The organism is Acinetobacter sp. A1 (assembly GCF_012371315.1).
In the GTDB taxonomy this organism is placed as follows: Bacteria; Pseudomonadota; Gammaproteobacteria; order Pseudomonadales; family Moraxellaceae; genus Acinetobacter.
In genome coordinates this window covers 1-57671 of the sequence record NZ_JAAZQY010000006.1, presented here as the reverse complement: position 1 = coordinate 57671, position 57671 = coordinate 1, and the positions used below count along the sequence as shown (strand labels likewise).

Annotated in this window: 50 protein-coding genes, 3 tRNA genes and 1 pseudogene (1 of these 54 running past the window's edge); 20 read left to right on the top strand and 34 right to left on the bottom strand. The window is 40.8% G+C overall.

Annotated elements, in window-relative coordinates; all coding sequences use genetic code 11:
* From HHA41_RS03760 to HHA41_RS03740, 5 genes are all read right to left on the bottom strand, one after another.
* Positions 1-33, bottom strand: a tRNA-Val gene (locus tag HHA41_RS03760) (it extends 43 nt beyond the left edge of the window).
* A 96-nt stretch (positions 34-129) separates the two neighbouring features.
* Positions 130-206, bottom strand: a tRNA-Asp gene (locus HHA41_RS03755).
* 26 nt (positions 207-232) lie between these two features.
* Positions 233-308, bottom strand: a tRNA-Val gene (locus tag HHA41_RS03750).
* Positions 309-581: 273 nt separating this feature from the next.
* A complete protein-coding gene (elsL, locus tag HHA41_RS03745) occupies positions 582-1091 on the bottom strand; it encodes a cell wall-recycling L,D-carboxypeptidase ElsL (protein WP_168460585.1) in 510 nt (169 codons plus the stop codon).
* Between the two features lie 15 nt (positions 1092-1106).
* The gene (locus tag HHA41_RS03740; protein WP_168460619.1) at positions 1107-1481 is read right to left on the bottom strand and encodes a YbaN family protein; all 375 of its coding nucleotides are present in this window, start codon (positions 1479-1481) and stop codon (positions 1107-1109) included.
* An 87-nt stretch (positions 1482-1568) separates the two neighbouring features.
* On the opposite strand from HHA41_RS03740, the gene HHA41_RS03735 reads away from it, so the two are divergent.
* The 3 genes from HHA41_RS03735 (at position 1569) to dapE (ending at position 4003) form a co-directional block, all read left to right on the top strand.
* Positions 1569-2453, top strand: coding sequence for a DUF1853 family protein (locus tag HHA41_RS03735; RefSeq protein WP_168460584.1), 885 nt, complete (start codon positions 1569-1571; stop codon positions 2451-2453).
* A gap of 118 nt (positions 2454-2571) precedes the next feature.
* Positions 2572-2718, top strand: coding sequence for an entericidin A/B family lipoprotein (locus HHA41_RS03730; protein ID WP_168417858.1), 147 nt, complete (start codon positions 2572-2574; stop codon positions 2716-2718).
* A 151-nt stretch (positions 2719-2869) separates the two neighbouring features.
* Positions 2870-4003, top strand: a complete 1134-nt coding sequence (dapE, locus tag HHA41_RS03725; protein ID WP_168460583.1) for a succinyl-diaminopimelate desuccinylase — start codon at positions 2870-2872, stop codon at positions 4001-4003.
* A 72-nt stretch (positions 4004-4075) separates the two neighbouring features.
* Here dapE and HHA41_RS03720 read toward each other — a convergent pair whose 3' ends face one another.
* From HHA41_RS03720 to pilG, 6 genes are all read right to left on the bottom strand, one after another.
* On the bottom strand, positions 4076-4534 hold the full coding sequence (locus tag HHA41_RS03720) for a hypothetical protein (RefSeq protein ID WP_168460582.1): 459 nt from the start codon (positions 4532-4534) through the stop codon (positions 4076-4078).
* Between the two features lie 3 nt (positions 4535-4537).
* Positions 4538-9109, bottom strand: coding sequence for an Hpt domain-containing protein (locus HHA41_RS03715; protein WP_168460581.1), 4572 nt, complete (start codon positions 9107-9109; stop codon positions 4538-4540).
* 169 nt (positions 9110-9278) lie between these two features.
* Positions 9279-11354 carry a methyl-accepting chemotaxis protein gene (locus tag HHA41_RS03710; protein WP_168460580.1) on the bottom strand — a complete coding sequence of 692 codons (2076 nt, stop codon included), beginning with the start codon at positions 11352-11354 and terminating at the stop codon, positions 9279-9281.
* A gap of 46 nt (positions 11355-11400) precedes the next feature.
* Positions 11401-11937 (bottom strand): chemotaxis protein CheW, encoded by a 537-nt coding sequence (locus HHA41_RS03705; protein ID WP_104852339.1) that lies wholly within the window; start codon positions 11935-11937, stop codon positions 11401-11403.
* 3 nt (positions 11938-11940) lie between these two features.
* Complete coding sequence (locus HHA41_RS03700; RefSeq protein ID WP_004975526.1) at positions 11941-12309, bottom strand: response regulator; 369 nt, start codon at positions 12307-12309, stop codon at positions 11941-11943.
* Positions 12310-12338: 29 nt separating this feature from the next.
* Positions 12339-12722 (bottom strand): twitching motility response regulator PilG, encoded by a 384-nt coding sequence (pilG, locus tag HHA41_RS03695; protein ID WP_004975524.1) that lies wholly within the window; start codon positions 12720-12722, stop codon positions 12339-12341.
* A gap of 344 nt (positions 12723-13066) precedes the next feature.
* Here pilG and HHA41_RS03690 point away from each other — a divergent pair, with 344 nt between their 5' ends.
* The 4 genes from HHA41_RS03690 to HHA41_RS03675 all read left to right on the top strand — a co-directional run bounded on the left by HHA41_RS03690 (position 13067) and on the right by HHA41_RS03675 (position 19827).
* Positions 13067-13642 carry a hypothetical protein gene (locus tag HHA41_RS03690; protein WP_252726715.1) on the top strand — a complete coding sequence of 192 codons (576 nt, stop codon included), beginning with the start codon at positions 13067-13069 and terminating at the stop codon, positions 13640-13642.
* A gap of 52 nt (positions 13643-13694) precedes the next feature.
* Entirely contained in the window at positions 13695-14828 is a 1134-nt protein-coding gene (locus HHA41_RS03685; protein ID WP_168417864.1) for an efflux RND transporter periplasmic adaptor subunit, read from the top strand.
* A 54-nt stretch (positions 14829-14882) separates the two neighbouring features.
* On the top strand, positions 14883-17987 hold the full coding sequence (locus HHA41_RS03680) for an efflux RND transporter permease subunit (protein ID WP_168460577.1): 3105 nt from the start codon (positions 14883-14885) through the stop codon (positions 17985-17987).
* A 124-nt stretch (positions 17988-18111) separates the two neighbouring features.
* Positions 18112-19827 (top strand): proline--tRNA ligase, encoded by a 1716-nt coding sequence (locus tag HHA41_RS03675; RefSeq protein ID WP_168460575.1) that lies wholly within the window; start codon positions 18112-18114, stop codon positions 19825-19827.
* A 51-nt stretch (positions 19828-19878) separates the two neighbouring features.
* Here the strand turns inward: HHA41_RS03675 and HHA41_RS03670 are convergent, their stop codons facing one another.
* The 6 genes from HHA41_RS03670 to apbC all read right to left on the bottom strand — a co-directional run bounded on the left by HHA41_RS03670 (position 19879) and on the right by apbC (position 28477).
* Positions 19879-21180: a hypothetical protein gene (locus HHA41_RS03670; protein ID WP_168460574.1), complete on the bottom strand. Its 1302-nt coding sequence runs from the start codon at positions 21178-21180 to the stop codon at positions 19879-19881.
* Between the two features lie 14 nt (positions 21181-21194).
* Positions 21195-23441, bottom strand: coding sequence for a DUF6160 family protein (locus tag HHA41_RS03665; protein ID WP_168460573.1), 2247 nt, complete (start codon positions 23439-23441; stop codon positions 21195-21197).
* Positions 23442-23474: 33 nt separating this feature from the next.
* Complete coding sequence (locus HHA41_RS03660) at positions 23475-24152, bottom strand: hypothetical protein (RefSeq protein ID WP_168460571.1); 678 nt, start codon at positions 24150-24152, stop codon at positions 23475-23477.
* Between the two features lie 13 nt (positions 24153-24165).
* Positions 24166-26211: a hypothetical protein gene (locus HHA41_RS03655; protein ID WP_168460570.1), complete on the bottom strand. Its 2046-nt coding sequence runs from the start codon at positions 26209-26211 to the stop codon at positions 24166-24168.
* A 235-nt stretch (positions 26212-26446) separates the two neighbouring features.
* Positions 26447-27016 carry a dCTP deaminase gene (gene dcd / locus HHA41_RS03650; RefSeq protein WP_004975507.1) on the bottom strand — a complete coding sequence of 190 codons (570 nt, stop codon included), beginning with the start codon at positions 27014-27016 and terminating at the stop codon, positions 26447-26449.
* 201 nt (positions 27017-27217) lie between these two features.
* On the bottom strand, positions 27218-28477 hold the full coding sequence (gene apbC, locus HHA41_RS03645; protein ID WP_168460569.1) for an iron-sulfur cluster carrier protein ApbC: 1260 nt from the start codon (positions 28475-28477) through the stop codon (positions 27218-27220).
* A 279-nt stretch (positions 28478-28756) separates the two neighbouring features.
* Here apbC and metG point away from each other — a divergent pair, with 279 nt between their 5' ends.
* Together metG and HHA41_RS03635 are read left to right on the top strand one after the other, a co-directional pair.
* A complete protein-coding gene (metG, locus tag HHA41_RS03640; RefSeq protein WP_168460567.1) occupies positions 28757-30814 on the top strand; it encodes a methionine--tRNA ligase in 2058 nt (685 codons plus the stop codon).
* Positions 30815-30941: 127 nt separating this feature from the next.
* On the top strand, positions 30942-31298 hold the full coding sequence (locus HHA41_RS03635) for a hypothetical protein (protein WP_168460565.1): 357 nt from the start codon (positions 30942-30944) through the stop codon (positions 31296-31298).
* 51 nt (positions 31299-31349) lie between these two features.
* Here the strand turns inward: HHA41_RS03635 and HHA41_RS03630 are convergent, their stop codons facing one another.
* Entirely contained in the window at positions 31350-31973 is a 624-nt protein-coding gene (locus HHA41_RS03630; protein WP_168460564.1) for a LysE family translocator, read from the bottom strand.
* A gap of 247 nt (positions 31974-32220) precedes the next feature.
* On the opposite strand from HHA41_RS03630, the gene HHA41_RS03625 reads away from it, so the two are divergent.
* On the top strand, positions 32221-33114 hold the full coding sequence (locus HHA41_RS03625; protein ID WP_168460562.1) for a pyridoxal-phosphate dependent enzyme: 894 nt from the start codon (positions 32221-32223) through the stop codon (positions 33112-33114).
* Positions 33115-33133: 19 nt separating this feature from the next.
* On the opposite strand, the gene HHA41_RS03620 is transcribed toward HHA41_RS03625, so the two are convergent.
* Positions 33134-33466 (bottom strand): hypothetical protein, encoded by a 333-nt coding sequence (locus HHA41_RS03620; RefSeq protein WP_168460561.1) that lies wholly within the window; start codon positions 33464-33466, stop codon positions 33134-33136.
* Between the two features lie 226 nt (positions 33467-33692).
* Positions 33693-35711 carry a hypothetical protein gene (locus HHA41_RS13100; RefSeq protein WP_252726713.1) on the bottom strand — a complete coding sequence of 673 codons (2019 nt, stop codon included), beginning with the start codon at positions 35709-35711 and terminating at the stop codon, positions 33693-33695.
* Between the two features lie 526 nt (positions 35712-36237).
* On the opposite strand from HHA41_RS13100, the gene HHA41_RS03610 reads away from it, so the two are divergent.
* The gene (locus HHA41_RS03610) at positions 36238-37440 is read left to right on the top strand and encodes an NAD(P)/FAD-dependent oxidoreductase (RefSeq protein WP_168419220.1); all 1203 of its coding nucleotides are present in this window, start codon (positions 36238-36240) and stop codon (positions 37438-37440) included.
* A 154-nt stretch (positions 37441-37594) separates the two neighbouring features.
* On the opposite strand, the gene HHA41_RS03605 is transcribed toward HHA41_RS03610, so the two are convergent.
* The 4 genes from HHA41_RS03605 to HHA41_RS03590 all read right to left on the bottom strand — a co-directional run bounded on the left by HHA41_RS03605 (position 37595) and on the right by HHA41_RS03590 (position 40498).
* Positions 37595-37747 (bottom strand): hypothetical protein, encoded by a 153-nt coding sequence (locus HHA41_RS03605; RefSeq protein WP_168460559.1) that lies wholly within the window; start codon positions 37745-37747, stop codon positions 37595-37597.
* Positions 37748-37934: 187 nt separating this feature from the next.
* Entirely contained in the window at positions 37935-38105 is a 171-nt protein-coding gene (locus HHA41_RS03600) for a hypothetical protein (RefSeq protein ID WP_168419219.1), read from the bottom strand.
* Between the two features lie 114 nt (positions 38106-38219).
* Positions 38220-39950 (bottom strand): mechanosensitive ion channel, encoded by a 1731-nt coding sequence (locus HHA41_RS03595; protein ID WP_168460558.1) that lies wholly within the window; start codon positions 39948-39950, stop codon positions 38220-38222.
* 269 nt (positions 39951-40219) lie between these two features.
* On the bottom strand, positions 40220-40498 hold the full coding sequence (locus tag HHA41_RS03590; protein WP_168419217.1) for a hypothetical protein: 279 nt from the start codon (positions 40496-40498) through the stop codon (positions 40220-40222).
* 206 nt (positions 40499-40704) lie between these two features.
* On the opposite strand from HHA41_RS03590, the gene HHA41_RS03585 reads away from it, so the two are divergent.
* Entirely contained in the window at positions 40705-41127 is a 423-nt protein-coding gene (locus HHA41_RS03585; RefSeq protein WP_168419216.1) for a hypothetical protein, read from the top strand.
* A gap of 159 nt (positions 41128-41286) precedes the next feature.
* Here HHA41_RS03585 and HHA41_RS03580 read toward each other — a convergent pair whose 3' ends face one another.
* Entirely contained in the window at positions 41287-41760 is a 474-nt protein-coding gene (locus tag HHA41_RS03580; RefSeq protein ID WP_168460557.1) for a hypothetical protein, read from the bottom strand.
* An 89-nt stretch (positions 41761-41849) separates the two neighbouring features.
* A complete protein-coding gene (locus tag HHA41_RS03575) occupies positions 41850-42611 on the bottom strand; it encodes a ferredoxin--NADP reductase (RefSeq protein ID WP_168460555.1) in 762 nt (253 codons plus the stop codon).
* Positions 42612-42696: 85 nt separating this feature from the next.
* On the opposite strand from HHA41_RS03575, the gene gigC reads away from it, so the two are divergent.
* Positions 42697-43578, top strand: a complete 882-nt coding sequence (gene gigC, locus HHA41_RS03570; protein ID WP_168460553.1) for a LysR family transcriptional regulator GigC — start codon at positions 42697-42699, stop codon at positions 43576-43578.
* A gap of 49 nt (positions 43579-43627) precedes the next feature.
* Here the strand turns inward: gigC and HHA41_RS03565 are convergent, their stop codons facing one another.
* Positions 43628-43921, bottom strand: coding sequence for a cold shock domain-containing protein (locus HHA41_RS03565; protein WP_168460552.1), 294 nt, complete (start codon positions 43919-43921; stop codon positions 43628-43630).
* A 434-nt stretch (positions 43922-44355) separates the two neighbouring features.
* Here HHA41_RS03565 and HHA41_RS03560 point away from each other — a divergent pair, with 434 nt between their 5' ends.
* On the top strand, positions 44356-45528 hold the full coding sequence (locus HHA41_RS03560) for an outer membrane protein transport protein (protein WP_168460550.1): 1173 nt from the start codon (positions 44356-44358) through the stop codon (positions 45526-45528).
* Between the two features lie 68 nt (positions 45529-45596).
* Here the strand turns inward: HHA41_RS03560 and thrH are convergent, their stop codons facing one another.
* The gene (thrH, locus tag HHA41_RS03555; protein WP_168460549.1) at positions 45597-46214 is read right to left on the bottom strand and encodes a bifunctional phosphoserine phosphatase/homoserine phosphotransferase ThrH; all 618 of its coding nucleotides are present in this window, start codon (positions 46212-46214) and stop codon (positions 45597-45599) included.
* 192 nt (positions 46215-46406) lie between these two features.
* Here thrH and HHA41_RS03550 point away from each other — a divergent pair, with 192 nt between their 5' ends.
* Together HHA41_RS03550 and HHA41_RS03545 are read left to right on the top strand one after the other, a co-directional pair.
* Positions 46407-47138: a phosphoadenylyl-sulfate reductase gene (locus HHA41_RS03550; RefSeq protein WP_168419208.1), complete on the top strand. Its 732-nt coding sequence runs from the start codon at positions 46407-46409 to the stop codon at positions 47136-47138.
* Positions 47139-47320: 182 nt separating this feature from the next.
* Positions 47321-48700 (top strand): wax ester/triacylglycerol synthase family O-acyltransferase, encoded by a 1380-nt coding sequence (locus tag HHA41_RS03545; protein ID WP_168460548.1) that lies wholly within the window; start codon positions 47321-47323, stop codon positions 48698-48700.
* A 184-nt stretch (positions 48701-48884) separates the two neighbouring features.
* On the opposite strand, the gene HHA41_RS03540 is transcribed toward HHA41_RS03545, so the two are convergent.
* From HHA41_RS03540 to HHA41_RS03515, 6 genes are all read right to left on the bottom strand, one after another.
* On the bottom strand, positions 48885-49055 hold the full coding sequence (locus HHA41_RS03540; RefSeq protein ID WP_096901775.1) for a PA1571 family protein: 171 nt from the start codon (positions 49053-49055) through the stop codon (positions 48885-48887).
* A 133-nt stretch (positions 49056-49188) separates the two neighbouring features.
* On the bottom strand, positions 49189-50643 hold the full coding sequence (gene rng / locus HHA41_RS03535; RefSeq protein WP_168419206.1) for a ribonuclease G: 1455 nt from the start codon (positions 50641-50643) through the stop codon (positions 49189-49191).
* Positions 50644-50682: 39 nt separating this feature from the next.
* Positions 50683-51249: a Maf-like protein gene (locus HHA41_RS03530; protein ID WP_168460547.1), complete on the bottom strand. Its 567-nt coding sequence runs from the start codon at positions 51247-51249 to the stop codon at positions 50683-50685.
* Complete coding sequence (gene mreD, locus HHA41_RS03525; protein WP_168419204.1) at positions 51237-51743, bottom strand: rod shape-determining protein MreD; 507 nt, start codon at positions 51741-51743, stop codon at positions 51237-51239. The genes HHA41_RS03530 and mreD overlap by 13 nt, the downstream gene beginning before the upstream one ends.
* Positions 51730-52587, bottom strand: coding sequence for a rod shape-determining protein MreC (gene mreC / locus HHA41_RS03520; protein ID WP_168419203.1), 858 nt, complete (start codon positions 52585-52587; stop codon positions 51730-51732). The genes mreD and mreC overlap by 14 nt, the downstream gene beginning before the upstream one ends.
* A gap of 15 nt (positions 52588-52602) precedes the next feature.
* Positions 52603-53649, bottom strand: a complete 1047-nt coding sequence (locus tag HHA41_RS03515) for a rod shape-determining protein (protein WP_096901763.1) — start codon at positions 53647-53649, stop codon at positions 52603-52605.
* Positions 53650-53786: 137 nt separating this feature from the next.
* Here HHA41_RS03515 and gatC point away from each other — a divergent pair, with 137 nt between their 5' ends.
* The 4 genes and pseudogenes from gatC to HHA41_RS03495 all read left to right on the top strand — a co-directional run.
* The gene (gene gatC, locus HHA41_RS03510) at positions 53787-54101 is read left to right on the top strand and encodes an Asp-tRNA(Asn)/Glu-tRNA(Gln) amidotransferase subunit GatC (protein ID WP_168419202.1); all 315 of its coding nucleotides are present in this window, start codon (positions 53787-53789) and stop codon (positions 54099-54101) included.
* Between the two features lie 52 nt (positions 54102-54153).
* Positions 54154-55632: an Asp-tRNA(Asn)/Glu-tRNA(Gln) amidotransferase subunit GatA gene (gene gatA / locus HHA41_RS03505; protein ID WP_168460545.1), complete on the top strand. Its 1479-nt coding sequence runs from the start codon at positions 54154-54156 to the stop codon at positions 55630-55632.
* Positions 55632-57107 carry an Asp-tRNA(Asn)/Glu-tRNA(Gln) amidotransferase subunit GatB gene (gene gatB, locus HHA41_RS03500; RefSeq protein ID WP_168460544.1) on the top strand — a complete coding sequence of 492 codons (1476 nt, stop codon included), beginning with the start codon at positions 55632-55634 and terminating at the stop codon, positions 57105-57107. Before gatA ends, gatB begins: the two co-directional genes overlap by 1 nt.
* A 73-nt stretch (positions 57108-57180) precedes the next feature.
* A pseudogene (locus HHA41_RS03495) lies at positions 57181-57579 on the top strand (NYN domain-containing protein); the annotation flags it as partial.
* Positions 57580-57671 lie beyond the last annotated feature (92 nt).

Sequence of the window (57671 nt, the reverse complement as noted above, 5' to 3'; positions counted from 1 at the left end):
AGGCAGACGCTCTACCAACTGAGCTAAGCGCCCTGAGATATAAAAATAACGCTGTTATTTTTAAGACGCAAGACCAAAAAAGAATAGTCTTGGTATTTGATCACACTTTTCACTTCAGGGCGTGAAAAATGGCGCAGCGGACGGGGCTCGAACCCGCGACCCCCGGCGTGACAGGCCGGTATTCTAACCAACTGAACTACCGCTGCACGTAAGAATCTATAACGAAAAGGCTTGGTGGGCGCTGACGGGATCGAACCGCCGACATTCTGCTTGTAAGGCAGACGCTCTACCAACTGAGCTAAGCGCCCTTAACGTCTTCATCGTTTGTGAGGTGCATTATAGAGAATCTTTACCGACTGTCAAACGCTTTTCGGCTTGTTTTCAGTTTTTTGTGACTGAGTGATTAAAAAATAGGTGATCCGCTATAAAAACAAACAAATTCTGTAAGTTATTTTAGTTTTCAAGCAAAATTAATGGGCTTTTCAACTTGTTAGCACTTGCTTAGCCTACACATTGATTTACGCATTTGGCTAGAGTTTTATAGTTCACTATAACTACCCTTTTCATGCAAAACTTGCAGATCAACCATTCAAATCAAGTTTATGTTCAGAAATATAAACCAATGCTTTTTCAGGAGTTAACTCAAATAATTCTAAAATATCCTGATTGCGCATACGAATACAGCCATGTGAAGCAGGAATACCCATCGGCTCTGTATCTGGTGTGCCATGCAAATAGATATAACGTTGAAAAGTATCGCAGCCCTCGCCCTGATTAAACCCTTGCTCTAGACCGCTAAGCCATAAAATACGGGTTAAAATCCAGTCTCGCTCAGGAAATTGCTCTGCTAAATCTAAATTGTAAATTTCACCTGTTGGCTGACGGGCAATAAAAACTGCATTTTCAGGTTCATTTTCCCCAAACTTTAAAGCAACTTCATGCCATCCGCGCGGGGTCTGACCACTATTTTCAGCTTCACCAATGCCATTAACACCGCTGGAAATAACATAAAATTTACTATGCTTAGGCAGATATAAAGTTTGCTCTGCTAAATCAATCAAAATATCAGCTTGGGCGTATGAATATGTCATTGCTTCATCCTATTATTATTCTTTAAATGGTGGCTCAGGTTCAGGACGTAACCACAACCACACGCCAACTACAAACATGGTGGTATTGGTAAAAATTTTGACTGCAACCGGTGCTGTGGTAAACAACATAATGATCGCACTGATACTCATCATAATAGTGGCAAACCACTTGGCTTTACGTGGCACTGTCCCATTAGCGCGCCAATCCCTTAAGGTACTGCCATATTTAGGATGATTCAGCAACCATTCATCCATTTGCGGCCACCCGCGTGAAGCGGCCCATGCTGCAAGTATCAGGAAAACTGTGGTGGGCATGCCTGGCAGCAATGCACCAATAAAGCCAAGGATGACAAAGATCACCACCAAACTTCGCCAAAACAAGCTTTGCATACCACTGTCCCAAACTACGAATTGCGGTAGTATAAAGCGTTTTTTCATTTTCCGTGGTAATTCTGCATTTTTCGCATGGATTCGTACATGATTGAGTCGCACCCTCCTGCGCTTGCGCCCGAAGTCTGGTTAAACTATCGCACAGCTGCGGTGCGGCAATTGGCATTTGCTTTGGCGAGCCCCAATATTTTGTCTAGCTTGCCACCCGAATTACAAATTCATCATGCTTTTACACTGCATGCAGATGCTTTTTGGCAACAGCATTATCTCAATTACCAACAGCGTTTGGCTTATTTAGATTTACATCCCGAAGCCTTGCATAATTTTCTAAATCAACTCAAAAGTACCCGCTTGGGTTTACGTTTTGAAATGCTGATGTGGTTTTGGTTGCTCGATCGTAACTACCATCCCTTCGAATTACTCGGACACAGTATTCAAATTATTGATGGGGCAAAAACCGTCGGTGAGCTGGACTTTTTACTGCACAATCAAGACACCCAGCAAGTTGAACATTGGGAAGTTGCTTTAAAATATTACTTGGCTGAAGCAGATTTTTCATTGCCACATTGGTATGGCTTAAACCGTTCCGACACTTTGGCACGCAAACTCAATCATTTCAGTCAAAAACAATTCCAGTTTGAGCAGGCTTTAAATTTTCCCATCCAGCAGCGTTTTGCAGTCCTGAAAGGTCAGTTGTATTTCCCACATTTATATAGCCAAAATACTGTAGACCGCACGCCACACTGGGTTAACCGTGCACGTCGGTTAGGCACTTGGGGCAACCATATTCCAGAAAAAACGGCTGACTTTTATCGTTTACAACGACACGAATGGATTTGCCCAAATGCGCAAGCCAGTAGTTTAACCAACCAATGGTGGACTGATGGCTTATATTTCCAAGCCACAACTTCTGAATTTTATATGTATAGAGCAGCTTCTTATCTCAGCTATCCGCCCTTACACGTTGAATAACAGTTTCAACATTTCATTACGCAACCACCATGAAAGTTACCTATTTATTTTTTTGTTTATTTCTTAATCTAAAAACACAGGACAAAATGTTTCTTGCTTTAAAATACTGGAGATAATCATGAAAAAAATTTTAGCAACCTCACTACTTATGATGTTTGTTTTAACTGGTTGTAACACCATTAAAGGCGTGGGTGAAGATGTTTCATCTGCTGGTAATGCAGTCAGCAATACCGCTGAAAAAACTCAGCAAGAAATCCGTCAATAATTCTGGGTTTCTTGGTGAAAACTTTCACCTGAAACATCAGAAATTCAAAAAACCTTGTGCTCAAACAAGGTTTTTTTACACTAAAATTTCACTTTTTTAGCATTATTCCCCTATTATTAGTACTCATTATTGATAAACGTCTGAAACGCGCATGACCTCTACTGCTACACTCGATTTAAGCCTGCAACTTTTACGTCAACCCTCGGTCACACCTGTCGATCACAACTGTCAAAACATGATGGCAGCGCGCTTAGAAAAAATTGGTTTCAACATAGAATCTATGCGTTTTGATGATGTCGATAACTTGTGGGCACGTAAAGGCACAGCATCACCTGTTTTTTGTTTTGCAGGTCATACCGATGTTGTCCCTACTGGCAGTTTGGATGCTTGGAATTCTGATCCATTTGCACCAGAAATTCGTGATGGCAAATTGTATGGTCGTGGCAGCGCCGATATGAAAACCGCTTTGGCTGCCATGGTGGTTGCTTCAGAACGCTTTGTTGCCAAGCATCCTAATCACAAAGGTTCAATTGCCTTTCTCATCACTTCAGATGAAGAAGGTCCATCTATTAACGGTACAGTGAAAGTGGTAGAAACCTTAGAAGCACGCAATGAAAAAATAACTTGGTGCTTGGTGGGTGAACCTTCTAGTACAAATCAGTTGGGCGATATTGTTAAAAATGGACGTCGTGGTTCACTCAATGGCGTATTGACCGTCAAAGGTAAACAAGGTCATGTGGCTTATCCACATTTAGCGATCAACCCAATTCATACTGCTTCTCAAGCCATTTCTGAGTTATGTGAAACTGTGTGGGATCATGGCAATGAATACTTCCCTGCGACCTCGTTTCAGATTTCAAATATTCAAGCAGGTACTGGTGCAACCAATGTAGTACCAGGCAACATGACTGTCACTTTTAATTTCCGTTATTCAACTGAAGTCACCGCAGATGAATTAAAAGCGCGTGTATTAGAAATTTTAGATCGTCATCAAGTTGATTATGAGATTGACTGGACACTATCAGGCTTACCTTTTTTAACACCTGTAGGTGAACTTGTGAATGCGGCACGTCAGGCTATTCGTAATGTAACAGGTGTCGAAACTGAATTGTCCACCAGTGGTGGCACATCAGATGGCCGTTTTATTGCACCAACAGGCGCACAAGTACTTGAGCTTGGGGTATTAAACGCAACCATCCACCAAATTAATGAGCATGTAAATGTAGCCGATTTAGAACCATTGGCAGAAATCTATGAGCAAATTTTAGAAGGTTTATTGACTTAAAATCAGAAAATTCAACACTAAAAATAGAAAAGGAACTCAATTTGAGTTCCTTTTCTATTGGCTAAACAATGGTTATTCAGCTATCAGATTTTCTTGAATGTATTGCAAGTTTGGTACATGAAAGACTTGATCTCCCATACGCACATATTGGAATACGCTAGGATCATCGGCTTGTTGATCATCATCAACCACTTCAGAAATACGCAAACGAATGGTTTGCGGCATTTCATTGCACATCAATGCAAAGCGCTGCTCCATTTCATCACCTTCAATTACCAAGGCTACACCCATTTTTTTCTCAGGGTCATTTACTGCATAGACAGGTAATTGTGAATCGTGCCATTCCACAGTTTTAACCTGTGTGGCATTGTCCAGTGCCGATAAAACAATGTTTTGTGGCAGCAGCATGGGTTGCTTGGCATGACATTCAACAATATAGGCATCAATAAAACCCGTAGATACGGTAATTAAGTGTTGCAACTCTTGTTGACTGATTTGGCCGAGTAAATTTGGACTATTGCTCTGACTCATGGCTTACCCCCGACTCGCTGCTAATAATTGTTCAATATTGGCAAGCAATTCTGCCTCTTGGAACGGTTTACCCATATAGTGGGTAACACCTAAACTGAACGCACGCTCACGGTGTTTTTCACCTGTACGCGAGGTAATCATAATAATTGGCAAGTTGCTGTGAATATCGTGGTGACGTACCAAGTTAGTCACTTCAAAACCATCCATTCGTGGCATTTCAATATCTAGCAGCATCAGGTCTGGTTTAACATTTTCCAGCTGCTCCATGGCATCAATACCATCTTTCGCTGTGACAATATCATAACCTTGACGCTCAAGCAGACGTGACGTTACCTTACGTACAGTTACCGAGTCATCCACAATCATAATCAAGCGGCGTGCATCACGACGTTGAGTATCACGCTGATCGCTAGCTTGCTTGGTACGTTGCGTTGCAAGAATCTGACGGGCAATATTTTGACCATCTAAAATCAGACAAACCTGACCATCACCTAAAATAGTTGCGCCCGCAATTGCACCAATGCTTGAGAACTGCTGACCAATTGGTTTCACAACAATCTGACCACGAGAACCAATTAACTGATCAACCAATAAGGCAATGGTTTGCCCTGTACTGCCTTTAATTAACAGCACCGGTAATGAGTGACCAACGTGATTTAAACGCGGTAAAGGCTGATTGCCGACAAACTCAGACAAGTAACGTAACTTGTAGCTTTGGTTGTCAATTTGGAAGAGGTCTTCATTGCTGTTGAAGTATGTTTCCAAAGTGCTTGGTGCAATACGCACAATACGATCAATTTGCGCCAATGGTACTGCAAATTGTTGATCACCAACTTTTACCATCAAGGCATCTGATACCGCAACCGTGGTCGGTACACGAATACTAAAGGTTGTGCCCTGACCCAAAGTTGAATCTACAGAAACGTGACCACCGAGCGCTTTAATTTCGCTTTGCACTACGTCCAAGCCAACCCCACGACCTGAAATTTGTGTCACCGCCTGTGCAGTGGTGAAACCAGGGTGGAAAATTAACTGTAGAATTTCATTTTTATCGAGGTCTTGATCTGCCTTAATTAAACCCAAGCTCAAAGCTTTTTGTTTAATTTTCGCATCATCAATACCTTTACCATCATCCACAAACGTCACCACAACATCTGTGCCTTGACGGCTAATGTTAAGTTCAATTTTTCCGACTTCAGGTTTATTGGCCGCTGCACGTTGTGCAGGGTCTTCTATACCATGGTCTACCGCATTACGTAGCATGTGCTCAAATGGAGTCACCAAACGTTCAAGAATGGTACGGTCCAACTCACCTTCGGTATTGTGTACCACCAATTCTGTTGGACGGTTCAAGGTAGATGAAGTCTGACGCACAATACGTTGTAAACGTGGTAACAAGCGTGAGAATGGTACCAAACGAGTACGCATCAAGCTTTCTTGAATTTCGGCCTGAATACGTGATTGTTGTAAAAGCAAACCTTCAGCATCACGGATTTTTTCAGCCAATGTGCTCTTAAAGTCCACCAAGTCCGATGCAGATTCCGCAAGAGATTTAGACAATTGATTCAATGAGGAATATTGGTCCATCTCTAATGGGTCAAAGTCTGCATAACGTGAGTTTTCAGAACCGTGTTTGGCAATAATCTGTGATTCCAACTCGCCTTCCATTCGGCGTAACTGATCTGCCAGACGTTTGATCGCCAATTCCATTTCATTCAGCGTACCGCCAAGCTGTCCAAGCTCCATTTCAATACGTGAACGGTTAATCGAGTTCTCACCAGACAAGTCGATCATCTTCTCTACCAAATCGGCAGAGATACGAATCATCTCATTGCTATTGTCTAGTGTGGCTGTTTCACTCCACTCGCCTGACATCGCAGGTGGCTCGGTGCCATCCCCTTGTACAAACTCATAACTACGACTTGGTGATAACAAGTCTGTATGCGTTAAACGCTCAGGCAATTGCGCAGAAACATCCACAAATTGCATAGCGGCCAAGCTCGATTTCAGACTTTCATAATTGCTGTAATCGGCTTTAAAGATAGCATCACGCAACCAAGCCAACGTGGTTTGTAAAAGTGCATCGTAAACATTCGAGTTAAACTGATGTACAGCAAACTGTTCAAAGGTACTTTCAAGCTGATAGGCGATTTGCGCAACAGGCTCAATTTCAACCATACGTGCGCCACCTTTTAAGCTGTGCGCAGCACGTTGTAACTGTAGCAAAATACTACGGTCACTACGTTGTTCAAACCAATGCTTCAAGCGCTGATCCGCTGAATCTAAAATTTCTTCAGCTTCTTCACGGAATGTTTCTTCTACTATAGAAAGCAGTTGTTCATCTTCAGACTCAGCCGTTGTTTCGGGAGCAGCAATTTCAGTGATTGGTTCAAATACGGCTGCAGGGGCATCTTCAAGTTCAACTGAAACATCATCTGCCAATACTTCTTCTGCAGACTGCATCTCGGCTTCTGCTTCAGTTTCGGCTTCTGTTTCAACTTGCACTGGCTGCTCTTGTTGCATTGAAGGTTGAACAGCGGTATTCGTTTCAATTGATTTACCTTGTGACAAGCTAACAATGTCAGCCAAAATCGCAATGGATTCTGGCGCTTCATAGTCCACACCTTCTTCACGAATGGTTTGAATACGGTCTGCAATGTCGTCTTGTACTAAACGAATAATTTGAATCAACGCAGGTGAAACAACAATTTGGTTATTGATAATGCGCTCATAAATTGATTCAAGGTTATGCGCAATTAAACCAATATGCGTTGCAGCAATCATATTCGCACCACCTTTTAAAGTGTGCAAATAACGCATCAGGTTGTTTAAGGCTGATGTATCACTGGCGTCTTTAGACCACGTGTTTACATCTTCATCCATTCCCACCAAAAGTTCTTCGGCTTCTTCAAGGAAGATGTCTTGTAAATCTGGATCAAAATCCTTGTTGGCATCTGCTGCGTGGATATTTTGGCGGTCAGCGGCAATACGTTGTGACAATTGCGCCAAGTTTACCGCACCAGAACTTTCTACAGTTGCAACCTCTGATGAAGTCTCAACATTTTCTACTTCAGCAGGGGCAGTTTCAGTGACTTGATCAGCTTCTTCAATCACGCTTTCAGATGTTTCAAGCGCCAACTCTTCAATATCTTGCTGTACAAATGCAGTTAAGTCATTCAGCGTTTTCTGAATATCTTCAGTGACCGTGACACGCTGCCCAGCTGCCAAAGTATCGAATAAATGGATAAATTCTTGATGTGCCTGCGCAAATAGCTCGTAAGCATATTCTGAATTTAGCAAAACTGGTTGAGCTAAAACACGGTCATACGCTGCTTTCAGCTCTTGAGTAAATTGATGAATACCAATTGATGCACGGTTATCGGTATGATCCACCAACAATTGTGCCTGCGCACTCAATTCTTGCAAATAGTCTGGATACTGTGCTTGCGCCAATTTATCAAATTCAAATTCGGCATCAAGTAAACGGTCAATATTCAGTTCAATTAATTTAGAGACCAAACCTTGAGGATTGGCTAATTCATCAGTGTCGCTGCTGCTAAAGCCGTAGTTATCCCACGCTTTGTTAAAGGTGTCATATATGACATCTAAACCATCACAACGTCCTTGACGCAGAATATGCAAATAATCACGTACAAATTCTGCATACTGCACCAACAATGCTGTTTCTTTAGAGGTCGATTCAATTTCATCTTGCACAAAGGCTTTGAATAAGTTTTCAACTTTAGAGCTGGCTTCAAACACCTGATCAATTTGCGCCATCGATGAACTACCACGCAAAGTATGCAGGGCGCGAATCAGACCATTGTAATCTTGAGATTTAATTTGTTCTTGTGCCAAGAATTGATCAATGGTCGCCAAATGCTCTTCGGCTTCTTCAATAAATATAGACAGAGTTTCAGCCAACAGACTTTCATCTGTAGTCGTGTCTTGCGCAACTTCTGCGTGTTCAACATCTGCAGGCAGTTCTGCTGATTCAAATTCTTCTGTCGCCGCTACTGTTGCAGCCATTTCAGGCTCAATCGCATCACTCAGCTCAAGACCTGTTGGTATATCTTGTGCTGTTAATTGATCGGCTAAAACAAGTAATTCTTCTAACGCTGGTTCAGGACTTTGGTTTTGCTGTAATTGTTGTCCTAAAAGTACCAATGGGCGTAAATCAATATCAATGACACCCACATTTTTGAAAATTGGATACAGTTTATATTGATAAATATGGAAAACAGTTTTTGCAAATTTTTGAATATCAGTATTAAGGGTAACAGCACCCGAAAGCACACGGTTTAAAGTATCTTCTACCGTCCATGCCAGTTCGCCCGCAGACTTCGCACCGACCATGCGACCCGAGCCTTTTAAGGTGTGAAAGTGACGACGAATGGTCACTAAAGTTTCTTGGTCTGTCGGATTTTCGAACCAAGTTACAAATAATGGATTTAATTCTTCGAAGATTTCTTCAATTTCTTCAACAAAAATTTCAAGAATTTCCGCATCTTGATCAAGATAACTATCTTCAGGAAGCGTCGTTGTTTCAACTAAATTTTTTAATATTTCTTTCATAGCTAAGGCTTCTTACGTTTTCAGCACCGAAAGGTACTTCAACTTAATTGTAACCATCCTGAATGCCCCTAACTCAAAAGTTAAGTTCATCTTTTCGATGCTTTATCTCTGAATGATGGTGTACCTCTACCGAAGTATAGGTACACCCTTCCCCAAGCTGGAATTCCGCTTATTCAGGTAGTTTAAAGTCAGTTACAGATTCACGTAATGATTCTGCCATGTTGGCCAACTCAGATACCGAACGTGCTGTATCAAAGGTTGCCGTTGTGGTTTGCGAAGTAATTTCTTGTACAACGTTCATCGTAGTTGCAATGTGACCTGCAGACGCAGACTGTAGTTTTGCAGCATCCGAAATGTTAGAAATCAATTTCGCAAGGTTGCTCGATACTGTTTGAATCTCATCGAGTGCAACACCCGCATCCTTAGATAAGTTCGCACCACGTACAACCTCAGAAGTCGTTTGTTCCATCGAAATTACGGCTTCGTTGGTATCGGTCTGAATCGTTTTAACCAGTGTTTCAATCTGCTTAGTTGCAGATGCTGAACGTTCTGCTAGACGCTGTACCTCATCCGCAACGACCGCGAAACCACGACCTGCTTCACCCGCCATAGACGCCTGAATTGCTGCGTTCAATGCCAAGATGTTGGTTTGGTCGGCAATATCGTTAATCAAGGCAACGATGTTACCAATCTCTTGTGAAGATTCACCCAAACGCTTAATACGCTTAGAGGTTTCTTGAATCTGCTCACGAATGATATCCATACCTTCAATTGAACGGTTTACAACGTCCGCACCATTCGATGCGATATGTACCGAACGTTCTGCTACCGCAGCGGATTCTTCCGCGTTGGCAGATACTTGGTCAATCGACATTGCCATTTCGTTAATCGCCGCAGATGCACCTGCAATTTCTTGCGCCTGATGTTCAGAAGCTTCTGCTAACTGGTTGGTAATGTTCTGCGTAGTTGCCGTATATTGTGCAACTTCGTGTGATGTTTCATGAATACGCGATACAAGGTCACGTAATTGGTCAATCGCGAAGTTAATCGAGTCAGCAATTGCGCCTGTAAAGTCTTCCGATACCGTTGCGTATGAACGTAAGTCACCATCTGCAAGGTCGGCGATCTCATCGAGTAGACGTAAAATCGCGTTTTGGTTACGGTCATATTCATCTTGTAGACGAACCACACGAGTTTTATCAGCTTCACCACGTAAGCCAAGTAATTTGAATACACAGAACAAGAATGCAAGTAAGGCTGTAATTAAGCCAATTGCTGGAATTGCAATAGACCAACCTGAACTGCCAGACAATTTATTTAAATTACTTAAAAGTTTATCAGACTGGTCAAAAATAGAAGATGAAGCCTGACGTACTTTTACAATTTGAGTAGAGTTACTTAAAACGGTTGCAGCAGCAGATTTCAATACATCTTCATATTCTGCTTGAATACCTGTTAATGACTCACGTAAGTCTTCTTGTGCAATACGTTGTACACCCAGCTCTGCACTACCATTTAACTGTGCAGCCAAATACGCACCGAAAGTTTCAGTATCGGCACTGAAGTCATCCGCAGATTCACGTGAACTATCTGTACCTGTTAATACCGAGCTAATTGAACGCAAGATACGTTCTGCAATGAATACCTGGTTTTTTGCAATTACAACCTGGCTACTTGGCATATCTTGACGTGCCATTTGGTCAACCATCAAGTTATATTCAGCCTGAATACCTGGAATGGTTTCACTGATTGCAATGTTAGTGTCATAAAGTTGGTTAATGATTTTTTGTTGCGAAGCAATCAAATCAATATTTTCAGAAACCGATTTCCACTGTGTTTCAACTTCACGCAACGTGTCTGTACTAGCATGAATGTCTTTAACCGTTTCTAAGTTTTCTGCAAAAGATTTTTGCGAATCAGTCAAATTTTTGATTGATTCAGGCGTACCTGATGCAGTTGCTTCAGTCGCTTGACGTGAAATGGTTTGTGACAATAGACGTAAATCACCCAAACTACGGGTAAAATCGTTATTACGCGGCACACTATAAAAAAGGTATAGCAACAGGAAAAGCGATAAGATGATACAAAAAGCTGCGCCTAAAATAAGTGGCTTAGATTTTTCTGTTTCACCAAATACACTCGCAAACTCATCAGTTCGCGTTTGTAATTTTGCCACAAAACCTGGCCCACTTGCTTTACGAACAGTTTCTTCGCCTGAATTTTTCTTTTTAAGTTTAAAGCCCATGCAGCTTCTCCCCGATTGACGCCTTCATTTTTTAGGTGCGCGACAGTTAATTTATAAATTTTATAGATGCGTTCATGTATTTTGGGTTTTGCAATAAACGACTAAATAAGAAAACATGCCATTGTTGGTTATGCTGGTGAAAATAGCCCTGACAATATTCTTGTAAATTACTTTCTAAATCATTGTGTTTAGAGAAGAAACTTTTCTTATTAAAGTGCTGTATACCCAAAACTTGATCTACAACCAAACCGACATAATGGTCATTATGACTAATACACATTACTTTTTGAGTAGGTGAATATTGGCTGCTTTGCCCAGAAACATAATGTGCCAAATCTGAAACTGAGAGCAATCTACCCCGAATATTGGCCAAACCGACCACCCAAGGTTGGGTGTTCGGAACTGGTGTGTATTTCGGTGGGTAAATAACCTCAGAAACCTCTCCCAATGGAGCAACAAAATATTGCCCCATCATCTCAAAAGCAATGCCTGACCAGCGGTTTACCTCATTTTCGGTACTAACGTAGTTTTTGTTACCACGTTTAGATAACCGAAGTAATTCAATAAAACCATTTGCAGCCATAGCTTATCCTGCATTTAGATGTTGATTAATCACATCAATTAATTGTTTTTCGTCAACAGGTTTGGTTAAGTAATCGCTTGCACCTTGGCGTTTACCCCAGACACGGTCAGTGGCCTGATCTTTGGTACTTACAATTACAATTGGAATATGCTTAGTGGTATCACCACGCGAAATTTGACGCGTCGCTTGGAAGCCATTTACGCCCGGCATAACCACATCCATTAAAACTAAATCTGGCAATTCAGCTTGTGCCATGGTGACTCCATCTGCACCATTAGCAGCTTCAATCACTTCAAAGCCATGTTTAGTCAAAATCTCTCTGAAACGGAAGGTTTCTGTAGGCGAGTCATCGACTATAAGAATACGAGCCATTATTTTCCCCAATAAATCTAACGATATAGTTATGCTGTCACGTGGTTACGAATTGCGTTTAATAATTCGTCTTTACTAAATGGTTTAGTTAAATATTCGTCTGAACCGACAACACGCCCTTTGGCTTGGTCAAATAGACCATCTTTACTTGAAAGCATGATGACCGGAATGTTTTGATAGTTTTGTGAATTTTTAATCAAGGCACAAGTTTGGTAACCATCTAAACGTGGCATCATAATATCTACGAACACAATATCAGGATTTGATTCTGCAATTTTGGATAAAGCTTCAAATCCATCTACTGCGGTAACCACTTCGCAACCTTCTCGTTGTAAGAGCGTTTCGGCTGTACGGCGAATGGTTTTTGAATCATCAATCACCATGACTTTTAGATTTTGGAATTTATCGTCCATTCAATGACCCTTCCCATTTTGTTTGTACAAGCAACTGAGTAGAAATTTTTACACATTGATCGTATTTTTAACATATCTTTACTTGTAGTTTCAACGAACATATTTAGCTCGAAGCTACACTTTTACACCATTATCACCAAATCACTCACACTTTCTGGTGACCATCGATATTTTTTTATCGGTTGTGTTTTTTTTATTTCTAATTTTGATCTAATATAACACTATATATTACGTTTAATTTAAGTAATTTAGTCAACTTTCATTTGGGGGACAACGTGAGCACTTATTTTGCACAATTACTCGCTGTCAAATTAAAACAAAATAAAAAGTCGTTCAAAATAGCGATGCTAGCGTTGCTTCTGTTTCCCTCTGCACAATTGATGGCCGAAACTCAAAATAAAGCAGTATGGTATCGTTATTATGATCAAAAAGGTGTAGCCAATATTAGCAGCAATGTGACCCCAAATCATATCCGCTATGGCTATGAGGCTTTGGATCGGAACATGCAAGTGATTCAGCGTGCTCGTCCCTATAATACTGAAACCGATATTAAAAAAGCACCACAACGTGCTGCTCAAGCACGTCAGAGTGAGTCGGACCAGCGTCTAAAAAAAGCCTATACCAACAGTCAAACTGCCACCATTAAGAGAAATAACACTTTAGCGCACATTAAAAAGCAAATTAGCTTTCAACAAGAACAACTCAAGCAACTCCAAACTGACCGTATTAGTTTTAAACGTCAGGAAATGGAGTATTTACGTAAAGTTAAGCCTGTACCACCACAACTGAAAACCAATTTAGACAATAACTTAAAAAATATTGAATTAAAAAAAGACATGATTCAATCTTTACAAACAAGCTATCGAAATACCCAAGCAGAATACGACAGAATTATTCAACGCCTCAGAGCCCTAGAATAGGGCTGGCTTTTTTTGCGTTGTCATTTTGACATTAAAATAAGGACAAATATGCATGCACATTGCACAGCGTATCGCATTCATTTTTAATCAACAACCTTTGCCACTTCTTCGGATCAGTACACTTGGGTTATGTGTATTTCTTTCTGCCTGCCAAAAAAATGAAACAGAAAATGTTGCTCCCACACCAGAAAAAATAGAATTAATTCAACAAGATTTAGTTACCATCCAGCAAGGCAGTGCCATCGAAAAAACTGCCTTTACAGGCACCGTGCGTGCGGTCAATCAAAGTAGTATTCAATCGCAAGTCAGCGCCACTGCCACATCCGTGAATGTGAAAGTGGGTGATGCAGTGCAACGTGGGCAAACCTTGGTTCGTCTGAACAATCAAGACAATGCTGCACGCTTGGCGCAAACACGCGCCAATTTGGCCGCAACCCAAGCCCAAGCCAACCAAGCTCGAAATATGATGCAGCGAAAAAAACGCCTGCTCGATCAAGGTTTTATTTCACAGGTTGAATATGAACAAAGTCAGTTGGACTATCGTGCGCAAATTGAAAATGTGCGGGTACAACAAGCCAATGTAGATATTGCACTCAAAGCCGATCAAGACGGCACGATTACAAGCCCTATACGTGGCGTTATTACTCAGCGTCAAGTAGAACCAGGGCAAACTGTTGCTGTAGGACAGACTTTATTTGAAGTGGTCGATCCTTCACGCTTAGAAATTCAAGCCAAATTACCAAGTGACTTACAGGCAGCCCTGAAAGTGGGACAAAAAATTGAATATCAATTGCAAGGTCACAACAACACACTCAATGCCCAGATTAGTCGTGTTTCTCCTGTTGCAGATTTAGCCAGTCGTCAAATTGAGTTTTTTGCCACTCCATTAGAAGCCCTCCCCTCACTCAGTATTGGTGCTTTTGTAGATGGTCATATTTTGGCAAGCAATCAAATTTCAGGGCAAATTATTCCACTTAACACCATCCACAATATAGAAAACAAGCCTTATGTATGGGTTATTCGTGATCAAAAAATTGCACGTATAGACGTTACTGTTTTAGAACAACGCTATAGCGACAATACCGCTGTGATTCAAGGCTTACAACCCAATGACTTGGTCAGTCGTGTTAGCTTTCAGCCTGATCAAATTCAGCAACCTGTAATCATTCAAAAACAGCCGCAATAGTACGCAAATATTGTATTGAATATGTCCAATAAATAAAAAATCAGGATCGTTGTTATGTGGTTTACCCGAGTTAGTGTCAAGTACCCTGTTTTTACCATCATGATGATGTTCTGTCTGATGGTGCTTGGCTTGGCCTCATGGCAACGTATGGGTGTAGAAGAATTTCCTGATGTCGACTTCCCTTTTGTGGTGGTTTATACCAGCTATCCGGGCGCCTCACCTGAAACAGTCGAGTCTGAAATTACCAAGAAAATGGAAGATCAGATCAATACCATTTCTGGACTAAAACAACTGGTTTCTCAATCCAGTGAAGGACTGTCTACCATCATTGCCGAATTCAATTTGGATGTTCCTTCAGCAGTCGCGGCACAAGATGTACGTGATAAAATTTCTTCAGTCAGTGCAGAGTTTCGTGATGAAATTCAAGACCCTGTGGTAGAGCGATACGATCCAACAGCCAATGCGGTCATGTCGATTGTATTTGAATCATCACAAATGTCTCTGCGGGATTTGAGCTCCTATTTAGATCAACAAATTGTGCCACAACTGCGCACCGTATCAGGCGTGGGCACTGTCAATTTACTGGGTGATGCACAACGACAAATTCGGATTGAGGTTGATCCACAAAAATTAATGAGTTTTGGCATAGGGGTTGACCAGGTCATCAATACCCTTAAAGCTGAAAATATTGAGGTTCCTGGCGGTACACTCAAGCAGGCCAACAGTGAGTTGGTGGTCGAAATCCAATCCAAAGTTATCCATCCATTGGCTTTTGGCGATTTGATTATTGCCAATAAAAATGGCGCACCGATCTTTTTAAAACAAGTGGCGACCATTCAAGACAGCCAAGCTGAATTGGAAACTAGTGCATTTTTAAATGGACAAACTGCCATAGCAGTCGACATTTTACGCAGCTCCGACTCCAATGTCATTGAGGTGGTGGATAACACCTACAAAACTCTGGATCGCATTCAAGAGCAACTCCCTGCGGACATTACCGCGAAAGTCGTGGTGGATTCCTCTAAAGGCATTCGTGGCAGTATTCGCGATGTGGCACGTACGATTATTGAAGGTGCCATACTTGCAGTCCTAATTGTACTGCTGTTTCTAGGTTCATTTCGTTCTACAGCCATTACAGGGCTAACATTACCCATTGCCCTACTGGGTACACTAACCTTTATTTGGGCATTTGGTTTTACCATCAACATGATGACCTTGCTGGCGCTCTCGCTCAGTATTGGCTTATTAATTGATGATGCGATTGTGGTGCGTGAAAATATTGTACGTCACGCCGATATGGGTAAAGATCATGTTATTGCAGCTTTAGATGGCACCAAAGAAATTGGCTTAGCTGTTCTCGCTACAACCTTGACCATTGTTGCGGTATTTTTGCCCGTTGCATTTATGGGCGGCATTATTGGGCGTTTCTTTTATCAGTTTGGTGTGACGGTAAGTACCGCTGTACTGATTTCTATGTTTGTCAGTTTTACCCTAGACCCAATGCTATCTGCACATTGGGCAGAAAAAACCAATCCAAATAAAAAACCAGGTCGTATAAAACGCTTCCTCAATTGGATTTCCCACAAGCTGGATAACTTAAGCACGCATTACGAGAAATTATTAAAACTGGCACTACGTTTTCGGGTCATCACCCTCTTGATTGCTGTAAGCTCTTTGTTCGGCGCGCTGGGATTATCCAAACTGATTGGAACTGAGTTTGTTCCCGTGCCAGATAAAGGGGAAATTCGGATTAAATTTGAAACCCCTGTAGATGCCTCTTTGGAATATTCACAGGCCAAACTACAACAAGTGGATTACATTATCCGTCAACACCCCGAAGTTCGTACAACTTATGGCGTTATTAATAGCGTAACGGATCGGGGTAAAAACCATGCTAGTTTACGTGTTACCGTTAGCCCGCGTAATGAACGCCAACAAAGCCTGACTGATCTCAACAATGAATTCCGTCAGCGTTTGCAAAGTGTTGCAGGCATTAGTATTACCTCGGTGGCTTCTGCGGACGAAACAGTATCTGGTGGTCAAAAGCCCGTGATGATTTCCATTAAAGGCCCAGATTTAGCCGAACTACAAAAAATTTCTGACCGCTTTATGTCCGAAATTGCACAGGTAGAGGGGATTGTCGATTTAGAAAGTTCACTGAAAGCGCCTAAACCTACGCTTGGTGTGCATATAAATCGTGTCTTAGCCAGTGATTTAGGATTATCAGTCAATCAAATTGCCAATATTATCCGACCACTCATCGCTGGGGATAATGTTACGACATGGCAAGATGAACGTGGTGAAACCTATGATGTGAACGTGCGCCTAACCGAAAACCAACGCAGTCTGCCAAGTGATGTACAAAGCATGTATTTGACTTCACAAAAAACTGATTCCAATGGACAAAGCATTCTAGTGCCTTTGGCGAGTGTTGCGAGCTTTGAAGAAAGCCTCGGTGCAGCACAAATTAACCGAAGAGATTTAGCTCGTGAAGTTTTGGTAGAAGCGAACACCGCAGGTCGACCTGCAGGTGACATTGGTGCCGACATACAAAAAATTCAGGATAATTTTAAACTCCCTGCAGGCTATAGTTTTGACACCCAAGGTTCTAATGCCGATATGGCCGAATCTGCGGGTTATGCACTGACAGCAATCACACTCTCCATCGTATTTATTTATATTGTTTTAGGCTCGCAATTTAACAGCTTTATTCACCCCGCAGCAATTATGGCTTCTTTACCGTTGTCGCTGATTGGCGTGTTCTTGGCGCTGTTTATTTTTAATTCCACCATGAACCTATTTTCTATTATTGGCATTATTATGCTGATGGGACTGGTGACCAAAAATGCGATTCTTCTCATTGATTTTATTAAAAAAGCTATGGATCAAGGTGAGTCACGTTATGACGCCATTATTGCCGCAGGTAAAACCCGACTACGCCCTATTTTAATGACCACCAGTGCCATGGTGATGGGGATGGTACCCCTCGCCCTTGGACTGGGAGAAGGCGGTGAGCAAAGTGCACCTATGGCACATGCTGTTATTGGTGGTGTGATTACGTCTACACTGCTGACCTTAGTTGTTGTACCCGTGATTTTTACTTACTTAGATGACTTTAAAAACTTTATGCTGCACCAAACCCGCAAATTGCTTTCATAGCATCAAACGACATTGACGTATAATGGAGGGGCTAAATTTTAACGCAAGCTTAGCCCCATTTTTATTGTATAATCCGGCTCTGAAAAAATTCCATTTTAACGCTTCTTTATTTAGGACAGTTTCCATGCGCGCGAGTCGCTTTTTATTTGCTACGTTAAGAGAAACCCCAAACGATGCCGAGGTGATTTCTCACCAGCTGATGTTACGTGCGGGTATGATTCGTAAATTGGCTTCAGGTTTATATACTTGGCTGCCAATGGGTGTGCGTGTGCTAAATAAAGTTGAAGCAATTGTTCGTGAAGAAATGAACCGCTCAGGCGCTTTAGAAACATTTATGCCTGTTACACAACCTGCTTCTCTTTGGGAAGAGTCAGGTCGCTATGTGCAATATGGCCCAGAATTACTGCGCTTCAATGACCGCCATAACAACCCTTTTGTACTTGGCCCAACCCATGAAGAAGTAATTACCGATTTAGCGCGTAATGAATTAAAAAGTTATAAGCAATTACCAATTAACTTTTATCAAATCCAAACCAAATTCCGTGATGAAATTCGCCCTCGTTTTGGGGTGATGCGTTCACGTGAATTTATGATGAAAGATGCATACTCTTTCCATAACGATCAAGCATCTTTACAAGAAACTTACGATGTCATGTACGACACTTACTGTCGTATTTTTACACGTTTAGGTTTAGATTTCCGCCCAGTACAAGCCGATACAGGCTCTATTGGTGGTTCAGGCTCGCATGAATTTCATGTTTTGGCATCGAGTGGTGAAGATGATATCGCTTTCTCTACCGAATCTGATTACGCAGCAAACATTGAAATGGCAGAAGCTATTTTAGTGGGTGAACGTGCGGCAGCAACACAAGAACTAAAAGTTGTAGATACACCAAATCAAAAAACCATTGCCGATGTCACTGCATTTTTAGGTGCAAACAGCAATCAGTCTATAAAAGCACTTTTGGTGCAAGGTGTTGCCAATGAATCAGGACAAGTTCCTGTAATTGCTTTATTCTTACGTGGCGACCATGAGCTGAATGAAATTAAAGCAGAAAAACACCCACTGATTGCAGCTCCACTTACTTTTGCAACAGAAGCACAAATTGCAGATTTAGGCTTAACTGCAGGTTTTGTTGGCCCACAAGGTTTACTTGAAAAAGGCATCACGGTGATTGTAGACCGTGCTGCATCAGTACTTTCAGATTTTATTGCGGGTGCAAACCAAATTGACCAACATGCAACAGGTGTAAACTGGGAGCGTGATGCGCAATATACCGAAGTTTATGATTTGCGTAACGTCGTTGAAGGCGATCCATCTCCAGATGGTAAAGGTACCTTACAAATTAAACGTGGTATTGAAGTCGGTCATATTTTCCAGCTTGGCACTAAGTATTCAGAAGCTTTGGGCTGTAAAGTTCTTGGTGAAGATGGTAAGCCGTTTACCGTAACTATGGGATGTTATGGTATTGGTGTTACCCGTGTAGTTGCCTCTGCTATTGAACAAAACTTTGATGATAAAGGCATCATTTGGCCTGCAGCAATTGCGCCATTTGAAATTGCGATTGTGCCAATGAACGCACACAAATCACCACGTACATTAGAAGCAGCAGAAGCACTGTATGCAGAATTGCAAGCAGCAGGTTATGATGTGTTGTTAGATGATCGTAATGAGCGCCCAGGGGTCAAATTCTCTGATTTAGAACTTACTGGAATCCCACACCGTATTGTGATAGGTGAAAAAGGTTTAGATGCAGGTACTTTCGAATATAAAGGTCGTCGTGACTCTGAATCTGTAAATATCTCAAAAGAAGAGTTGTTGGCTAAAATTGCAAAATAATTTGCTTTCATAAAAAATCCCGCTCATGCAGCGGGATTTTTTTATTCATTATTAGCAGAATTTCATGCCACCATAACAGTTAGATCTAAAATTTTGCCCTTCTAGCTTTAAATTTTGCAATGGAAAGTTGATCAACGCAGGGTTTTTAATTTCTTTCACATCCAAAGAGGAACCACCAATACAACCAATGACTAAATCTCCACAATCACGCACATTGGTACTGAGATCATGATTAATACCCGCAATCGTTTGTTTCAGGACATCATCTGTAATTTGAACCGCACTTGAAGGAGAAACACTACCTAAGTCTACCTCATCCTCCATCGCCATCCACCAACCTTGATTCGCAGCCACTTTAGCACCAGGCCATAAGATCTTTTGAGATTGTAATGATAAAGAAGCTGGGTTATTCAAATATAATGCATGAATTAAACCTAAATTTTGATTTACTGTAATGTCTGTCCGTAAACCCGTTAAATAGCCTGTGATTTGTTTATCTAAATTAATATTTAAACCTGCAAGTGAAATTTGTGCCTCGAGTGGTCCATTAAAATCCAAACGATCAACAGTACCTTGACCTTTTAACTCCACATCGGTCATACGTGTACCAGAAACAATAGTTGATGGAATAACAAATGGGGCTTTTGTTGATTTTAAAGTGAAATCATAATTATCCGATTTATAATGTAGCTCGCGGTTAACTGGAATACCGAATAAGCTTCCTTTAACTGCTCCTTCAATATATTGTCCTGTGGCAGCATAGTTCATCTGACGTACAGCTGTTTGAGCAACCCCTGAAGACTCTTTGGTTTTCATGTATCCACTAAATGAATTAATTCCGTTCGGAGTATCTGAGTTCTCCGTCCCCATTGTTAATAAACCCACAATTTTTTCAGCACTTACCCGAAAACCAAGTACTTCACGTTCAGCAGCTGACTGTGGTTTTTTTATCGCAAACTGAACAAAAGGATTGCGAATCAAGGCAGAACTTGATGCTCTATCTTCAGAGGAATAATCAGATTTCGCAGGTAATCCACTTAATGCAATATGATCAATATCAATATCGCAGCCCCCAGCTCCATTTATTCCCCCGCATCCCAACTGTAATTTTTTAATATTGGCATTAATTTCCATATCTGCTTCAAGACCAAGCTTATAAAATCCTATGTTACTTTGGTCTATCGATTGGCGCAGTTCGTCAACCTGTTCATAGCCTTGAGAAAACTCCATACTCAATAAAGCCTGCCCATTTACTCTAGAAAGCTGACGATCGTCCAAAGCCTGCATCGCCTGAGCAGAACTAAATGAAAAGACTGAACTTAAAATTGATGCTACTAAAATTGTTTTTTTCATTTTATTTCTACCTATTAGCGTGGAGTAATGCCCAAGGTGCTGCGCATGCTGCCGCCCGTGAAAGCAACCGAAGCAATTTTTTGCATGTTGCCATTCGTTGACATTGCAAAATCCGTCTTAAATGGTTGTGCGATATCATTTTTGTAGTTGAATTTCACTTGGTTATCTAAAGTCACAGTATCTGCACTGACTAAAACCTTCCCTTTTAAGCCAATGTGACCTTCCATGCGGTTCAAATTGATTGATGAGGTCTGTATTGTTTCATTATTAACCTGATCTTCATTAATTAAACTTAAATAACTCCCTAAATTATTCGGATCAGCTTTTTCAGCATCTGTTAAGCTTTTAAATTGAAAATTTGCATCAAAAGATAAAAAGTTAGAATGTGGATCGTTTGCTGTCGGGTTTATACCAGGAATTACCAACAACTCACCATTACCATCTAGTTTAAGTGCAATAGTTGTCAGCACATCATCTTTTTTTGCAAAATTATCGTGGGGCACAAAGCTGCCACACTTAGTTGAACCTGTTACACAGTTATACTTAGAACCTGGTAACTGCCCTATTGCCAGTTCAGCTTTGGCTGCTAAAAGTAAGTGATCCGCACGTATATAAATACCTTCGTCTTCATAACCGATCACACCTTCAGATTGAATCAGCGCATCAATATTTCTTAAACCTGCATAATAGTTAACTGATTCTCCAGCATGTAGGCTGTCTTGACCATCGATCAGGATAATTGAAGTTGTACTCGGCAAGCCTGTTTTTGAGTCAATGCCATAACCTTCTGTAGATACAAGCGCGTTATAGCCAATCCCTGTTTTTGTCGCACCATCATAAGGAGATTGATAAGTTTTACCTGACAACGCAACATTGGCATTTAAATTATAGATTGGAATCCCAATTCCCCAAGAGCCGCCATCACCTGTAAGTTCATCTATAGAGTTATCAGAAATAAATCTTGCTTTAGCCGCGATAGATTGGAAATCCATTCCACGTACAGCTATCAAAGCAAATTGCTCACCCTCAAGTTGACTGGAAAGTACCTGATTTAGAATTGGACTTGCGACACCTAGTGTATTTTTAATATTTTCATTCACTAAAAAATTGAGGTTTTTTGCTTGTACGGTATTGATATAAAGATCGCCAAAATCTATATATGCATTTTGATGATGCAATTCACCTTGAGCATTACGTGTCGTTAATGGTCTCAAATTTGAAAATTCAACCGCGTAGCTTCCGTTACCTGTATGTCCAATTTCTAAAGTTGTAGGCAACTGGCCTGCCTGTAAACCTACAGTATTCTGATTGGTAAAGTCTGCTGATAAGCCCAAATGTAGACCGCCCTGACCAAGCACATCCTCATAGCCTGTCACATGCACATTTTGAGTTTCTACAATGCCATTATTTTTATTTGAAACATTGAAGTTGGCTGCACCGCTTTGTTGACCATTAAAAAATAGTTTTGCATTCGTCACCGCTCCAGAAGCACCAAAACGAATGAGATTTTTATCGTTATAACGCAGGTCAATATTGACCCCAGGGTTGGTTGCATTCTGCCGGCTATTTGCTACATCTGTTAAATCTGCGACGCGCCCTAAATTTACAAAGTGATCGGTTGAGCCATTTTTAGTGGTAAATACTAATCCTTCATCAGCATCGATGTACATATAACCATCGGTTGCAAAATTAAAATTAAAATCATGCATAGATAGTTGATGATTACCTAAACCATGACTAATTTTGGCATTTTGTAACTGAAAATTTAAATGTGCTGTTTCATTTTGATTAAATAAACCTGCTTTGGTTTCTAACAAGACTTTTAAAGGTGATTTGATTTCTAAGCCTAATCGGCCCAAGCTTTGTGTTTCTTTAGTACAACTATTCGCAACACAGCTTCTTTTGACCAAGTTTAAGTCAGCTGACGATTGAAAAGCATCAATACTCGCATCAATACGCACGCCAGCACCAACATCTGTTTTACCAACATCTAAAGCGAGCTTACTGATAATAGACTGATTATTTTGCCCTTTAATTTCAACATTATGTAAACCTAAACCAAGCTGAGCACCATCCACCAAATCTGGATCATACCAATTGGCTTGCTGAATAGTAGCTTTAGACATTTCATGGGTAATCACCATCCCATCTTGCCCACTCACATTAGCCAAATGCTGGTCTGTGATAAGCTCTAAAGCATAAACTTGCTGAGCACAAAGTACGCTCAATGTTAATAAATTCAATTGCATTATTTTTTTCATTTTTATTTCCCTATCCTGTACTTCGTCCTATATTCAACAACGGCTTGCTGCTGAACCTGTACAGTTGTAGCTAAATATTTTTACATTGCCCGACATGTGCATGTTGCCGTGAATATTTAAGCCCATAAATCCTTTTTCAGCGCCTTGATCAAACAAAGGAACATCTTGCTGGACTAAACTATAAACTTCCGAATTTGCATAGCCTTCATTTGCCCCATCGCCTGTGCCTGTTTCAATGGCCATAGTTGCAAAACCCAAATTTCTGATTTTAAGTGGTTTATCATCATAAAACTTAAGCTGCATTGCTGTTTGTGGGTCATTTTTATGATTAATAATGGTAGTTCCATCTAAGGAAAACTTATCTATTTGTACTGTCCCTTGGATTTGCTTAAATACCAGCCACTTTTGATTTCCATTTTCATCTGTATGATTATTGGGAGCAAAAGCCAATCGACACATTACATTATTTTCGGCACATTTTGCGCCATAGCGATAGTACACTTCATCAGGCATACCACTAAGTGCGTTAATTTTTGAAATGCTATTCAGCTCCAAATTTTCTGCATATTCATGGTTAAGTGAAAGCGTCCAGCTTAAATCTGCACCACCTTGACCTGTTGCTTGGGTTAACTCATGTTGATCTAGTGCAATTAAATTAGCATGTGTAAAAGAAGTGCACAGTAATGTCGCTAAAGATAACTTTTTCAGCATTGTGATTTACTCCTTATAGACCCGTTGTTTTAAATTTGAGATGCTGAATTAACACACCATCTATAGCGACTGAGCCCAAGTTTTTTGTTGTGCCGTCAATACCTTTAAACACTACACCCGTTGCTTTATCGTGATCTTTAGCGCGCAACATATTGTTAGGTAAGCGATCAACTGTACCAATAGCAATGCTACTGTGTGTTGCATTGCGCCCCTGATACATTGCGATGCTATCTGTTGCACTGGCTTTGAGCGACGTACCACAACTGACCACATTACAAGTCGCACCTGTAAATGCGGTGGCACCTAAATACCCACCTTTGCCATCTTCATAATTTTGATAAATTTTGTTGTATATTTCTGGTACGTTTGGAATACGTGTTACTTCCAACACAATGTTATTACCCTCTGAACCAACTACAAAAGGTTGATACATATTACCCAAAACTAAATTGATATTTGGGCTATACAAATACAGACCTTCGGTATCATGAAAAACAGGCGCGAGTGAGCGGTCAATAGCTGGAGTAACGGCTGTCCCATCTAAGGCTGTCCCATCTAAAGGATCTGATTTTGCTGCGGTACTAATACGTATGCCCTTACTGTCTAAATTGGCATCATCAATACTTAAATTTGCAGGGTTGTCGTTGGTATTCAAACGTACAAGGCTTGCCATACCCAAGGTTTGATGATGATTTGGATTATCTGAATCTAAGGTTTGGAACAATCTTGTTTGCGATCCATTTAAACTTAAACCATTAGCAACAAATTGGGTTCGCAAACGATGCTCTTTATCTAAGCCAGATTTTGGTGCACCTGTAGATGGATCAACTTCAGCACTTGAATTTAATTGACGTGAGAAAATATCAGTCCAAAACCCCAGTTTAATATTATTATCGCTTTCTGTTGCTGCAATAGTCGCAAGTGGTGCCTCAAGCGCCAAATAACCCACTTCTTTTTCAACATTTTTAAATTGTTTTACTTTTTCTGTACCCGCGCGGAATAACCATGGGTTATCTGCCGAACCCCAGTTAAAGCCTTGATTGCTATAACGGCTACTTAATGAGTTATCACTTTTAGACAGCGCCAAACCATAAATAAAGACATCGGCTTTGGTTCTGAGCGAACCCACTGAAGCTTGTGAAGCAAGTGCTTTTGCAGCTTGTTCAGCATTTTCCACTACTACAGCCAAAGCTGCCTCACTCGCTAACTGAGCTTCAGTTTTAGCATATTCTGTAGCAAGCTGATTTAATGTTTGATTTGTTTTGTTTTGGAGTTGCGTAGCTACCACTGGGTCTATTACATTTGATCTATTAATTTTACCAGCCACATATTTTTGATAAAATGTCGTATTCGTCGGAATAGCATCCCCATAATTAACCCCATACAGAAACTCAATCATTTCATAAGTATTCTGTAATGCATACTTTGTAGATGCATCTTTATTCAACCAGGTTGGATTTCCAGCACCAGGAATGGTCGTTCCATCCTTCGTTGCACTGATCCTCCCTTCCTTATAATATTCATTATAACGTTGCTCATAATAGGCTTGCATGGTAGGCGAATCAAAATAGGTTTGTACTTGACGCCCTCGATACTCTGCCTTGTATGCTGTTTCAGTCTCATTTGTAATTCTTGTTAAGTTAGCTGCAGAGTAAGCAGCATATTTACTATCAAAAGTTGACTCATAAACACCATTATATGATGCAACTTTACCACTTAGTAAGGCATCATTATAGGCAGTATTATAGACTTTATCGTAAGTACGTTGCCCCAACTGTGCATAATTCTCCCCCGTCGGAATAATACGAATAAAGCCCGTATCATATTGGCTAGGGTTGTCTAAGCCACGAGTATAGCTTGACCCTGTAGAAAGATCGTTCGGTTGCTGGAACACCATCTTGAAGTCATCAAGAACTAACGCAACACCTTCGCCTGTCGTATTAGAGAGGGAGTCATCTGAGAGTGCTTGCAAGGCATAACTCGGATTTGCCAAGAACATACCTACGGCAATAGCTAAGCAATGCTTTGGAAAAGGGAAAGTAATTGCGTGTTCAGTCATCTCGACCTTCCTTTTATCTGATGCTCCGCATCTTTCTTTTATTTATCTATGACTTGGCTATTTATTAGGGTGTTTTCATCCTTAAAAACGTGATTATGCCAAACCAATCTCAAATTTAATTATGCTGAATATTAATACAAATGCAAAAAAAACTGGCTAAACAGCACAGCTTTCCGATGAATGAAAAAAGCGAACCTTTCGGCTCGCTTTCTTTTAATCTGAATTAGTCTATCAGTTATGCTTTAGGTAAAGTCACACCTGTTTGCCCCTGATACTTACCACCACGGTCTTTGTACGAGGTTTCACAAACTTCATCTGATTCAAAAAATAGCATTTGCGCCACGCCTTCGCCAGCGTAAATACGTGCAGGCAAATTAGTCGTATTAGAGAATTCTAAGGTGACATGCCCTTCCCACTCAGGTTCTAACGGAGTGACATTGACAATAATACCGCAACGCGCATAGGTCGACTTACCCAAACACACCGTCAAGACATTACGCGGAATACGGAAATATTCAACAGTACGCGCTAAAGCAAAAGAGTTTGGCGGAATGATGCACACGTCTGATTCAATATCGATAAAACTTTTTTCATCAAAGTTTTTTGGATCAACAATTGCTGAGTGAACATTGGTAAAGACTTTAAATTCACGCGCACAGCGCACGTCATAACCGTAGCTAGACACCCCATAAGAGATGAGTTTTTCGCCATTTTCGTCAAAACGAACTTGGTTTTCAGCATACGGTTCAATCATGCCGTGTTTTTCGCTCATTTCGCGAATCCAACGATCAGACTTAATTGCCATTTATTTTCTATCCAAAATATGAATGTTTAAACTGTGCTGTACTTTAACTGAAAACCAGATTAATGAAAACTAGCTACTTTTAAAGCGCCAAGATAATTTAAATTTCCGCCATTTCCCATTTACAGGCACACTAATCCTAAGTAGCTTCTAGCTATTGAAATACTTATAAGGCAACAATAACTGTTATTTTTCAATTCGCACTTAAAAAATACGATTATGATCTTTTTCAGCTTTAGGCAGTTTTTTTGCTATCTGTTGGGCAATCGCAATATAACTGTCTGCAGCATCATCGCCAGCAATTACAGACGGTGTGCCTGCATCGACATTTTCACGAATACTCACATTTAAAGGCAAACGTCCTAGCAACGGAATGTCGTATTGTTCTGCCAGTTTATCGCCACCGCCCTGACCAAAAATTTGCTCTTCATAGCCACAGTTTGAGCAGATATGCGTCGACATATTCTCAATCACGCCCATAACAGGAATTTGCACCCGATTAAACAGTTCAATTCCTTTCACGGCATCCATTAATGCAACATTTTGCGGTGTCGTCACAATGACTGCACCCGTTACTGGAATACGCTGCGCCAGAGTCAATTGAATATCACCCGTGCCTGGCGGCATATCAATCATCAGCACATCCAAATCAGGCCATAAGGTCTGATTAAAAAGCTGCATTAATGCGCCAGTCGCTTTGGGCCCACGCCATGCCACAGGTGTATTATGATCACCCGTTAAATGTCCGATGGATAAAACTGGCATACCAAAAGCATCTAATGGAACAAACTGCTCGGCCTCAATCATAGGGGTTTTGCCCGCATTACCCAGCATGGTAGGAATGCTTGGGCCATAAATATCAGCATCCAATACCCCAACTTTTAAGCCTAACTCTTGCAATGCTAAGGCCAAATTCACTGTCGTGGTAGATTTCCCCACCCCACCTTTGCCTGATGACACCAAAATCACGTTTTGAATACGTGGATGTTTTGGCACATCACGCTGCTGTGGCGCAGCTTTTTGAATAGGTGGATTATTCGGATCTGCTTCTTGCACTGAGCTTTGACCCGCAGCATCGACCACTGGTGGTAAATTAGAAGATGCAGTCTGAGCTTGAGTAGATGATGAACAGCTTTCTCCCTCAGCATGTTGATGACCACAGCTTTCTTGCTTTGCTTGACCCGTTTTTTGCTGAATCACATGCATATTCAATTCTTTAATGCCACATTTTTCCAAAGCATCGGCCAATTCATCATGTATTTGTTGTAAATGTGATTTTTCTTCAGGATACGTATTGATGGTGATTTGTAAAATTTCACCCTGCACATTCACTTGGGAAATCCGATCTTTTAACAACTGCTGAGAATGTGGCAGCACGTAACTTTGCAAAATCTGCTGAATCGCTTCTTCATTCACCGACTGAGATGGTGAAAAAACCGATTTAAGTGAAGAAAGCCAAGACATAGATTTACTCCAAAGTTTGGAAATACCGCGATTCTGATAGTGTAACGATAATTCGGTACAAGGTTAAGCCATGCTGTAGCTGAAAATATTTAATTCCGATTGGATAACTTGGTTTTTTGTCTTATTTTTACTCAAACTCAGACTAAGTTCTTGTTTATGCATTGTGTTTGGTGTTGTAAATGGATTTGAAAAGAATTCATGGAATCCCTTGTGCATCTATAGGCTATCTAAGGTAAAATTGCCCGAATTGCATCATCCATATTTGAGAGAGTGATATCCGTGCGTCAAATTTTAGTCACCAACGCCCTACCATACGCCAATGGTCCGATCCATATGGGTCACTTACTCGGTTATATCCAGGCAGATATCTGGGTTCGCGCCATGCGTGCAATGGGACATGACGTGACTTATGTCTGTGCGGATGATGCGCATGGTACAGCAATCATGCTGCGTGCTGAAGCCAACGGGATTAGCCCTGAACAGCAAATTGCCAATGTGCAGCAAGAACATATTCGTGATTTTGATGGGTTTGGTGTGCATTTTGATCATTATGATTCAACGCATAGCGATACCAACCGCGCACGTGCCAGTGAAATTTATGTCAAAAACCGTGATGCAGGCAATATTGCCGTTCGTCCTGTCACGCAATTATTTGACCCTGAAAAAGGCATGTTCTTATCTGACCGTTTCATTAAAGGCACATGCCCAAAATGTAAAGCGGAAGATCAATATGGTGATTCTTGCGAAGTCTGCGGTACAACCTATAACGCAACTGAGCTGATTGATCCTAAATCGACCTTGAGCGGTGCGACGCCTGTAGAAAAATCGTCAGATCACTATTTCTTTAAATTGCCAAATTTTGGTGAGTACCTGCAAAAATGGACCCGTGATGAAGGTCGCTTGCCTGTTTCAATTGCCAACAAATTAGATGAATGGTTTGAAAATGGTTTAAACGACTGGGATATTTCACGTGATGCGCCCTATTTTGGTTTTGAAATTCCAGATGCACCAAACAAATATTTCTATGTGTGGGTAGATGCGCCAATTGGCTATATGTCGAGTTTTGAAAACTACGTTAAAAGCAAACGCCCTGACTTAAATTTTGAAGATTACTGGAAAAAAGATTCAGACAAAGAGGTGTATCACTTCATTGGTAAAGATATTGTCTATTTCCACGCCTTATTCTGGCCTGCAATGTTAGATGGTGCGGGTTATCGCACCCCAACAGGTTTATTCGTAAACGGTTTCTTGACTGTGAATGGTCAAAAAATGTCGAAATCTCGCGGTACATTTATTAAAGCAGAAACCTATTTACAGCATTTAAACCCTGAATATTTACGCTATTACTTCGCATCTAAACTATCTGACAAAGTTGAAGATTCTGACTTAAATTTGGATGATTTTGTTCAGAAAGTAAACTCTGATCTTGTAGGTAAAGTGGTGAATATTGCTAGCCGTTGTGCCAAATTCATCAACACTAAGTTTGACAATAAATTGTCTAATGCCTGTGCAGAGCCTGAATTGGTACAAAGTTTTATTGATGCGGGTGACTCAATTGCTCAAGCATACGAAGCGCGTGAATTTTCAACTGCTATTCGTGAAATTATGGCATTGGCCGATAAAGCCAACCAATATATTGATGAGAAAAAGCCTTGGGCTTTAGCCAAAATTGAAGGTGAAGAACAACAAGTACATGATGTATGTTCTGTAGGGATTAACCTGTTCCGTCAATTGGCCATTTACTTAAGTCCTGTGTTGCCAACGCTTGCAGCACAAGTACAAGATTTCTTAAAACTGGATAGCTTCGATTTTGCATCACGCCAACAGATTTTAGTGGCACATGAAATTGCACTATTCCAACCACTCATGCAACGTGTAGACCCGAAAGCTGTGGCTGCTATGGTAGATGCATCTAAGGATTCTTTAGCTGCTCCTGCTGAAGCACCAAAAGCTGAAAAGAAAAAGGAAAAAGCCAAAGAGAAAAAAGCAGAGCCTAAAGTAGGTGAAGCAGAAATCATTGGAATTGAAGACTTTATGAAAGTCGATTTACGTGTTGCAGAAGTTTTAGAGGCAGCAACTGTTGAAGGTTCTGATAAGCTTCTTCAACTGACTTTAAATGTTGGTGAAGCTGAACCTCGTAACGTGTTTAGCGGTATCCGTGAGTTTTATGCACCTGAAGATTTAAAAGGCAAATTGGTGGTAATGGTCGCTAACCTTGCTCCACGTAAGATGCGTTTTGGTATTTCAAACGGTATGGTACTTGCTGCAGGAAATGGTGAAGGTGTCTTTGTTATTTCAGCAGAATCAGGTGCTAAACCGGGGGATAAAGTCAGTTAAGCTGTAAATTAAAAAATGCGCCTACCAGGCGCATTTTTATTAAAAATAAAATTATTTTATTGATTTTTAAATAGCTTTAATTAAAATATCGCTGCTTTTATTTATTAAAATTATTTTAGGGGTATTTATGAAAAAAGCATTAGCAATCGCATTATCTTTATCTACAATTGTTTTTACTGGTTGTTCAGTACGCATGGCTGATATGACTGTTGCATCTACAAAAAACTACAACTTAAACTCAAATCAATTTGTTAAAGGTGAACGAGTTACAGGTGAGGATAAAGTACCTGTTGTGTTATTTCCTTTAGGTATTCCGAACTTTAAAACAGCTGTAGATCGTGCAATTGAAAAAGATCGTTGTGCTGTTGCTTTATCAGATGTTGTTATTACTCAATTAAACCAAGCTTTCATTGTTGGGCAAATTGGTTATCGTGTTGAGGGCACTCAAGTTATTGACCGCTCTCAACCAGAATGTAAAAAATAAGTTAAACCGAATAAAGATCTCCTCTCTCAAGGGGAGATCTATGTACAAAAATCACTTCATCCCAAAAATTAACTTTAAGCCCAAAACTGTCATCACCGCCCCTGCAATACGGTCAAATACGGCCTTAAATTTAATATATGCCTGACGTGGCTTTTCTGCAGATAATGCCACTGCCACCAATGAGCACCACCCCGCATCAATAAAGAAACACAAAATTGGCAGCACCACATAAAAATAGGTTGGTATTTCCTTGGGCAATAAAGCCGTAAAAATACTGGCCAAGACAATTGCAATTTTAGGGTTAGATAACTGCGTAATTAAACCAGTGGTAAACGCACGGCGCAGCGACATTTGTTGCCCATGTGCAAGATTAGTTTGAATAGGTGCTTTGGCATGCTTCACAATTTTATAAGCCAAAAACAATAGATATAAGCCACCACAGATTTTCAATGCAAAATAAGCGGAAGGTACGGCCAATAAAATTGCCTGCAAACCTAAAACGGCCAATAAACCAAAAATTGCAGCACCTGTGCCTGTACCTAAAGCAGTGAACAAGCCATGTTTACGTGAAATAGCAATTGAGTTTTTTGCTACATAAATAAAGGTTGGCCCCGGACTCATCGCACCAAGCATTAATGCCGCTGCAATTGACCCTAAAATAAGTAAAGACTCCAAAACCAACACCCAACCAAACTCAATCAATTTGGCTATTTTACGGTTTTTCTCTTTTTATTTGTACTATTTGGTATATTTTTTAAATCAACAATATGAATAAAATGCTGAAAATTCAAGCACACTATCATCAAGTCCGCCATCAGCAATCCGATCAATCCATAAAGACAAATAGCCTAGTTCTATTGTTGATGTCTTTTTATCAAATCTGCTGATTATAATAGCAAGTCATTTTTTTCCAGCCTTGTTTATGTTTGATGCCATCGCCCAAGAAATTCCATTACAACGCATTTATGTTCATGGTCGTGAACTTTGGATTAAACGGCTAGATTTGGTGCATCCTCACATTTCGGGTAATAAATTCTATAAATTAAAATACAATTTTTTGGCAGCACAAGCCGAAGGTTATCAGCAAGTGCTGACTTTTGGCGGTGCGTATTCTAATCATATTGCAGCAACTGCCTATACAGCACAGCTTTTTGGCTGGAAAAGTATTGGGATCATTCGTGGACAAGAATTGGCGAACCGTGCTTTAAATCCAACTTTAAATTTAGCGCAGCAAATGGGGATGCAATTTGAGTTTGTTTCACGCGAGCGCTATCGTCAAAAAAACCAAGCTGAATTTTTGCAGCAGTTACAACAGTCTTATCCGAATACTTATATTATTCCTGAGGGTGGCAGCAATAGACTTGCAACTCAAGGCTGTCAGGAAATTCTAACCGCAGATGATCTACACCAGTTTGATCTAATTTGCTGTGCTGTCGGTACAGGGGGAACCATTGCAGGTTTAATTGAAGCGAGCCTTCCCCATCAAAAAATTCTGGGTTTTTCCGCACTCAAAGGTGATTTTTTAACACAAGTAGTACAACAACTCACCAGCAAAAAAAATTGGCAAATTACCGATGAATTTTGCTGTGGTGGCTATGCCAAAACCACGCCTGAATTACTGGCCTTTATTCGAGCGTTTGAAAAAGAACAGGCAATTCCACTCGAGCAAATTTATACAGGAAAAATGCTTTTTGGATTAAGTAGCATGATACAACGTGGCGAATTCAATGCAGGTGAACGTATTTTGCTAATTCATACGGGTGGTTTACAAGGTAGGCACATTGACCTACCTGATTTAAACCAAACAGCTGAATAACCTGTTTATCTGTGATGATTTAAGCCTGAATAGGTTTATTATCATTCAAGGCAATCAGGCCTTTAATTAAACGATAAACATGCCAAATAAATACTACTAAAATAATGACATAACCGATCAAAATTGCAGTTAATAGAAAACCGACAATATAACCAATAAGGCTGTACCAAAAGGTTTTAATTTGCCAATCCACATGGCTTTCTAACCACGTACCACGCATTTCATTACGTTTGACATAGTTCATAATAATCGCAATTAAACCTGTAATACCTACGACAAAACCAACCAAATATAAAATATAGGTAATCAGGTTATATTGTTTCAGTTGATTTAATTCAATTGTTTGTGTCATCTGCTTTTCCTTTTTATAAAACTTGACAGAAAGGTGTATTTATCTTGAAGAAAATGAAAAATAAATCAGTCGAGTTGATGTTTAGGATTAATATAAACAGATCATAAAAAAGTTTGATGAAAGTTGTGTTGATAAACTGTATTCATGCAGAAATTTTAGACAAGAAAAATAAATATGACATCCATCCAACCGACATATAAGTAGCTGGATGGATAAAAGCAGATGATTAAGGTTGCTGCATTTCTTTGAGTGGGTTTGCTGCAAAATAGCGCTCTAAATTGTTTACGTCAGAATCTGGACGTGGTCTGCGCATATTCTCAGCTACACCATTATAAAGTTGCTCACGTGGCGTTAAGTGGAACTTATTTAGGTCTGGATCCATATACGGCAAGCGTTGTTTACGTTGTAAATACTGGTGCAATTGCTGATTTACAGGCTGCAAACCATAACCACTTTGTGCCCATGCACTGTTATGTCCGCCCCAGTGGTGACCAAACTCATGCCCAACGATACCGATACTGGTATTAAAATAATGTGCATAGAATAGCCATGTGTCTACACCCAAAACTTCACCACCACCTAAACCACCACCAATAGTAGAAACACCTAATCGAATCGTGCCGCGATTCATAATTTGATCAAAGTATTTTTTATAGTCTTCTGCTGTGAAATAACCACCATTACCCACCACAGGGCCGCTATTTCCAAAAAAGTCATGTCCCATCACAGATTTATGATTAAACCAAATATGCTTAAATTCAGGGCTATCAATTAGATAAGCAAAATTGGTGATCATAATGACCCATTCACGTGCATAAGCAGGCGTAATTTTACCCCAATTGCCGTGAGTCGCTGGCGCATAATTACCAAACTGAATTCTCCATTTTGGCTTCAGGCTTGTAAGCTTTTGAACATGAGTATCCGTTTTGGAACTAATTTTGACATCCAATAAATCTGCAGGGAGTTTTTGGAACTGGCTTAAATTGGCAAGTTGAATCGAACCTGAACCATCCACCAATGGAAAATTCATGTTTTCGTTTAGGTTTAAATTGAGCTTCACCTGACTAAATGCATCTAGATGATCTAATTTCGCCACAACAAACCATTGCTCTGTATCTTTAAGTTTGGCATGCAACTCTAAATCACTCACAGGTGCTGCACTATAGCTTTGTAAGGCTAAAACTTTATCTTGCACGCTTGCAGTGAAAATTTTGTCCATATAAAAATGGCGTAAATTTCCATTGGTCAGTGTTTCCCAACTTTCACCATCTTGTAAAACATAGTTGCGACTTTGAGCCTGCTCTTGCTTTAAGGCCATCACTGTCGCTGAAGTATTAGATTGGAACTGCTGTAAATTTTTCAGCGGCAACATCACAATCTTGCCATTAAATAAACTGAAAAGTCGGTTCTGGCTGACTTGAATATCTAAAGCACCAGCCAAATTCTGCTGATCTGTTGCTGTTTGATATTTATAAAAGCTTTCTTCTGCTTTCGGAAAAACATTGTTCAGATTGTTCGCATTTGGTAAGGTAGAACTGTCAATCTGTCCTGATGTTTTTGCCGCATAAAAACGTCCATCATCGGCAACATGGAATACACGTGTTGCCACATTTTCCTGTTTTGTTGCTACCACACCTGTTGCACCCTCTTCCAAACGGCTAAGGTCATACATAAAGGTCATGCCATTGTCAAAACTGGCGTAAAGCATGTTGCCCACTGTTTCTAAACGTGCGCTGCAATTATAGCCACAGTTAGGTAAGGCCAAACGTGCATATTTTTTGGCTTTTAAACGTGTACTGGTCTGAACCTCACTGTGCCGATAGACATTGATTCGGCTATGAGTATCGGTCACAAACACAAATTCATCATTGGCAGTCACCGACATTGGATGCACCAATACGACATTATGCTGATCACCTGACCAACTGCCTGTTCCTAGTGAAGTGAGATATTGCGGTTCACCCGAGCCAATATCAAAAACATCTACCCGATTTGACGAATAAGAAGTCGCATACAAACGATTATTATGCACATTCAAATCCAGTAAACGGTTCCAAGCTTGTCCTAGACTTGGAATATTCTGTGCATGAATTGTACTGAGTGCTCTTTTAGATTTTAAGTCATAACGTAAAATGCTGGCTTGACCACCATCATTCGCAATATACATAATATCTTGATGTACCACCATCGCACGTGGTGTCCAGCTTTCCAAACCAAAAGTCTGTGCTGTGAATTCTGTTGCCACATCTGCAAGGCGAATTTCATTGATTAACTTTTTGGCTAGGCTTGCATCTTGTGGGGGTGTAGGCTGAACTGGATGAGAAGGTGCTGGTGTCGGGTTCGATGGATTTACTTATGTAGATGCAGAATCACCTCCGCCGCCGCCGCAACCTGCTAGACCTATACTTAAAATTACAGCAAGGCTTAAACGTGTTTTATTCATAAATTTCCCCAAGAAACACAGTCACGACACAACTAATATGTCAAAAAATAAAATTTATTTTGGAGAAGTAAACACAATTAATCAATAATAACTTATTGTTTTTTATCAATTTTTACAACAACCTCATCACATAAAAAACACCTTGATGCACAAATTATCACCATCCTCACATAAAGTGCCTACATCACGACAGTGATCTATTTAATTGATAATCATTTCATGTTTTATAGGCAATACTCACGTTCCAAACGCATTTCAGCATTGAAAATGCGACATCCTCAAACGATAAAGTCTATAATAGTCCGCTTTCATTTTCTCTCGGTGCGACATGGCAACTGCAAATCAATATGATGTTTTGGTATTAGGCGCGGGCGCATCAGGGCTGATGACCGCCTACATGGCTGCACAGCGTGGTCGCAAGGTATTAGTGCTGGAAAAAGCCAATAAAGTGGGTAAAAAAATTCTAATGTCAGGTGGTGGAAAATGTAATTTCACCAATTTAGAGGTCGAACCCAACCACTACATTTCACATAATCCACACTTTGTGATTTCAGCATTAACCCGTTATACCAATTGGGATTTTATTGGCTTAGTCTGTGAATACGGCATTGAATATGAAGAACGCAAACATGGGCAATTATTTACCTTAAACGGCGCCAAAGAAATTTTAGCCATGCTATTGGCAGAATGTGAAAAAACGGCCTTAGTCGATATTAAAACCAATGCTGAAGTCAAAGCCGTGAATGCTGTGGATGATCAGGGCTTTCAGGTTGCCACAACTCTAGGCTACTTTCAGGCCACTTCAGTGGTGGTGGCTACAGGAGGTTTATCTATTCCTACCCTTGGTGGTTCAGGCATCGGTTATGAAATTGCCAAACAATTTGGCCATCATGTTTATCCAACTCGTGCAGGTTTAGTGCCTTTTACATTCTCAGACAGCTTTAAAGAAGTCACCACGCGTTTAAGTGGTAATGCTGTAGATGCAACCTTATCAAACTCACTGAATAGTTTTACCGAAGCCTTATTATTTACCCACCGTGGTTTGAGCGGGCCAAGTGCTTTACAGCTTTCCAATTACTGGGATGTCGGTCAAAGCTTTAAAATTAACTTTTTGCCCTATTTAGAACTCTATGATTTTCTAAAAACGAAAAAACAAACTCAGGCGAAAGTTTTACTGCGCACTTTATTGACTGAACACCTACCTAAAAGTGTGGTAACCGAATTACAGCAACTGATTTGGTCAGAGCTTTCTGAAACAGCAATTGGAAATATCAGTGATGAAAAACTTGAACACATTGCAGCGCGTTTAAATGCCTTTGAAGTCAAACCATCGGGTACAGAAGGTTACCGCACAGCCGAAGTCACTTTAGGTGGCGTAGATACTCAAGAGGTGTCTTCAAAAACCATGGAAAGTAAAAAACAAAAAGGCCTATATTTTGTTGGTGAAGTTTTAGATGTGACAGGACATTTAGGTGGCTATAACTTTCAATGGGCATGGTCATCTGCGCATGCCGCTTCAGAATATGTCTAAACGCATACATCGAAACATTTGAACCTATGAGATATTCACTATTTGAATTGTATTAAGTTAATCTATTTCAAGACAAAAATTCAGTAAATAGCAAAAAAGCCAGTTCAATATGAACTGGCTTTTTAAACTTAAAATTTAGATCAAGTATCCATGATTATTCAAGATAATCTGTACGGAATAATACCAATTTTGGCGTATTCGCTAAGCGTGCTTCCGCTTGTTGCATTTTTGCCACAGCATTTTGTTGATGTAGTGGTAATTTTGCCGAAAATTGAGGCTTCAAAGTACTACGTAACTTATTTAGCATGTTGATTTCTCTCATTATTGTCATCCTTACGCGAATTGTAAGACTTAAATATTTCAACTCAGTTAAAACTGAATTTTTTATTTAGACCTTATCCCTCATCTCACCTTTTTAAGCTTCTTTTGCTCATGAACTTTCATTCATTTTATTTAGCCAATCCTAGCCAAATTTGATTAATTTTTAACATAATTTAAGAGCTTGGTCTATCCTCTTTTAGATGATTTTTCTCAATATTTTCAGTTGGTTTTTCTGGTGCTTCCGGTTTGGCAAAAACAAATTTATAAGCAGCAACAAAAAAGCCTATGGTAATACCTGCAATCACAATCGGTGCAAAGAATTTATTAGGTGCTTGTTTTGACATGCTGCACTCCTGTATCAACCTATTTTTTCTATTCAGGGAAATCTATCCATAAAACAAAGATCGACCAGCACGGGTCTGATCGATCTTAATCATTCAACGAAACTGCTGAACAGGTTATTTCGGGTCATTATTTGGTGTTTGATCCACATCAGGTTCTGCTTCACCTGTAGAACCAAAAGGTTTATTTACAGCTGGATGTTCTGGATCAACTTTCAAACTGTCTGGCACCGCATGATCTGTGGCAGCTTCAGCAGGTGCAGCGGTATCATTATCAGCTACAGTACTTTGTGCTTGCGTTGCCATCGGTGTCATTACAGTTGTAGATGGCGCTGCGTTTTGTACTTCTGTTTCACGCAATGGATTTGGTTGATTCGCCTCTCGTTTGGCTTTATCAATCAAATCAGTTAAGACACGCTCTGCAGGTTGACGACCACCTAGACCGAAAGCCAAAGCAAAAGCCACAGCTACCGCACCTAAAGTTAAGCCAAAGGCCAAGTTCACGATAGAGTCAGCAATACCCATCGCACGTAAGCCCATCGCCACCACTAAGCCCATAATGAGAATACGGACCAAGTTCGCTAACCAACGTGAGCTATTATATTCGCCACGTTGTACCACTTTGGCCACCAAATTTGCTAGCCAGAAGCCAATTACCAGAATAACAGCACCCAACAGAATGTCGGCACCAAACTGGATGAACATGGCAATCAAGCCACTGACTTGCTCAAAGCCCAAGCGATTTGCTGCTTCAGATACAGCAAACAACATGGTAAAGAACACAATCAGATAACCGACCACGCATGAAATTTTAGTTGTGCCTAAAAAACGTTGTAGGTCAAGTTTGGCAGGAATTTCATCTACACCTGTACCTGCAACCACTTCTACCACAATATTGGCAACAAAGCGTGACACCACATAGGCTAAAATAAGAATCAGACCCGCAGCAATAATATGCGGAATCGCATTCATAATTTCATACAACATGGCTGTTGCAGGTTGCGAAATAGCTTCTATGCCGAGTGCTTCAAAACCAATGATTAAAGCTGTGATAATAACTAAGGCAAAAACAAATGAACCTAGCAATTTAGGTAAATTGGAATTTTTAAAGATGCCCACTTTTTCAGCATGCTGCTGTACATTCAAGCTTGCCAATAAACCTTCAACAATACCACGCACAATTTTTGCAAGAATATAGCCCACAAAAACAATCACGCCCGCAATGAAAATATTCGGTAAATAAAGCACAACTTCATTCACCATATTTTGCACAGGGAAGAGCAAACCGTTTAAGCCTAAAATCGAAAGTACGATTGGCAAGAACAGCAATAAAATCAACCAATAGACAATTTCACTGATATTTTGGCTTAAGCCACTCACGCCTACATCAGAACTGAGTTTTTCGTCCAGTTGAGTGCGTGCTAACAGCTTTTGCATGCCAACTCTGACTAGATTCGCTAAAATCCAGCCAATAAAACCCACAGCAACCGCTGCCAATAATGAAGGTATAAACAGCAAGAACTGCTGAATCATATTACTGAATGGGCCGCTGACACTGGTCAGATTCAGTACATTGAGCGCACCAATAACCGCAATAATTAAAATAACCCAGAAGATGACCCGCGACACAATCACTTCAATATTTGAACGATGTCCCGTTGCATGTGCCAGCTTCTGATCTGTACCCATTTTTTGTAGGACTTTTTTAACGCCCCCAGCCACGAGTAATGCCACAATCCATCCAACAAGCAATATTGCAACAGCCGCCAGAATCGGCTGAAATTGCTCCCAATAATACATGGCATCAAAACCTCTACCATGTAGGTTCCCATTAAAATAATCATTCATCGTCTATAGTCCTCATGGTGATTACGCTGATTTTCTAAGGACCAATTGCAACTGTCCCGCAGCGTAAAACTGCTTTTTATCGATTCAAATTATTGAGTAAAGCTCTATTCACCATAGAATTTGCATATTTTTTATTCAACCTTGGGATGCAGAATCGCAACAATTCTACAAAGGAGTGTCAATAAAACTTGCGAAAACCAACAAAAAAGCCCTGCATAATGCAAGGCTTCAATGCTATGGGTCTGTTTTTTCAGCTCATGTACTCATCGCTACTGATCCGTTGCGGTGGCAGTATCACTGTCCACTGCTCGAGCTTCATCCCCTGCTGTACCTGTTGTTGTACTATTGGGTGTCGCTTGTTGAACTTCAGGATTAGGATGCCCAGGCGGTGCATCACTTGGACTCGGTTTGCGGTCCGCCATCATGTAAATCAGCAATGCCAATAAAAAAATACCCACCAATATCAGCATAAACACTGGAATACGTTTTTTACGGGTGATTTCCTCAGTGGAACTTACATGAGGTGGTTTATTAAAATCATGTGGCATGTTCCCCTCACTTAAAATATTTATCTGGTGAATTTTTATACTAACAAGCTGCTGCAATGCTTTGTGTCACAAAGCATAGTGAGATGGTGAATAGATGTAATAAATGTGAATCGCCCATACTCACTGATCCGTCCATGCAGACAAAGCTGCCTCAAGTGTGGAAATGCGCTATAATCATGGCCCGTTTTTTGTGTATTTAAAGCTTTATGGCGTATCGTCAACAAAGTGTATCGCTTGATCTTGACACTGACGTCACTCATCAATGTGCCTTGCACTATACCCGTGATGGGCATCTGATTGGTATTATTGAATTTAGTAAACCAAGCTATCTCTTAAAATGGAGCGATTTGGAATATTTCCGACGTCGTACTGAAGAATTTTCAGTGATGCCTTTTCCAGATTGCATTAATGCCATGATTATTGATATTCGCAACATTGCTGCCTTTTTGGACAATGATGTGCCAATTTTGCCGTGGCGCATGCTTGAAGAAGAATGCCCTGTGCGCTTGGTCGTACCACAAGAGCGTTTAGAACATTATGCTGGTTTTTTTGAACCGACTTGGCTCAGCAGCGATGTAGACAGTGCAATTCAGGAAATCCGCGAATATATGGATATGTTTGTGCATTAATTATTTTAAAGTTGAGCCGCACGAATATCAAAAACCTCATCTACCAAACAGTAGATGAGGTTTTTTGTAGATGATGAAATAACTTGAACAACCATGTTTTAGCGAATGGTGAAAATACACTTATTTTCAAAGCTCGCTTTAGGCAACCATAGCCATTGTTTATAACGTACCTGATCTATGCCAAAGCTTCGCATTTTTTCGCGCGTGTGGCGCCTGCCCTACAATTGTGGATGCTTGCTGCACTTTAATTTTCTGGAAAAAAGCCGTTTCTTTGGCACGAATAGGGCCAATGTACTCGTTATATATTTGCTCCATTTCCGCACTTTCAATTTGCATTTTTTGCAAACTACCGCCATGCCAACCCAGTTGACTGCGTAAGTTTAAATATTTCACTTTTCCCGCAGGGAAAACATAATTGGCACATGAAGAAAAGCAATGCTGCCCTACTTCAACATTCAGTTGATGGTCGTAGACCAAATTGCCCAAGTCCATTCCTAAACCAATTTCACCACCACGGCTAGTGATTTTCAGTGTATCGACTTGACCTGATTGCTTTAAGAGTTCTGCTGCACGTGTATTGGCTTCCTCGCTCAGTGGTCCATCATAAATTAGGGTTTTGCTGCAGTGAGACATGTGTTTCTACAGTTGCAGACTGCGCAGCACTTGCAACAGTCCAAATCAGTCCTACACATGCGATATATTTAAATAATTGCATCACAGCCTTACCAATAGTTTTCTACGGCAATATTACCTTCCCCACGGCGATTCATGGTCAAACCTCGTGCTTTTAAGGCTTCTTTAGTGTCATCGACCATTGCAGGGTTACCGCATAACATCACATGACTACTCGCAGGATTTAGCATTGCCCCTGCGGCTTTTTCCAAAGCACCGTTAGCGATCAACACAGGTAAGCGTTCATTGAGCGCTGCATTCGGATCACGGGTGATAATAGGAATAAATTTAAAACCTGAGTGTCCTTCCCCAAAAGTTTCGGCAATCTGGTGAATTTTATCGACATAGGCCAATTCAGATTCTGTTCGTACACTATAAACCAAGTAAATATTTTGATATTTCGACCAAGTTTCAAAGTCTTGTAACATCGATAAAAACGGCGCAAGGCCTGTACCCGTTGCAAGCAGCCATAAATCCTGTGGCGTAGGCAGTTGATAGCGTGCCAAAGTTAAAAAACCGTAAGGTATTTTTTCTAAATATAGCTCATCGCCCACTTTCAAATGTTGCAAGTTCGAGGTAAATGCACCATCTGGCACAACAATTGAGAAAAACTCCAAGGTTTCATCAAAAGGTGATGACACCACAGAATAAGCGCGTACCACCAGTTCATCGCCCACTTTTAAACCAATACGTGCAAACTGTCCTGCAGTAAATTTGAAATGTGCAGGGCGAGTTATGGTAAAACTAAACAAGGTATCGGTCCAACGATGCACCGAAAGCACTTTTTCTAAAGTAAATTTTTCAATTGACATGATTTGAACGTGGCGTGAAAGACTGTGCTCATGTTAGCATGTCAGGATAATTTATTAATATTTTTTAAATGTTAAGGCTTGATTCATGCGCATGACTTTACGCCAGTTGGCGGTTTTTGTAGCAGTTGCCCAGGAAGGGACCGTAACCAAAGCCAGTGATGCAGTTAAACTGACCCAAAGTGCTGCAAGTATGGCCTTAGCAGATTTGGAAGATGGTTTAGGCGCTCCACTATTTGACCGCTTAGGTAAGCGTTTACAACTTAACGATTTAGGTCGTTTTTTATTACCTCAGGCCTTAGAAATTTTAGGACGCTGTGAAGCCTTTGAACAGGCAGCCAAAGGCGAACTACAAAGTATAGATTTACGTTTGGGTGCAACCCTGACCATTAGTGACTATTTAATGCCAGATTTAATGGCAGACTTTTTGCAAATTCAACCACAGGCACATTTACAGTTACAAGTAGGCAACACACGCCAAATGATTGAAGCCGTCAATCAGTTTCAGCTCGATTTAGCGCTGATTGAAGGTTCATGTCATTTACCACAACTACAATGTATTCACTGGCGTGATGATGAACTTGCCGTGTGCTGTGCGCCAACACATCCTTTAGCACAACTTAAGCGCGCCTTAACCACAGCAGATTTTGAAGATGTTGAATGGATTTTACGTGAAGAAGGCTCAGGCACACGTGAAGTTTTTGACAATGCAATTTTAAAAGATTTGCCTGATGCCAATATTCGTTTGACCTTGGGGCATAACGAAGCGATTTTAAAAATTGTCGCAGGTGGCATTGGTATGTCTTGTATTTCACGACTGGCTATTGAGCCTTTGCTTGAGAAGGGTCAATTGGTGATTTTAGATACACCATTTTGGCAACTCACTCGCCCACTGTTCATGTTAGTGCATCGTCAGAAATATCAAGGGCCTGGCCTTAAAGCATTTATGAAGTTTTGTGAAGCGAAATAATCAAAAATAAAAAGAGGCTAAAAAAGCCTCTTTTTTTTAGCAGCAAAACTTAACGCTTCAGATTGGATAACAATGCCGAAGTAATTGAAGTATTCACAGCTACTGCTTTGGCTTTTTTTGCTTTTTTGGATTTATCTTCTACAGGTTCAATGTTAATCGCTTTATATCGATCTCCATTTTGAACCACATTAAACTTTACTCGGTCATTGCGCTTTGGTTCAGCCTCTGCCGCAGGAAAATCTGAAATATGAAAAAATACTTCGCCTTCAGGTGCGGCAATAAAACCGTAGCCTTTTTCGGCATTATATTGCTTAATTTTCCCTTGATATTGTTCAGATTTCATGGCTTGACCTTTTACTGGATGCGCTTTATTTAAGTATATTAGATCTGTTGCGTAAATCCAAAAAGTTCATAGCTCTTAAATAAATTGACGTTAAAAACCTTTGATGTGACAAATAATGACCGCATTAATAATCGAATACATTTCATTTAAGAGAATAGCGACCACTTGCAGAAAAAATTACTCCACTTTTTATACAAGTGTTAACCAAATGTTGAAATTTAAAACAATTAGATTCACTTATCCCCACCCAATGCAAAAATTAAATAATCTATAAAATTCATTTACTTAAAATTATTAAATAGTATTTTTACTCTAATCAAGTTCTATTTTTAATATGTCCAGTTCATTTATTCTGCAAAGCTGAGCATTTACTCTTTTTTAAAATGTGTTACTTTTCCCGCACTTTTTGTTACATAAAGCATCAGGGAATGACCATGAAGCTCAATAAAATCTATTCTGCTATTTTACTTAGCACTCTTCCATTTACGCCTGCACTTGCTGCTGGTTTAGACCGCTCTGGTCAATCTATTGCTGCATTTTTACAACCAGGGAATTATGCAGAAGCGGGGATTTCAGTCTTAGATCCTACCGTTAAAGGTAAAGATCTTTTAAAAAATAATGTCAGCGATATGGCCGAAGATTATTATTTCCCTTCTGCTGCAATTAAAGTACAAGCAACTGAACAAATTTCTGTAGGTCTTTTATATGACCAACCATTTGGTGCTGAATCACTCTACCCTTCAACAAATCCTATTTTTGCTGCGAATGGTCAAGCAACCCAAGTAGAAGTAGAGACACACAACCTCACCGCTTTAATTGGCTACCAACCTACAGAAAACTGGAACTTTTACGCAGGTCCCGTTTGGCAAACCGTAGAAGCAGATATTAATTTGCGTGGTGCAGCCTATCAAGGCTTATCAGGTTACAATATTAAAGTACATGAAGAAGAAGCTTTTGGTTGGCTCGCTGGTTTTGCGTATCAAATTCCAGAAATTGCATTAAAAGCAGCTGTAACTTATCGCTCTGAAATCAAGCATAAAGCTAAACGTGATGAAAGTTACACATTTGCGCAAGCCACTCCGATTGCACCCAATGTTACCGCAGCAGCAGGCTCAACTATTAACTTAAATAATGGTAGTTTAGATGCTGTTACACCGCAATCTGTTAATCTAGATTTTCAGACAGGTATTGCAGCCAATACTTTAGCTTTCGCAAACATTCGTTGGGTACATTGGGATCAATTTGCTGTCACCCCAAAAGCATTATTTGATCGCTCAGGCGGTAATAACCTCATCGACTATTCAGACGATCAATGGTCTGCAACTGTAGGTGTTGGCCACAAGTTTAATAGTCAATGGTCTGGTTCTGCATCAGTCGGTTATGACTCTGGCGCAGGTAACCCTGTAACAACTTTAGGCCCGACCGAAGGTTATTGGAGCGTTGGCTTAGGTGGTCAATACAGCCCAGCAGAAAACTACTTTATTCAAGCAGGCGTAAAATACTTCTGGTTAGGCGATGCACACGCTCAAACTAGCGGCAATATCGTGGGTGAATTTGAAGACAACTATGCATTGGGTTATGGTCTAAAAATCGGCTACCGCTTCTAAATCATTCAAAGCGTAAATACAACAAAGGGCATCTATTGATGCCCTTTGTTTTACCTAAATTTTAAGACTTAGGCTGGAATATCACGCACTGAAGCACCACGAATCGCCTCTTTCAATGCTTCATAACCATGAATGGCCGGGAATTGCGGGAATTCTGCAATTACATTGTCTGGTGCATCAAACAAGAAACCTTTGTCTGCTTCACCAAGCATGGTCGTATCGTTATACGAGTCACCCGCAGCAATCACACGGAAATTTAAACCGTGTAAAGCTTTTACCGCCTGACGTTTTTGATCTGGTTGACGTAATTTATACGCAGTGATCATGCCATTTTCATCAGTTTCCAATTTATGGCAGAAAATAGTTGGCCAACCTAATTGTTTCATTAACGGATGAGCAAACTCATAGAAAGTATCTGAAAGAATAATCAACTGAAAGTGAGTGCTAACCCATTCAACAAACTCTTTTGCACCTGGGAATGGTCCCATATCTGCAATTACGGCTTGAATATCATTTAAACCTAAACCATGCTTTTTCAAGATATTTAAACGCTGAGTCATCAACACATCGTAGTCAGGAATATCACGTGTGGTTGCTTCAAGTTCTTTAATTCCAGTTTTTTTAGCAAAGTTAATCCAAATTTCTGGAACTAACACACCTTCAAGATCAAGACATACGATTTCCATGGGTTCTCCCAAAATACCAATTGAAAATTTTTCCCTATCATAGCCGAAGATTTGTTGTTTGCCTTGTTCTTTTTTAAATCTCTTTCATTCATAAGCATTTATTTTTTAGTGATAAGATGCTTTTCACAATTCAATTAAAATATTCCCCTAAAGAATGAAGATTAGCCCTCAAGCCAACTGCCAGGAATTGATATGACCACCATTCCAACCATAGATATTGTGGATGCGCTCGCAACTGAATACGCCAACAAATCGCCAAGCGATATTTTAAAACTTGCCTTAAGCCAGCAAGGCGAAGTGGCGATTTCATTTTCTGGTGCGGAAGATGTGGTTTTAATTGATATGGCATCTAACCTAGGCTTGCCATTTCGTGTCTTTAGCCTAGATACAGGACGCTTACATCCTGAAACTTATCAATTTTTAGAAACTGTACGTAAATATTATAATTTAGATATTGAAATCTGCTTTCCAGAAACCGAAGCCACACAACAACTGGTACAGCAAAAAGGTTTGTTCAGTTTCTTTGAAGATGGCCATCAAGAATGTTGCGGTATTCGCAAGGTTCAGCCGCTGCGTAAAAAATTAGCAACGCTGGATGGTTGGATTACAGGACAGCGTAAAGATCAAAGTCCTGGTACACGGCAGGATATTCCTGTGGTGCAAGCCGATGCAGGTTTTTCAGGCCCAGGGAAGCAATTAATCAAATACAACCCTCTAGCGAACTGGTCAAGCAGTGATGTCTGGAACTATATTCGTATGATGGAAATTCCATACAACCGCTTGCATGAAAAAGGTTTTATTTCGATTGGCTGCGAACCATGCACCCGACCTGTATTGCCAAACCAACATGAACGTGAAGGCCGTTGGTGGTGGGAAGAAGCCACCCACAAAGAATGTGGTCTGCATGCTGGGAATCTGAAGTAATCCTCCCCTGTTAAGGTCAATAAAAATCACAGACCCACTGGTGATTTTTATTGACGGATGATGGCGCAAAAACCACTATATTTGTTTGATAAAAAAGATATACTGAAATTAAATCTTATATAACTCTAAAAACCTGTTCAGCAAAGAACAGGTGTAGAAATTGCAGTGAGGCAATCCATAATATGCGTCCATTACACCCTATTGATTTTATATTTTTATCATTAGAAAAACGCCAACAGCCCATGCATGTGGGTGGATTATTCCTATTTCAAATTCCAGAACATGCACCTGCCAGTTTTATTCAAGACTTAGTTGCCGATATACGTGAATCTAAGTCTATGCCAATTGCACCATTTAATAACAAACTGAATGGCTTATTTTGGGATGAAGATGAAGAATTCGATCTTGATCATCATTTCCGTCATATTGCCTTGCCTAAACCAGGGCGTATTCGTGAATTATTAACCTATATTTCACAAGAACATAGCTCACTGATTGATCGTGCTAAACCACTCTGGACTTGCCATATTATTGAAGGTATTGAGGGCAACCGCTTTGCAATGTTCTTTAAAATTCACCATGCCATGGTGGATGGTATTGCAGGCATGCGTTTGGTGGAAAAATCCCTCTCTCACGATGAAAATGCAAAAAGCATTGTTCCGCCTTGGTGTGTTGAAGGGCCGCGCGCCAAACGCCTAAAAAAACCTAAAGTGAGCCGTTTAAAGAAAATTTTTGGTGGGGTCAAAGGTCATGTTGAAGCCACTCCGCGTGCAGTCTATGAAGTGTCGCAAACCGTTGCCAAAGACATGGGACGCAACCCTGACTATGTTTCTAGCTTCCAAGCACCAAGCAGTATTCTCAATCAGCGTGTAAGCGCATCACGTCGTTTTGCCGCTCAATCTTTTGAATTTGCACGTTTGCATCGTATTGCCAAATCATTGGGTGTGACCATCAATGATGTTGTTCTTGCAATCTGTTCAGGTGCGCTACGTGAGTACTTACTTGGTCAATACGCACTGCCGAAAAAACCCCTGATTGCAATGGTGCCTGCGTCTATTCGTGATGATGATTCAGAAGTTTCTAACCGCATCACCATGATTTTAGCCAACTTGGGCACACACAAAGAAGACCCGCTTGAACGTTTAAAAATTGTGCGCCGCAGTGTACAAAATGCTAAACAGCGTTTTAAGCGTATGAATGCCAATCAAATTATGAACTACAGTGCCTTTGTATATGGTGCTGCAGGTATCAATATTTTGTCTGGCATTATGCCAAAGCGTCAGGCCTTTAACTTGGTCATTTCTAACGTGCCAGGCCCACGTGAGCCTTTATATTGGAATGGTGCGAAGCTAGATGCGCTCTATCCTGCTTCAATTGTGCTAGATGGACAAGCTTTGAATATCACTATGACCAGTTATTTAGACAAGCTGGAAGTTGGTTTAACCGCATGTCGTCATGCATTACCGAAAATGCAAAACTTATTGCAGCATTTGGAAGATGAAATTCAGCGTTTTGAACAGATTATTGATGCACCTGAAGGTGTAAATAAAATTGTAGATTGATCTTTGAATAAGGCTTGCTAAAACTCACTCAACCTTCACCTTCAACCTGAAGGGCTTTCCCAATATTCGGAATGGATTTGAGTGGGTTTTTACCCTGTATTTCATATAACATCAATATGTTATACGACGCATAAAATGAGTTAAGGATAGATTTTACAATCAATTAAGGGGCAATTTATGCCCCTTATTTTTGAATACTACGACACTGTTTTAATAATTGCTGACAAACTGCGCTAATCATTGCTGTGGTAATTTGAGTTTCTTTACCTTGCTCATCCAAAATATAACCGTTATGTGTCACTTTACGATCTAAGACTTTCAAACTTTTTTTAATCACTGCTTCACTCATACCCATGACATACCTCATTTGCTAAACCGAGGGAGATGTTCGGTTTTGGCTACTGACTGTGTATGCTTAGTATTGAGAATTCGCTCAAAAAAGTAAAATTTCAGATGTAACAACTGTTTAGCGATATCCTGTTACAATTTCAGCTCAGAATGATATCGTATTGCTCTTGCGTATATAAATTTTCCACCTGAAATTTAATCACACGGCTGACAAAGTGCTCTAAATCCGCGACCGCTGGCGCTTCGGCAGTTAACAATCGGTCAATCACCGATGGATGCGCAACGACAGTAAAGCCACGTTGTGACTCAAATGCACGGGCATATCTTAAAATTTCTCGAAAAATTTCGTAACACACTGACTCAGCTGTTTTGACATATCCACGCCCCTGACAGGTTGGACAGGCTTCGCACAGTAAATGTTCTAAAGATTCACGGGTGCGTTTACGGGTCATTTCGACCAAACCCAATTCAGACACTTGGGTAATTTTGGTTTTGGCATGGTCTCGTTCAAGCATCCGCTCGAACTGACTCAAGACTTCATCTCGGTGCTGCACTTCCTGCATATCAATGAAGTCAATAATGATGATGCCACCCAAATTACGCAAACGTAACTGGCGGGCAATTACTTGCGTGGCTTCCATATTGGTTTTAAATACGGTGTCTTCTAAAGTCCGCCCACCGACATAAGAGCCTGTATTCACATCAATGGTAGTCATGGCTTCAGTCTGATCAATCATCAGATAACCGCCCGACTTTAATGCCACACGGGTTTGCAATGCCTTTTGAATATCTTCTTCGACATTGTATAAATCGAACAGTGGCCGCTCACCAGGATAATGAATCAGACGATTATGCATATTCGGCACAAATTCATCTACAAACTCTTTTAATTTGGCATGAATTTCACGTGAATCGACATAAATTTTAGCGGTATTGTCATTGGCTAAATCACGAATCACGCGTTGTGGTAAAGGTAATTCTTCAAAAATTAAAGAGGGTACGGCAATACTGATTTGTTTACGCTGAATGTATTCCCACAGTTTCGCCAAATAGCACATGTCTTGCACCAAAGCGGCTTCATCTACCCCTTCGGCTGCTGTACGGACAATCACTGAGCCTGGAAGTTTATGCTCTGCCTGAATGCTTTCTATGATGCCACGCAGACGCTCTCGCTCTTCGCTCGACTCAATGCGTTGTGATACGCCAATATGACTGCCATACGGCATTAAGACCAAATAACGCGAAGGAATGGAAAGATCAGTACTCAGTCGGGCGCCTTTAGTACCCAGCATATCCTTCATGACTTGTACCGTGAGAATTTGCCCTGGTTGCAACAACTCAAATACATTGGGTGTTGGCTGGCTACGTGGCCAAATCATGTCATTAATATGCAAAAAAGCAGTACGTGATAAACCAATATCGACAAAAGCAGCTTGCATACCTGGCAGCACACGCACGACTTTGCCTTTATAAATATTGCCCACCAGACCACGCTTGGCAGTACGTTCAACGAATAATTCATTGACCGTGCCGTTTTGAATTAACGCCACCCGACACTCCATCGGTGTGACATTAATCAACAACTCGTCAGACATAATAAAACTCAAAACATTATAAAAATTTTTGTGCAGCAGTTAATTTAGTGCCTTAACTGTCTGTAATAACTGTACGGTTTCATGCAAAGGTAAGCCCACAACATTACTGTAGCTACCTTCTATACGCGGAATATAACGTGCTGCAATGCCTTGAATTGCGTACGCTCCCGCTTTGCCAATCGGCTCACCTGTTGCCCAGTAACTTTCCATATCATCTAGGCTAAGCGATTGAAATTCAACCTGTGTACTTACCACTATACTGGATTTTTTCTGTTTTGTACCCACACAAACTCCTGAAAAAACATCATGTTTTCGACCAGAGAGTTGTGACCAAATGGCAAAGGCATGTGCCTTAGATTCAGGCTTACCCAAAATCTGCCCATCCACCCCTAAACTGGTGTCGGCAGCAATCACAATGGCATCAGGAAATACACTGAGCACAGCATCGGCTTTGGCACGTGCCAGACGTTCAACATAAGCGGCAACGTCTTCACCAACCAAAACAGATTCATCAATGTCTGGACTGTAAATTTCAAATTCCAGTCCAAGTTGTTGTAGCAGCTCCCGACGTCGCGGTGAACTTGAGGCGAGAATTAAATGCGCCATTTTCTTAAGAAATAATACAACACGGGCCAAAGCAAAATGCTACTCAGCACAGGCTGCCAATGACGGGCGAACGGGAACTGTATTCCCCCCATAACTTGCAACACCCACATAATGGCAAGGTGTGCCAAAATCGCAATTGCACTGATCACCCATAAATTAGCAAAAGTCATGATGCGGCGTTCACGGGTCAGAAAACGTGCCACAAAAGTAATCACCACAAAACTTAGGGCATTCATACCCAAAGGTGCATCGAGAAGTAAGTCGGCAAATAAACCTGTGCCAAAGGCAAACCAAATTCCGCACCAGGTTGGTTGTCCAAGCACCCAAAATAGGGTCACCATTAACATAAATAATGGTCGCCAGCCAGAACCTGCGTATGACAATGGATACACCATAAGTACCGATGCTGCAATTACCGAAAAAATAATCGGAAACAGTGGGTCTTTATTCTTGTTTTGCCCTAGTCGGGTTTGTCCTAATTTAGCGATTGGCATTTGGCTGCTCCTTCGCTAAAGATTCTGAGAATAACACCACTACATGATGCCCACCTGCCAATTGTGCTGCAGGCACGACATCAATTTGGGCAAACTCACCTGAATTATGACGGCTAATTTTAGCAATGCTTCCAACCAAATAACCTGCTGGAAAATGCTCGCCCAAGCCAGAGCTATAGACTTTTTCTCCAACTTGAATATTGGCACTGGTCGGTACATATTCCATTTTTAAACGACCAAGGTCACCCGTACCAGACACAATGGCACGCATACCAGTATGTTCTAGACGTACAGAGAGTGAATGTTCTTTGTCTGAAAGCAGCATGACACGGCTACTATGCGGATAAACAGAAATAATCTGCCCCATAATTCCCTTATCATCTAAAACAGTTTGTCCGACTTTTAACTGATTTTGAGAGCCACGGTTAATCACAATAATATGTCGCAAAGGGTCAGCATCGGTGCCAATCACTTCGGCAATTTCCATGCGTCCATCAATGATTAAGGGTGTATCGAGCAACCCACGCAAGCGGGTATTTTCTGCAGAAAGTTCAGATAATTTTTGCAGGCGGACTTTAGCCTGTAACAACTCTGCCTGCATCGCGGTATTTTCACGACGCAACTGAGCTTCAGACTTACTTTGTTGACTTAGCCATTCTCGCGACAATACAGGATAGCTTGCAAGGGCATAAATTGGGTTATATGCCGCATACAAAACATCTCGTGCAGGTTGGATTACATGCGGAACACGCCAGTTAAAAAACAGGATGACCAAGCAAGTAATGACCGCAATAATAAAAGAGCGAAAAGATGGCGGTTGTCTGGAAAACAGATTTGTTTGCACCGCCGAATCCTATGTTTAGCCAACAAATAACATATCGTGGTTTGGATTATCAAAGAATTCCAGAACCTTGCCACCGCCACGGGTCACGCAAGTTAATGGTTCTTCTGCTACCACCACAGGTAGGCCTGTTTCTTGTGCCAATAGCTTATCTAGGTTACGTAACAATGCACCACCACCTGTCAGCACAATACCACGCTCTGCAATATCTGAAGACAATTCAGGAGGCGTTTGTTCCAATGCAGATTTCACTGCGGCAACAATGCTTTGTAGCGGATCAGAAATTGCTTGAGTAATTTCATCTGAAGTAACTGTAATGGCACGCGGCACACCTTCAGCCAAGTTACGACCACGCACTTCAATTTCAAGTGGTTTAGCACCTTCATCTGGCAATGCCATGCCCACTTCTTTTTTAATGGTTTCTGCTGTGGTTTCACCAATCACACAGCCATGCGCCTTACGCACATAGTTAATGATTTGCTCATCAAACACATCGCCACCAATACGCAATGAATCTGAATACACGCAACCCTGTAATGAAATAATGGCGATTTCCGTTGTACCACCGCCAACATCGACCACCATAGAACCACAAGCTTGCTCAACTGGCATACCTGCACCAATTGCAGCAGCCATTGGTTCTTCAATCAGGCGGACATCACGTGCACCCGCATTGAATACCGCTTCACGAATGGCACGACGTTCTACCAAGGTAGATTTACATGGCACACACACCACTACACGTGGTGCAGGTGGGAATAAGCGCTTTTCATGCACTTTACCAATAAATTGGTTGAGCATGGTTTCAGTCACTTCAAAATCAGCGATTACACCATCTTTCATAGGGCGAATTGCAGAAATATTTGCAGGGGTACGACCCAACATTTGTTTGGCATCAAGACCGACTGCGGCAACAATTTTCTGTGAACCGCTGTGACGAATTGCCACAACCGTCGGTTCATTTAATATAATGCCTCGTCCTGGCGCATAAATAAGTGTATTTGCTGTACCTAAATCAATGGCTAGGTCTGGCGAAAACAAGCCAATTAGTCGTTTTAGAATCACGGAGTCGTTCTCGATTAAACTTTATGTGGACGCAAGTTGGCAACTTTAACTAAATGTGGTGCGTTGAACAAGTCAATCGCTTATTATAACGCACGATATTTTGAAATTTTTTATTAATACTGATTTTAGGTGATGTTATGTCTACCTCGGATGCTCAGCATTCTGCAGATTTAAATGCACAAACAGTTTCAGCAATTGCCAATCTTGCCCGTCTTAAACTCAATGATACGCAATCTGCTGAATATGCTCAAAGTCTAAATAAAATTTTAGGCATGATGGAAAGCTTAAAAGGCATTAATACTGATGACGTAGAGCCTTTAAAAAGTCCATTTGACCACCCGCAACCATTACGTGAAGACGTGGTAACTGAACAGAATCATCGTGAACAATATCAAGCTGTTGCTCCTGCAGTTCAGGATGGCTTGTACCTTGTTCCACGAGTGATTGAATAATTTATTCGGCTGTTACATTTTGACTTCATAAAAAGGTAAAAGAATTTTTCTCATGACAGATTTACATCGCTTATCGATTCGTGAAATCTCTGAGGGTTTAGCGGCAGCCAAATTCTCCTCTCGCGAACTGACTGAACATTATTTAAAACGTATTGCAAAAATTGATCCTCAAGTACGCTCTTATGTGACTGTGACCAATGAAGTTGCATTGGCTCAGGCAGATGCTGCCGATGCCTTACGTCAGGCAGGTCAAGCAACAGCTTTAACAGGCGTGCCTGTTGCGCACAAAGATATTTTTTGTACTCAAGGCATTAAAACCTCTGCGGGTTCAAAAATGCTGGATAACTTTATTTCACCTTATGATGCAACCGTGGTTGCACAAGGTAAAACAGCAGGTTTGGTCACTTTAGGTAAAGTGAACATGGACGAATTCGCAATGGGTTCAACCTCTGAAAGTTCATTCTACGGCGCAACCAAAAACCCATGGGCGCTAGATCACGTACCAGGTGGTTCATCGGGTGGTTCGGCAGCCGTTGTAGCGGCTGACCTTGCTCCTTTTGCGACAGGTACAGACACTGGCGGTTCAATTCGTCAGCCTGCATCATTCTGTGGTTTAACTGGTCTTAAACCAACCTATGGACGTGTTTCACGTTACGGCATCATTGCTTATGCATCTTCTTTAGATCAGGCAGGCCCGATGGCGCGCTCTGCAGAAGACTGTGCTTACTTAATGAATGTGATGGCAGGTCACGATGCCAAAGACTCAACCTCTATGGATAAAGCTGTTGAAGATTATGTAGCGAACCTCAATGCGACAGCGCTTAAAGGCTTACGTATTGGTATTCCAAAACAATACTTCAATGTGGCTGGTTTAGATGCCGCAGTTAAAGCACGTGTTGAAGAATCACTGAAAAAATTAGAAGAATTGGGCGCAGTTCTTGTTGAAATTGACCTCAACATGACTGAAAGCTATGTCCCGACTTACTACCTGATTGCTCCTGCAGAAGCATCATCTAACCTTTCACGTTACGATGGTGTGCGTTATGGCTACCGTGCAGAAAATCCGCAAGATATTTTAGACCTTTACAAACGCTCACGTTCTGAAGGTTTTGGTGCAGAAGTACAACGTCGTATCTTGATTGGTACTTATGCCCTTTCTGCAGGTTATTACGATGCCTACTACGTGAAAGCGCAAAAAGTACGTCGTTTAATTCAGCAAGACTTCTTAAAAGCCTTTGAACAGGTAGATGTAATTGCTGCACCGACTGCACCAACCACTGCATATAAAATTGGCGCGTCTTTAGACCCTGTTGAAATGTATTTGGGCGACATTTACACCATCGCGGTGAACTTGGCGGGCTTACCTGCAATTAGTGCACCTGTTGGTTTTGACCAAGATCACTTGCCTGTGGGTTTACAATTAATTGGCAATTACTGGTCTGAATCACAACTGCTATCTGTGGTACATCAGTATCAACAAGCGACCAATTGGCATACTCAACGCGCTGCAATTGCTGAGGAGAACGCATAATGGCGAAGAATACTGCTAAACCAAAATCAAACCTGATTGATGGTTGGGAAGTCGTGATTGGTATTGAGATTCACACGCAACTTGCAACCAATTCTAAAATCTTCTCAGGTTCATCCACCGAGTTTGGTCAAGACCCAAATACACAAGCCAGCCTTGTTGATTTAGCCATGCCGGGTGTACTGCCTGTTTTAAATAAAGAAGTGGTAGATTTAGCGATTCGCTTCGGTTTAGGGATTGATGCTTATATCGATCAAGCTTCTGTCTTTGCACGTAAAAACTACTTCTACCCTGACTCGCCTAAAGGCTACCAAATTAGCCAGATGGACAACCCAATTGTCGGTTTGGGTCATATCGACATCCAACTTGAAGATGGCACGACCAAACGCATTGGTGTAACCCGTGCACACCTTGAAGAAGATGCTGGTAAGTCGATTCACGATCAGTTTGAAGGCATGTCAGGTATTGACCTCAACCGTGCAGGTACGCCTTTGCTTGAAATCGTATCTGAACCCGATATGCGTTCGGTTGAAGAAGCCGTAGCGTATATTAAAGCGATTCATACGCTAGTGCGTTGGTTAGGTATTTCTGACGGCAACATGGCAGAAGGCTCATTCCGTGCTGACTGTAACGTGTCATTACGTCGTCCGGGGCAACCTTTCGGTACACGTTGTGAATTGAAAAACCTGAACTCATTCCGTTTCATTGAACAAGCGATCAATGTTGAAATTGAACGTCAAATGGAAATCTTGGAATGGGATGGCACCATAGATCAGGAAACACGTTTGTTTGACCCGGTGAAGATGGAAACGCGTTCAATGCGCTCGAAAGAAGAAGCGAACGATTACCGCTACTTCCCTGATCCAGACTTATTGCCTGTGGTTATTCCAGATGCGCAAATTGAAGCAATTAAAGCCACTATGCCTGAATTGCCTGCGGCACGTCGTGCACGTTTTGTAGCAGACTTTGCTGTGACTGAATACGATGCTCACGTTTTAACGCTTACTCGTGAAATGTCTGAATTTTACAAAGCTGTGGTTGCTGCAGCAGGTGGTGCGGCACACGGTAAAATTGCAGCAAACTGGGTGATGGGTGAATTCTCAGGTGCACTCAATAAAGCAGGTTTAGATTTGGCAGACTCACCTGTATCTGCCGAGAAACTTGGCGGTATGATCGCACGTATTGTAGACAACACCATTAGCGGTAAGATTGCAAAACAAGTGTTCGGCTTTATGTGGGATGAAGGCAAAACTGCAGACGAAATTATTGCTGAGAAAGGCTTGAAACAGGAAACTGATACAGGCGCAATTGAAGCAATTATTAAGGAAGTGCTTGCTGCCAATGAAAAAATGGTTGAAGAATATAAGTCTGGTAAAGACAAAGCCTTCAACGGTTTAGTCGGTCAAGTGATGAAAGCGTCTAAGGGTAAAGCCAACCCTGCTCAAGTAAATGAATTAATGAAGAAATTGATTGGTTGATTAATTGACTAATTAAATTACTTTATGCGATAAAACCCTACCCTGTGTGGGGTTTTTATTTTTAGAGAGAATAATGGCTTTAAAAACGATTTTTAATGTTTCAGAAGAAAAAACCGCAAAATTAGCAGTGTTGATTGATGCAGACAATGCTTCAGCAAAAGATATTGAAAATATTTTAAATGAGCTTACAAAGTATGGAGAAGCTACTGTTAAGAGGATTTACGGTAATTTCGTAAGTCAAAATGGTAATTGGAAACAAGCTATTAATAGTTTAGCAATCAAACCAATGCAACAATTTGCTTATACAACAGGCAAAAATGCGACTGATGGTTTCATGATTATTGATGCAATGGATTTACTCTATACAGGGCGATTTGATGGTTTTTGTTTAGTTTCTAGTGATAGTGATTTCACTGCACTTGCAATTCGAATTAAAGAACAAGGAGCTACGGTTTACGGTTTTGGCAAAAAATAGAGATGGATCCGTAAATTTGAACAACTCCTATAAGTGATATTCTGCTCCTCAAATGATGTTATAAACATCAATATATGGAGTATTTTATG

Bases quoted from the DNA above. Each gene is read 5' to 3' on its own strand.
- elsL (WP_168460585.1), bottom strand. From the start codon at position 1,091: ATGACATATTCATACGCCCAAGCTGATATTTTGATTGATTTAGCAGAG.
- HHA41_RS03740 (WP_168460619.1), bottom strand. From the start codon at position 1,481: ATGCAAAGCTTGTTTTGGCGAAGTTTGGTGGTGATCTTTGTCATCCTT.
- HHA41_RS03735 (WP_168460584.1), top strand. From the start codon at position 1,569: ATGATTGAGTCGCACCCTCCTGCGCTTGCGCCCGAAGTCTGGTTAAAC.
- HHA41_RS03730 (WP_168417858.1), top strand. From the start codon at position 2,572: ATGAAAAAAATTTTAGCAACCTCACTACTTATGATGTTTGTTTTAACT.
- dapE (WP_168460583.1), top strand. From the start codon at position 2,870: ATGACCTCTACTGCTACACTCGATTTAAGCCTGCAACTTTTACGTCAA.
- HHA41_RS03720 (WP_168460582.1), bottom strand. From the start codon at position 4,534: ATGAGTCAGAGCAATAGTCCAAATTTACTCGGCCAAATCAGTCAACAA.
- HHA41_RS03715 (WP_168460581.1), bottom strand. From the start codon at position 9,109: ATGAAAGAAATATTAAAAAATTTAGTTGAAACAACGACGCTTCCTGAA.
- HHA41_RS03710 (WP_168460580.1), bottom strand. From the start codon at position 11,354: ATGGGCTTTAAACTTAAAAAGAAAAATTCAGGCGAAGAAACTGTTCGT.
- HHA41_RS03705 (WP_104852339.1), bottom strand. From the start codon at position 11,937: ATGGCTGCAAATGGTTTTATTGAATTACTTCGGTTATCTAAACGTGGT.
- HHA41_RS03700 (WP_004975526.1), bottom strand. From the start codon at position 12,309: ATGGCTCGTATTCTTATAGTCGATGACTCGCCTACAGAAACCTTCCGT.
- pilG (WP_004975524.1), bottom strand. From the start codon at position 12,722: ATGGACGATAAATTCCAAAATCTAAAAGTCATGGTGATTGATGATTCA.
- HHA41_RS03690 (WP_252726715.1), top strand. From the start codon at position 13,067: ATGCTAGCGTTGCTTCTGTTTCCCTCTGCACAATTGATGGCCGAAACT.
- HHA41_RS03685 (WP_168417864.1), top strand. From the start codon at position 13,695: ATGCACATTGCACAGCGTATCGCATTCATTTTTAATCAACAACCTTTG.
- HHA41_RS03680 (WP_168460577.1), top strand. From the start codon at position 14,883: ATGTGGTTTACCCGAGTTAGTGTCAAGTACCCTGTTTTTACCATCATG.
- HHA41_RS03675 (WP_168460575.1), top strand. From the start codon at position 18,112: ATGCGCGCGAGTCGCTTTTTATTTGCTACGTTAAGAGAAACCCCAAAC.
- HHA41_RS03670 (WP_168460574.1), bottom strand. From the start codon at position 21,180: ATGAAAAAAACAATTTTAGTAGCATCAATTTTAAGTTCAGTCTTTTCA.
- HHA41_RS03665 (WP_168460573.1), bottom strand. From the start codon at position 23,441: ATGAAAAAAATAATGCAATTGAATTTATTAACATTGAGCGTACTTTGT.
- HHA41_RS03660 (WP_168460571.1), bottom strand. From the start codon at position 24,152: ATGCTGAAAAAGTTATCTTTAGCGACATTACTGTGCACTTCTTTTACA.
- HHA41_RS03655 (WP_168460570.1), bottom strand. From the start codon at position 26,211: ATGACTGAACACGCAATTACTTTCCCTTTTCCAAAGCATTGCTTAGCT.
- dcd (WP_004975507.1), bottom strand. From the start codon at position 27,016: ATGGCAATTAAGTCTGATCGTTGGATTCGCGAAATGAGCGAAAAACAC.
- apbC (WP_168460569.1), bottom strand. From the start codon at position 28,477: ATGTCTTGGCTTTCTTCACTTAAATCGGTTTTTTCACCATCTCAGTCG.
- HHA41_RS03635 (WP_168460565.1), top strand. From the start codon at position 30,942: ATGAAAAAAGCATTAGCAATCGCATTATCTTTATCTACAATTGTTTTT.
- HHA41_RS03625 (WP_168460562.1), top strand. From the start codon at position 32,221: ATGTTTGATGCCATCGCCCAAGAAATTCCATTACAACGCATTTATGTT.
- HHA41_RS03620 (WP_168460561.1), bottom strand. From the start codon at position 33,466: ATGACACAAACAATTGAATTAAATCAACTGAAACAATATAACCTGATT.
- HHA41_RS03610 (WP_168419220.1), top strand. From the start codon at position 36,238: ATGGCAACTGCAAATCAATATGATGTTTTGGTATTAGGCGCGGGCGCA.
- HHA41_RS03605 (WP_168460559.1), bottom strand. From the start codon at position 37,747: ATGCTAAATAAGTTACGTAGTACTTTGAAGCCTCAATTTTCGGCAAAA.
- HHA41_RS03600 (WP_168419219.1), bottom strand. From the start codon at position 38,105: ATGTCAAAACAAGCACCTAATAAATTCTTTGCACCGATTGTGATTGCA.
- HHA41_RS03595 (WP_168460558.1), bottom strand. From the start codon at position 39,950: ATGAATGATTATTTTAATGGGAACCTACATGGTAGAGGTTTTGATGCC.
- HHA41_RS03590 (WP_168419217.1), bottom strand. From the start codon at position 40,498: ATGCCACATGATTTTAATAAACCACCTCATGTAAGTTCCACTGAGGAA.
- HHA41_RS03585 (WP_168419216.1), top strand. From the start codon at position 40,705: ATGGCGTATCGTCAACAAAGTGTATCGCTTGATCTTGACACTGACGTC.
- HHA41_RS03580 (WP_168460557.1), bottom strand. From the start codon at position 41,760: ATGTCTCACTGCAGCAAAACCCTAATTTATGATGGACCACTGAGCGAG.
- HHA41_RS03575 (WP_168460555.1), bottom strand. From the start codon at position 42,611: ATGTCAATTGAAAAATTTACTTTAGAAAAAGTGCTTTCGGTGCATCGT.
- gigC (WP_168460553.1), top strand. From the start codon at position 42,697: ATGCGCATGACTTTACGCCAGTTGGCGGTTTTTGTAGCAGTTGCCCAG.
- HHA41_RS03565 (WP_168460552.1), bottom strand. From the start codon at position 43,921: ATGAAATCTGAACAATATCAAGGGAAAATTAAGCAATATAATGCCGAA.
- HHA41_RS03560 (WP_168460550.1), top strand. From the start codon at position 44,356: ATGAAGCTCAATAAAATCTATTCTGCTATTTTACTTAGCACTCTTCCA.
- thrH (WP_168460549.1), bottom strand. From the start codon at position 46,214: ATGGAAATCGTATGTCTTGATCTTGAAGGTGTGTTAGTTCCAGAAATT.
- HHA41_RS03550 (WP_168419208.1), top strand. From the start codon at position 46,407: ATGACCACCATTCCAACCATAGATATTGTGGATGCGCTCGCAACTGAA.
- HHA41_RS03545 (WP_168460548.1), top strand. From the start codon at position 47,321: ATGCGTCCATTACACCCTATTGATTTTATATTTTTATCATTAGAAAAA.
- HHA41_RS03540 (WP_096901775.1), bottom strand. From the start codon at position 49,055: ATGGGTATGAGTGAAGCAGTGATTAAAAAAAGTTTGAAAGTCTTAGAT.
- rng (WP_168419206.1), bottom strand. From the start codon at position 50,643: ATGTCTGACGAGTTGTTGATTAATGTCACACCGATGGAGTGTCGGGTG.
- HHA41_RS03530 (WP_168460547.1), bottom strand. From the start codon at position 51,249: ATGGCGCATTTAATTCTCGCCTCAAGTTCACCGCGACGTCGGGAGCTG.
- mreD (WP_168419204.1), bottom strand. From the start codon at position 51,743: ATGCCAATCGCTAAATTAGGACAAACCCGACTAGGGCAAAACAAGAAT.
- gatC (WP_168419202.1), top strand. From the start codon at position 53,787: ATGTCTACCTCGGATGCTCAGCATTCTGCAGATTTAAATGCACAAACA.
- gatA (WP_168460545.1), top strand. From the start codon at position 54,154: ATGACAGATTTACATCGCTTATCGATTCGTGAAATCTCTGAGGGTTTA.
- gatB (WP_168460544.1), top strand. From the start codon at position 55,632: ATGGCGAAGAATACTGCTAAACCAAAATCAAACCTGATTGATGGTTGG.